Origin of the sequence: Streptomyces sp. NPDC051976, assembly GCF_040680795.1 — a bacterium.
Classification (GTDB): domain Bacteria; phylum Actinomycetota; class Actinomycetes; order Streptomycetales; family Streptomycetaceae; genus Actinacidiphila.
This window is the reverse complement of record NZ_JBFAXL010000003.1, coordinates 170,164-227,834: the sequence shown is the minus strand read 5'-3', so window position 1 is coordinate 227,834 and position 57,671 is coordinate 170,164. Positions and strand designations below refer to the sequence as shown.

General features: G+C 72.5%; 44 protein-coding genes (2 of these 44 only partly in view). 31 read left to right on the top strand and 13 right to left on the bottom strand.

Annotation, left to right across the window (positions count from 1 at the left end; genetic code table 11):
- Together AB0M29_RS05185 and AB0M29_RS05180 are read right to left on the bottom strand one after the other, a co-directional pair.
- Window positions 1-2,345, bottom strand: partial view of a neuraminidase-like domain-containing protein gene (locus AB0M29_RS05185; RefSeq protein ID WP_365379121.1) — the start only. The gene continues 3,001 nt to the left of window position 1, outside the view; 2,345 of the gene's 5,346 nt are visible here — the first part of the coding sequence; the start codon lies at window positions 2,343-2,345; its stop codon lies beyond the left edge, outside the window.
- Window positions 2,346-2,417: 72 nt separating this feature from the next.
- Window positions 2,418-9,689 (bottom strand): SpvB/TcaC N-terminal domain-containing protein, encoded by a 7,272-nt coding sequence (locus tag AB0M29_RS05180; RefSeq protein ID WP_365379118.1) that lies wholly within the window; start codon window positions 9,687-9,689, stop codon window positions 2,418-2,420.
- Window positions 9,690-10,092: 403 nt separating this feature from the next.
- On the opposite strand from AB0M29_RS05180, the gene AB0M29_RS05175 reads away from it, so the two are divergent.
- The 5 genes from AB0M29_RS05175 to AB0M29_RS05155 all read left to right on the top strand — a co-directional run bounded on the left by AB0M29_RS05175 (window position 10,093) and on the right by AB0M29_RS05155 (window position 14,747).
- On the top strand, window positions 10,093-11,178 hold the full coding sequence (locus tag AB0M29_RS05175) for an S-(hydroxymethyl)mycothiol dehydrogenase (RefSeq protein ID WP_365379116.1): 1,086 nt from the start codon (window positions 10,093-10,095) through the stop codon (window positions 11,176-11,178).
- A complete protein-coding gene (locus tag AB0M29_RS05170) occupies window positions 11,178-11,819 on the top strand; it encodes an MBL fold metallo-hydrolase (RefSeq protein ID WP_365379113.1) in 642 nt (213 codons plus the stop codon). Before AB0M29_RS05175 ends, AB0M29_RS05170 begins: the two co-directional genes overlap by 1 nt.
- A 224-nt stretch (window positions 11,820-12,043) precedes the next feature.
- On the top strand, window positions 12,044-12,406 hold the full coding sequence (locus tag AB0M29_RS05165; RefSeq protein WP_365379111.1) for a bifunctional 3-phenylpropionate/cinnamic acid dioxygenase ferredoxin subunit: 363 nt from the start codon (window positions 12,044-12,046) through the stop codon (window positions 12,404-12,406).
- Window positions 12,403-13,566 (top strand): FAD-dependent oxidoreductase, encoded by a 1,164-nt coding sequence (locus AB0M29_RS05160; protein WP_365379109.1) that lies wholly within the window; start codon window positions 12,403-12,405, stop codon window positions 13,564-13,566. The genes AB0M29_RS05165 and AB0M29_RS05160 overlap by 4 nt, the downstream gene beginning before the upstream one ends.
- A 38-nt stretch (window positions 13,567-13,604) precedes the next feature.
- On the top strand, window positions 13,605-14,747 hold the full coding sequence (locus AB0M29_RS05155) for an aromatic ring-hydroxylating dioxygenase subunit alpha (protein WP_365379107.1): 1,143 nt from the start codon (window positions 13,605-13,607) through the stop codon (window positions 14,745-14,747).
- Here the strand turns inward: AB0M29_RS05155 and AB0M29_RS05150 are convergent.
- Window positions 14,735-15,481: an IclR family transcriptional regulator gene (locus AB0M29_RS05150; protein ID WP_365379104.1), complete on the bottom strand. Its 747-nt coding sequence runs from the start codon at window positions 15,479-15,481 to the stop codon at window positions 14,735-14,737. The genes AB0M29_RS05155 and AB0M29_RS05150 overlap by 13 nt on opposite strands.
- Window positions 15,482-15,685: 204 nt before the next feature.
- On the opposite strand from AB0M29_RS05150, the gene betA reads away from it, so the two are divergent.
- Together betA and AB0M29_RS05140 are read left to right on the top strand one after the other, a co-directional pair.
- Window positions 15,686-17,353, top strand: a complete 1,668-nt coding sequence (betA, locus tag AB0M29_RS05145; RefSeq protein WP_365379102.1) for a choline dehydrogenase — start codon at window positions 15,686-15,688, stop codon at window positions 17,351-17,353.
- Between the two features lie 3 nt (window positions 17,354-17,356).
- Entirely contained in the window at window positions 17,357-18,193 is an 837-nt protein-coding gene (locus AB0M29_RS05140; protein ID WP_365379099.1) for a 5,10-methylenetetrahydrofolate reductase, read from the top strand.
- A gap of 4 nt (window positions 18,194-18,197) precedes the next feature.
- Here the strand turns inward: AB0M29_RS05140 and purU are convergent, their stop codons facing one another.
- Complete coding sequence (gene purU, locus AB0M29_RS05135; RefSeq protein WP_365379096.1) at window positions 18,198-19,070, bottom strand: formyltetrahydrofolate deformylase; 873 nt, start codon at window positions 19,068-19,070, stop codon at window positions 18,198-18,200.
- A 218-nt stretch (window positions 19,071-19,288) separates the two neighbouring features.
- Here purU and AB0M29_RS05130 point away from each other — a divergent pair, with 218 nt between their 5' ends.
- The 12 genes from AB0M29_RS05130 to AB0M29_RS05075 all read left to right on the top strand — a co-directional run bounded on the left by AB0M29_RS05130 (window position 19,289) and on the right by AB0M29_RS05075 (window position 37,422).
- Window positions 19,289-20,758, top strand: coding sequence for an aldehyde dehydrogenase family protein (locus tag AB0M29_RS05130; protein WP_365379093.1), 1,470 nt, complete (start codon window positions 19,289-19,291; stop codon window positions 20,756-20,758).
- Between the two features lie 20 nt (window positions 20,759-20,778).
- Window positions 20,779-21,867 (top strand): glycine betaine/L-proline ABC transporter ATP-binding protein, encoded by a 1,089-nt coding sequence (locus AB0M29_RS05125; RefSeq protein ID WP_365379432.1) that lies wholly within the window; start codon window positions 20,779-20,781, stop codon window positions 21,865-21,867.
- The gene (locus tag AB0M29_RS05120) at window positions 21,867-23,870 is read left to right on the top strand and encodes an ABC transporter permease subunit (protein WP_365379090.1); all 2,004 of its coding nucleotides are present in this window, start codon (window positions 21,867-21,869) and stop codon (window positions 23,868-23,870) included. The genes AB0M29_RS05125 and AB0M29_RS05120 overlap by 1 nt, the downstream gene beginning before the upstream one ends.
- Before the next feature lie 12 nt (window positions 23,871-23,882).
- On the top strand, window positions 23,883-24,854 hold the full coding sequence (locus AB0M29_RS05115; RefSeq protein WP_365379087.1) for an ABC transporter substrate-binding protein: 972 nt from the start codon (window positions 23,883-23,885) through the stop codon (window positions 24,852-24,854).
- A 239-nt stretch (window positions 24,855-25,093) separates the two neighbouring features.
- Window positions 25,094-27,532: an FAD-dependent oxidoreductase gene (locus AB0M29_RS05110; RefSeq protein ID WP_365379084.1), complete on the top strand. Its 2,439-nt coding sequence runs from the start codon at window positions 25,094-25,096 to the stop codon at window positions 27,530-27,532.
- A gap of 66 nt (window positions 27,533-27,598) precedes the next feature.
- Window positions 27,599-28,882, top strand: a complete 1,284-nt coding sequence (glyA, locus tag AB0M29_RS05105; RefSeq protein ID WP_365379081.1) for a serine hydroxymethyltransferase — start codon at window positions 27,599-27,601, stop codon at window positions 28,880-28,882.
- Window positions 28,879-30,144 carry a sarcosine oxidase subunit beta family protein gene (locus tag AB0M29_RS05100; protein ID WP_365379078.1) on the top strand — a complete coding sequence of 422 codons (1,266 nt, stop codon included), beginning with the start codon at window positions 28,879-28,881 and terminating at the stop codon, window positions 30,142-30,144. Before glyA ends, AB0M29_RS05100 begins: the two co-directional genes overlap by 4 nt.
- A gap of 12 nt (window positions 30,145-30,156) precedes the next feature.
- The gene (locus AB0M29_RS05095) at window positions 30,157-33,375 is read left to right on the top strand and encodes a sarcosine oxidase subunit delta family protein (protein WP_365379075.1); all 3,219 of its coding nucleotides are present in this window, start codon (window positions 30,157-30,159) and stop codon (window positions 33,373-33,375) included.
- Window positions 33,368-34,021 (top strand): sarcosine oxidase subunit gamma family protein, encoded by a 654-nt coding sequence (locus tag AB0M29_RS05090; RefSeq protein WP_365379073.1) that lies wholly within the window; start codon window positions 33,368-33,370, stop codon window positions 34,019-34,021. The genes AB0M29_RS05095 and AB0M29_RS05090 overlap by 8 nt, the downstream gene beginning before the upstream one ends.
- Window positions 34,022-34,066: 45 nt before the next feature.
- Entirely contained in the window at window positions 34,067-36,037 is a 1,971-nt protein-coding gene (locus AB0M29_RS05085; protein WP_365379070.1) for a KUP/HAK/KT family potassium transporter, read from the top strand.
- 135 nt (window positions 36,038-36,172) lie between these two features.
- Window positions 36,173-36,691: a SigE family RNA polymerase sigma factor gene (locus AB0M29_RS05080; protein ID WP_365379067.1), complete on the top strand. Its 519-nt coding sequence runs from the start codon at window positions 36,173-36,175 to the stop codon at window positions 36,689-36,691.
- Window positions 36,673-37,422, top strand: a complete 750-nt coding sequence (locus tag AB0M29_RS05075; protein ID WP_365379064.1) for a hypothetical protein — start codon at window positions 36,673-36,675, stop codon at window positions 37,420-37,422. The genes AB0M29_RS05080 and AB0M29_RS05075 overlap by 19 nt, the downstream gene beginning before the upstream one ends.
- Window positions 37,423-37,532: 110 nt before the next feature.
- On the opposite strand, the gene AB0M29_RS05070 is transcribed toward AB0M29_RS05075, so the two are convergent.
- From AB0M29_RS05070 to AB0M29_RS05060, 3 genes are all read right to left on the bottom strand, one after another.
- Window positions 37,533-37,817 carry a hypothetical protein gene (locus AB0M29_RS05070; RefSeq protein WP_365379062.1) on the bottom strand — a complete coding sequence of 95 codons (285 nt, stop codon included), beginning with the start codon at window positions 37,815-37,817 and terminating at the stop codon, window positions 37,533-37,535.
- Between the two features lie 104 nt (window positions 37,818-37,921).
- Window positions 37,922-38,620, bottom strand: coding sequence for a hypothetical protein (locus tag AB0M29_RS05065; RefSeq protein WP_365379059.1), 699 nt, complete (start codon window positions 38,618-38,620; stop codon window positions 37,922-37,924).
- 149 nt (window positions 38,621-38,769) lie between these two features.
- Window positions 38,770-39,363, bottom strand: a complete 594-nt coding sequence (locus AB0M29_RS05060; protein ID WP_365379056.1) for a TetR/AcrR family transcriptional regulator — start codon at window positions 39,361-39,363, stop codon at window positions 38,770-38,772.
- A gap of 53 nt (window positions 39,364-39,416) precedes the next feature.
- On the opposite strand from AB0M29_RS05060, the gene AB0M29_RS05055 reads away from it, so the two are divergent.
- The 3 genes from AB0M29_RS05055 (at window position 39,417) to AB0M29_RS05045 (ending at window position 41,786) form a co-directional block, all read left to right on the top strand.
- A complete protein-coding gene (locus AB0M29_RS05055; RefSeq protein WP_365379054.1) occupies window positions 39,417-40,346 on the top strand; it encodes a DUF2867 domain-containing protein in 930 nt (309 codons plus the stop codon).
- A 21-nt stretch (window positions 40,347-40,367) separates the two neighbouring features.
- Window positions 40,368-40,751: a VOC family protein gene (locus AB0M29_RS05050; RefSeq protein ID WP_365379052.1), complete on the top strand. Its 384-nt coding sequence runs from the start codon at window positions 40,368-40,370 to the stop codon at window positions 40,749-40,751.
- A gap of 84 nt (window positions 40,752-40,835) precedes the next feature.
- Window positions 40,836-41,786, top strand: a complete 951-nt coding sequence (locus tag AB0M29_RS05045) for a MerR family transcriptional regulator (RefSeq protein WP_365379050.1) — start codon at window positions 40,836-40,838, stop codon at window positions 41,784-41,786.
- A gap of 25 nt (window positions 41,787-41,811) precedes the next feature.
- Here AB0M29_RS05045 and AB0M29_RS05040 read toward each other — a convergent pair whose 3' ends face one another.
- Window positions 41,812-42,681, bottom strand: coding sequence for an AraC family transcriptional regulator (locus tag AB0M29_RS05040; protein WP_365379047.1), 870 nt, complete (start codon window positions 42,679-42,681; stop codon window positions 41,812-41,814).
- Between the two features lie 277 nt (window positions 42,682-42,958).
- Between AB0M29_RS05040 and AB0M29_RS05035 the strand changes: the two genes are divergently transcribed.
- From AB0M29_RS05035 to AB0M29_RS05015, 5 genes are all read left to right on the top strand, one after another.
- Window positions 42,959-43,279 (top strand): EthD family reductase, encoded by a 321-nt coding sequence (locus AB0M29_RS05035; RefSeq protein ID WP_365379045.1) that lies wholly within the window; start codon window positions 42,959-42,961, stop codon window positions 43,277-43,279.
- 294 nt (window positions 43,280-43,573) lie between these two features.
- Window positions 43,574-44,065 carry a DUF2975 domain-containing protein gene (locus AB0M29_RS05030; RefSeq protein ID WP_365379043.1) on the top strand — a complete coding sequence of 164 codons (492 nt, stop codon included), beginning with the start codon at window positions 43,574-43,576 and terminating at the stop codon, window positions 44,063-44,065.
- Window positions 44,065-44,286, top strand: a complete 222-nt coding sequence (locus tag AB0M29_RS05025; protein WP_365379040.1) for a helix-turn-helix transcriptional regulator — start codon at window positions 44,065-44,067, stop codon at window positions 44,284-44,286. Before AB0M29_RS05030 ends, AB0M29_RS05025 begins: the two co-directional genes overlap by 1 nt.
- Before the next feature lie 217 nt (window positions 44,287-44,503).
- Window positions 44,504-46,033 carry an AMP-binding protein gene (locus AB0M29_RS05020; protein WP_365379038.1) on the top strand — a complete coding sequence of 510 codons (1,530 nt, stop codon included), beginning with the start codon at window positions 44,504-44,506 and terminating at the stop codon, window positions 46,031-46,033.
- 39 nt (window positions 46,034-46,072) lie between these two features.
- The gene (locus AB0M29_RS05015) at window positions 46,073-46,882 is read left to right on the top strand and encodes a class I SAM-dependent methyltransferase (protein ID WP_365379429.1); all 810 of its coding nucleotides are present in this window, start codon (window positions 46,073-46,075) and stop codon (window positions 46,880-46,882) included.
- Between the two features lie 9 nt (window positions 46,883-46,891).
- Here AB0M29_RS05015 and AB0M29_RS05010 read toward each other — a convergent pair whose 3' ends face one another.
- The 4 genes from AB0M29_RS05010 to AB0M29_RS04995 form a co-directional block, all read right to left on the bottom strand.
- A complete protein-coding gene (locus AB0M29_RS05010; protein ID WP_365379035.1) occupies window positions 46,892-48,463 on the bottom strand; it encodes a carboxylesterase family protein in 1,572 nt (523 codons plus the stop codon).
- A 152-nt stretch (window positions 48,464-48,615) separates the two neighbouring features.
- Complete coding sequence (locus AB0M29_RS05005; protein WP_365379032.1) at window positions 48,616-49,275, bottom strand: response regulator transcription factor; 660 nt, start codon at window positions 49,273-49,275, stop codon at window positions 48,616-48,618.
- Window positions 49,272-50,444 carry a sensor histidine kinase gene (locus tag AB0M29_RS05000; protein WP_365379029.1) on the bottom strand — a complete coding sequence of 391 codons (1,173 nt, stop codon included), beginning with the start codon at window positions 50,442-50,444 and terminating at the stop codon, window positions 49,272-49,274. The genes AB0M29_RS05005 and AB0M29_RS05000 overlap by 4 nt, the downstream gene beginning before the upstream one ends.
- 9 nt (window positions 50,445-50,453) lie before the next feature.
- Complete coding sequence (locus AB0M29_RS04995; RefSeq protein ID WP_365379027.1) at window positions 50,454-51,029, bottom strand: PadR family transcriptional regulator; 576 nt, start codon at window positions 51,027-51,029, stop codon at window positions 50,454-50,456.
- A 91-nt stretch (window positions 51,030-51,120) separates the two neighbouring features.
- Here AB0M29_RS04995 and AB0M29_RS04990 point away from each other — a divergent pair, with 91 nt between their 5' ends.
- The 4 genes from AB0M29_RS04990 (at window position 51,121) to AB0M29_RS04975 (ending at window position 56,838) form a co-directional block, all read left to right on the top strand.
- Window positions 51,121-51,798 (top strand): ABC transporter ATP-binding protein, encoded by a 678-nt coding sequence (locus AB0M29_RS04990; RefSeq protein ID WP_365379025.1) that lies wholly within the window; start codon window positions 51,121-51,123, stop codon window positions 51,796-51,798.
- On the top strand, window positions 51,795-54,629 hold the full coding sequence (locus AB0M29_RS04985; protein WP_365379022.1) for an FtsX-like permease family protein: 2,835 nt from the start codon (window positions 51,795-51,797) through the stop codon (window positions 54,627-54,629). The genes AB0M29_RS04990 and AB0M29_RS04985 overlap by 4 nt, the downstream gene beginning before the upstream one ends.
- A gap of 61 nt (window positions 54,630-54,690) precedes the next feature.
- Window positions 54,691-55,236: a hypothetical protein gene (locus AB0M29_RS04980; protein WP_365379020.1), complete on the top strand. Its 546-nt coding sequence runs from the start codon at window positions 54,691-54,693 to the stop codon at window positions 55,234-55,236.
- 237 nt (window positions 55,237-55,473) lie between these two features.
- Complete coding sequence (locus tag AB0M29_RS04975; protein WP_365379426.1) at window positions 55,474-56,838, top strand: serine/threonine-protein kinase; 1,365 nt, start codon at window positions 55,474-55,476, stop codon at window positions 56,836-56,838.
- A 72-nt stretch (window positions 56,839-56,910) separates the two neighbouring features.
- Here AB0M29_RS04975 and AB0M29_RS04970 read toward each other — a convergent pair whose 3' ends face one another.
- A protein-coding gene (locus tag AB0M29_RS04970; RefSeq protein WP_365379018.1) for a zinc-binding dehydrogenase crosses the window boundary here: on the bottom strand, window positions 56,911-57,671 show its 3' portion. Its footprint extends 241 nt past the window's final position; 761 of the gene's 1,002 nt are visible here — the last part of the coding sequence; its start codon lies beyond the right edge, outside the window — the gene reads right to left on this strand; the stop codon is at window positions 56,911-56,913.

The following is a 57,671-nucleotide window of genomic DNA, read 5'->3' as shown; positions in this document are numbered from 1 at the left end:
CGCGCCGACATGGCCTCTCCGACATCGCCGGTGGTCGTCGCGGCCAGGTCGGTGAGCAGGGCGTCCCGCAGGACCGGCAGCGCGGCCTGCTCGGCGTCGGCGACCATGCGCGCGCCGGCCTCCACGAGGTCCTGGCGCTGCGCCGTCCGCACCTCCAGCAGCGACTGCCAGTCGGCGCGGGCCCGGTCGTCGACGCGGTACGGGCTGACGGCCGGGGCGGCCCCGCCGGGCACGAAGAAGTCGGGCGAGAGCACCACCGCGGACTCGGCCGTCCGCCACGCCGGATACTGCACCCGCCGCTTGAAAGCGCCCGTCAGCACGGCCGCGCCGTCGTCCCACTCGCTCGCGGTGACGGTCCCGGTGTCCGCGAGGGCGCCGAGCCTGCGCAGGAACAGGAATCCGCTCCGGGTGAGTCCGGCCGCCGCGAGGTCGGCGCCGATGTCGGTGCCCTGCGCGTCCTTTGCCGCCAGCGCCGCCAGGTCCACGCCCGCGGGAAGTGCCGGCGCGATCATGGCGGCCAGCCCGGCCGCCGCGCTCTTGCCGGTCCTCGCGGCGGTGAGCGAGGCCGTGAACGCGCTGAGCGTCTGCGCCCGGCCGGTCAGCAGGGTACGGACCCGGTCGCCGTTCGGCCCCGACGCCAGGTCGGCCGCGCCGATCACGTCGGGGTCGGCGAGCACCCCGAACGCCCGGGGCGGACTGGGGCGCTGGTCCTGCTCGGCCCATGCCAGCGACTGCGCGGCGAGCCGCCACGTCAGCAGCAGCGGCGCCGCGGGCGCCCGCAGCGGGTCGGCGGCGGTGGTCGAGGGCAGCCCGAAGAGGGTCTCCAGCGCCGTCTCGGTCAGCGCGGGGCCGTCGAGCAGCAACTGGTCGAGCTGGTCGGGCGCCGGACCCGTCAGCCGTATCCCCAGCCGGGCGGCGAGCGCCTGGCGGGTGGCGGCGTCGGCGCCCCTGGCCAGCCGCAGCTCGGCGTACGAGGTGCCCGCGGCGGCGAGCAGCGAGGCGTACACCGTGTCGCGGTAGCCGGCCGCGAGTGCGGCGCCCGCGGGGGTCGTGGGGGTCGCGGTGGCGGCGATCCGCGCCCGCAGCAACTCGACGGGTACGCGCAACTGGTTGACCTCGCGGCCGCCCCGGTCGGCCGTCGCGGACAGCGGCTGGCTCAGCCGGTCCAGCGGCTGCCCCAGCGCGGCCACCAGGGTGGCGGTGTCGAGCGGGGTCACCGGCGGCCCGGGGACGCTGATCTGCTCCTGGGCGAACGACAGCAGCGCGGCGAGGTACTCGCGCTCGCTCAGCCGCTCGTCCAGGGTGGCCGGCACGTACGAGCTGATCACGTCGACCTGGATGTCCTTCGACGTGGTGTTGCCCGCGTTGTCGGTCGCCCACACGAAGAGGGTGTGCGCGCCGAACCCGGACAGAGGCACGTTCGCCGTCCAGCTGCTGAAGTCGGTGCCGGCCGAGGGCACGGCCGCCGTCCTGGTGCCGCCCGCGGTCAGCGCCCACTCCACCTTGGCGGCGCCGCCGCTCATCCCGCTCTGGGCGTCCAGGGCCGTGCCGTGCATGGCCACGGTCACCGCCGCGTTCGCGTCGCCGACCAGGTTGGCCGCGGGCTGCGGGAAGTCCACCGTCAGGTGCGGGGCGGCGGCGTCGTGGCCGGTCACGGTGACGGTCTGGGTGGATGCCTGGCCGTCGGGGTCGGAGACGGTGACCGACAGGGTCCGCGCGCCCAGCGGCATCGGGTCCAGGTGCACCGGTATCTGGCACTGGAGGTTGGCGCTGTCCATCCGCCCCGACGTCGTGCGGCCGTCGGCCGTGACGGCCACATTGAGCGGGAAGTACTGGTTGCCCGTCGTGCCGACCTGGACGGTGATGTCCTGCCCGGCCTCGTTGAGGGCGACCGCCGTCCCGTTGACGGGCCCCGTCAGCATGAAGGCGGGCGGCGCCGCGGCGAAGACCCGTACGCTCACCGGGGCCGCCGAGATCACCGAGCCCGTCGTGGTGGTCGCGGCCGCGCCGACGGTGTGCACTCCTGGTGTCTGGAAGGTCAGCGCCTCGGCACCGCCGCCGCCGCGGTGGTCCACCAGCACCTGCACCCCGTCGATGCTGACCGCGGTCTGCTGGTAGGTGACCAGCGGCTCGTCGTCCCAGCCGTTGTCCAGGGTCGACCACACCCAGTGCTGTCCCGGGTCGGCCCGGACCGTGACCGTGGTCGCGGTGCCGGCCACCACATGGGCGGTCACCGGCACGATCGTCACCGACGGCTGGACATCGGGGGGTGCGGGGGTGCCGCCCGGGGGCAGCAGGGCCGGGGCGTGTGCGGCGGCCGCGGCGGGCGGTCGGTCAGTGGTCACGAGAAGTTCCCTTCCTGGTGCGCAACAAAGGTCACCGCCCGGGAGGCCGGGCGCGAGGAGTCCGTCGGCCCGCTAGAACAGGATCAACACGCCGATGAAGGCGACCTCCGTCCAGTCGATGTCATCGGTGTGCGTGGCGATGTACGTCCCGGCCGCCGCTCCCGCCGCCTGCGCGGGGGGTTCGCACACCGGGCACACCGCTCCGACGGCGCCGCCCACGACCGTTCCGCCGACGGTGGCGCCCACCGTCGCCTTCATGAAGTTCGTGCTCGCCTGGACCGCCTCCTGCGGCGTCTTCGCGGTGGCCAGGTCGTACGCGAGCACCGCGTAGGAAGCGACTTCGAGGGTCTTCGCCATGTTCTCCGGCGTGGCGAACTTCCGGAACGCGGACAGTTCCGGCCCGGGTGGCGGGAGCGTCGACGGCAGGGAACTCGACGACGCCTCGGGCACCAGGTCGAACGCGAGGGTGTCGGGGTGGTCGGCGATCGCGCGGCCGGTACCGGACAGGACGCTTCCCGACTGCTGGGGCGTCTGGAGGGCGAAGAGATTGCCGTCCTGGGCGAGCGCCGCCTCGTTGATCCTGGACTGGGAGACGGGGGAGTTGGTTGCGGCGGCCGCCCGGTGGGCGTTCTCCACCGACGGCAGGAACACGTCCTCGCGGTAGTTGATGCCTTGTCCTGTCCGCACCTTCTCCTTCAGCGCGCTCGCCCGTGCGTTGTCCGCGTTCGCGCCGCCGCGACTGGCGTGTGTCTTGTCCAGGGCGGTGTCGCGGGAGATCCTCACCGTCGTGTCCTTGCGGTAGTGGCTGTCGGTGTAGTCCGATCTCCCGGTCTGCGCGTCGTGCGTGACGTCTTTCAGCCCCGCTTTGTGCACGACGTGCTCGCTCTCGGTGGTGCGCGCTCCCGAGGCGTCCCGCCCCGCTTTCGGCTGCTTGTTGTAGGGGGCGATGTTGCCGACGCCGTCGTTGCCGGGCGGCGCCTGCGGCTCGGTGCCCGACGGGTCGACGGCGCCGGTCGGCGAACTCCCCAGGTACTGGTACAGGTTCGCGCCCCCCGGGGCGCCCAGCGGGTCGCAGGCCGACCAACGCCCCAGCCAGGGCGCGTAGTAGCGCGCGCCGTGCCGCGCGAGACCGCTCTCCTCGTCGCGCTCCCTCCCGGTGAAGCGGTACCGCTTCCTGGTGTAGCTGCCGAAACTCGTCTCGCCGTACGGGGTGTACTCCTCCCGGTTGGTGACCGCGCCGGTGTCGTCCAGGACGGCGGAGCTGCTGCCGAGGTGGTCGGGGAGGTGGTAGGCGGTGGCCGGACCGCGGTCGTCGGGGTGGGCGGGGCCGAAACGCAGCAGGGCGACGCGTTCGTCGTCGGCCTTCACATGGACGTGGTGGTTCTCGCCCGCGCCCCAGCGGTGGTGCTCGAAGTCCGCGTCGAGGTAGTGGGTCACCTCGAAGGCGCCGCCCTGTGTGCGGACCAGTTTCTTCACCCGGCGGCCGGAGGCGTCGTAGAGGTACTGGGCGTGCACGGACGGTTCGGCGCCCGCGGTCTGGGTGGCGAACGACCGCAGCCGGTCGGCGTGGTCCCAGCCGAAGTGCCGCGACGACGTCTCACCGGTCATGTTGCCGTTGGCGTCGAACGCGTACGTGTAGGGGGTGGTACCGGTCGTCATCCGCAGTAGGCGGTTGCTGTCGGCGGCGGGGGTGAAGGTACGGGTGAAGCCGCCCGCCGAGGCGTGCGACAGGGTGAGCAGATTGCCCGCCGGGTCGTAGCCGTACGTCTCGGTGTACGCCTGGGCCCGGGTCGCGTCGGTGCACCGCGGCACGTCCGGCCACGGGTCGCCGGGCGGGGGCGTCTGGCACTCGCGGCCCGTCGCGGACAGCAGCCGGTAGAGCGGGTCGTAGCCGAATCTGCGGTCCAGGGCGTCGCCGCTGCCGAGCAGGGCGCGCAGTGCGGGGTCGGTCGCCCCGAGCGCGTCCGGGTTGCCGGGAATGCCGCTGCCGGGCGTGCGGTCGCGGAGGGCGAGGATGTTCCCGGCGAGGTCGTGGTCGTAGCCGAGGTCCTGCAGCGGAGGACCGGAGGGACGGTAGGTCAGGCCGTCGACGAGTGTGTACGCCTGGGTGAGCCGCCGGACCGGCCGGAAGGTGAGTGGGTCGTACGCGAAGCGGGTCATGACGCCGTTGCCGTAGGTGGCCAGCACCCGCTGTCCTCTGGCGTCGTAGGCCAGGTGCCGCACATGGGCCACGCCGTCCAGGGTGACCGACTCCAGCGCGCCCGCCCGGTTGTAGACGGGGCGCAACTCGGCGCGGTGGCCGGTGGTGTCGGCCGGGAACAGATACGAGACGAGCCGGTCGAGGGCGTCGTAGCCGCTCGTGGTGGTGTAGCCGACCGGTTCGAGCAGTTCGGCGTCGCGCTGGTCCTGGCTCTGGCCGGCGGCGGGGGTCCAGTCGGTGCGGAACGGTACGACCTGCCACCCGTCGGCCGCCGCCGCGGTGTACGACGCCAGGATCGGCGCGTCGGCCACCACCTGCCGGGCGGACCGCAGCACATTGCCCTTGAAGTCGACGGCCGCCACTGTCACCAGGCCCGCCTCGTCGTGGTGCCGCACCGGGCGGCCGATCAGGTTCAGCGCGCGGGCCGCCGTACGGTCGGCGGCGGGCTGGTCGGGCGTGCCGCCGTCGCCGTACTCCAGGATCTGACGCAGCGTCACCGGTTCGCCGGCGCCGTCCCGCGCCCACAGGCGGACCGGTCTGCGCAGCGGGTCGAACGTGCTGAGCGACAGCGCCCCCTTGGCGTCGCGGGCCTCGACCGGGCTGCCGAGCGCGTCGAGCACGCTGTCGCGCCGCCCCGCGTCGATGCCGTCGCTGCGCCAGCGCCGTCCGGCCAGGTCGTAGCGGTAGTCGAAGGCGACCCGTCCCAGCGGGTCGGTGAGCGAGATCAGGTCGCCCCGGATGTCGTACGCGGACATCGTGGTCAACCGGTCCGCGGCGGCCGGGCTGTTGCGCGCGACGCTCACCACCGTCCGTCCGAGGGCGTCGACGGTGGTGCTCGCCGGGGTGTCCCAGTGGGCGCGGTATCCGCCGGACGTGGCGGGGTGGGTGCGGCCGGCGTTGTCGTTGGCGTCGTAGGTGTACGTCTCCCACGGTGTCGGCGCGTAGCCGCCGGGGTCGGACAGGTCGTGCGGGACGCCGAGGACGGCGAGCCGCTCGCTGCCGTCGGGGTTCAGTGTCCTGACGACCTGACCGCGTGGGTCGTGGAACATGACGCTCTTCTGCCCGAGTTGGGCGTCGAGCGCGGGCGACCAGTCGTAGCCGACGGAGCGGTACGGCTCGTACGTCCACACCACCCGGCCCTTGTTGTCGTAGCGCTGGTGCCCGGAGACGATCACGTTGTCGGGGTCGGCGGCGGTCCTGGTCCGCCCCACCGTGTCGCCCGCCGGGGCGAGGTCGCCGGCCGGGATGACACCGCCGCCGAAGACCGGTTCTCCGAAGAGCGTGTCCTCGGCGAGGGTGCGGGTCTGCAGCACCCGTCCGAAGCCGTCGGAGAACGCCACCGAGGTGAGGACGGAGTCGCGCCGGTCGGCCGGGGTGCCGGTGTCGGTGTCGTGGTGGACCCGCCGGTCGGTCCGCACGGACACGGGCAGGCCCTGCCGGGCGAACGCCAGCAGGTCGTACGTCATCCGGGCGGAGGGGGCGGTCCGGTCGCCCTCGCCGTCCTTGCCCCGTACGAAGTGGGCGGTGACCAGCCCGGCGGGGGAGAAGGCCACCGCGGCGGTGTTGCCGTTGGCGTCGGTGGTCTCGCGCGGCCGGAGCACGCGGTAGTCGTGGACCGCCGAGGTCACCAGGCCCGCCGGATCCGTGCTGCTGACCGGCAGCAGGTCGTGCGGGTCGTAGTCGATCGTGCTCCGCGCCCCCAGCGGGTCGAGCGAGGCCACGGGGAGGCCGCGCGGCACCCGGCCGGGGTCGTGCACGTCGTAGCGGTGCCGCGCGGAGGCGGTGTAGTACCCGCCGGGGGAGCCGGGCACGTCCGCGTCGGAGTAGTGCGTGTACCCCGCCAGCGGTGCCAGCCCGGCGCGGAACTCCCGCGGGTACTCGTCCGGCCAGACGACCGGCCCCGGCGTGAGAAAGGCCGGGCGCGGGGTGACCGCCCGCGGGTCCGCCGGGTCGAAGAGCGCGTCCAGGAAACCGTCGGTGAACACCAGCGACTCCGTACGCACCGGCAGCCCGAAGTCGCCGAGCACACCGGTCGCGAGACCGGTGAACGCCTCGCCGTCGTAGTGGGTGCGGGTGTGTCCGATCACCCGCAGCGACACGCCCGGCCCCGCCCCGGCGAGCACCGCCGACCGCAGCCCGGCCACCGGCAGCAGCCCGTCGTTGACGACCTCGAAGCCGGTCGTGCGCGCCACCCGGTCGATCAGGTAGTGCCCGTCGTCGTCCCGGCGCGCGTACTCGGTGGTGGTGTACGTGGCCAGATACGGCTCCCCGTCCGCCGTCGCGGCGGCGAGCGGGTCACGGCCGCGCGGCACCGCCACGGAGAGGTGCCCGGTGGCGAAACCGTAGGCGTCGTAGCCGGTGGGGAAGTCGAACGCCGTCATCGGCTCGGTCCCGCGCTCCCACTGCGTGGTGCGGCTGCCGGTGGTGAACGGGAAGAAGATCCGCTCGCGGTCCGGCACGGCGCCGTCCCGTCCGGTCTCCTCCTCCCGGACGCCGGGCACGGACTCGGTCACCGTGTACGGGCGGGTCTCCCGGGCGCTGCCGTCCACCGCGTACAGCTCGGTGCGCAGTACCCGCCCGCGCAGCGCCCGCAGCGCGGCCCGCCGGGCGCCGCGGTCCAGCCCCGCCAGGAACGCGGTCTGCTGCGGCGGCCGTGGCAGCAGCGGGGCGTCGCCGTCCCAGAACTCGTGCCGCAGATCCAGCTCCGTCCAGTCCCCGGCCTCGGCGGCGGCCACCGGGCCCGGGTGGAACCAGCTCCTGGTCAGCGTCGGCGGCGAGAAGTGCCCGTCGGGCGGCGCGCCCGGACCACCGGCCGGCGCGTCGGCGAAGACCTCGCTGTCGAACCGGTCGACGGCGGCGAACCCGCGGAACTCCCGTTCCACGCCGTCCCAGTAGCCGTGGTGGTACCGGTAGCCGGTGGTCAGCCGGCCGCCCGAGATCCGGTCGGTGACCTCGACCTTGACGACCACATGGACGGGGAAGGGCAGTGTGGTCCGCCAGCGGGTCGCGGGGTCGGCCCGGTCGCGCAGGTACTCGGCGGTCGAGGGGGCGTAGGTGACCCGGGTGAGCGCGCCGAGGTTGTTGTCCATGTCCGTCAGCAGATGCGGTTTGGTGCCGCCGGTGAGGTCGAGGAACCGCAGCTGGGAGCCGCTCGGGCCGGGGCCGCCGGCCGACCGGCTGAAGAGCAGCCCGGCCATCCCGCTGCCGTGCAGGTCGGAGAGCTGGACCGCGTCGGTGTTCACCACGTCCGGGGTGCCGGTGATGGTGACCGGCTCCTCGGTCCAGGAGTCGCCGCAGTGGTTGCCCCACAGCCGCACCGTGCCCCGGTCGACGTACACCAGGTCGGCCGCGCCGTCCCCGTCCACATCGCCGAGCAGCACCCGGCGCGGGTCGAACCGGTCGGGCAGGCGCGGCGACCGGCGCATCGTCACCGGCTCGCCCCACCGGTTGCGGCCCAGGTGGGGCCAGTAGGTGATCGCGCCGCTGCGGATCAGCACCAGGTCCTGCAGGCCGTCACCCGTCATGTCCGCCAGCCGCACCCTCGGGTCGGCCAGGTCGACGGGCGGGCGGGAGTTCCCGCTCACGGCGGTACGGCGCCAGGCCAGCCGCGGGTCGCTGTCGTTGAACCAACACTCCAGCCGGTCGCCCGAGCGCAGCAGATCGGTCAGCCCGTCGCCGTCGAGGTCCACCAGCTTCACCCGCGGGTCGGCCAGTCCCACCGCGGGGGACTGCCGGTAGGGCTGGAAGGACCGCTGCGACCAGCCGTCGCCGAACGCGAGCGGGAAGTACCCCGCCACGCCGCCCGCGGCGGAGCGGCCCCCGCCCGCCGCGGACACCACCAGATCGGGCCGCCCGTCGCCGTCGGCGTCCATGAACCGCACGCCGGGATCGGTCAGTCGCACCGGCGGTGCCTGGGTCATCTCCCGGGGCAGCTCGAACCGCCCGCCCCCGGCGTTGCGCCACACCCGCCGCACCGCGCCCAGTTCCACCAGGTCGGGCAGCCCCACCCCGCGCAGATCGACCAGCGCCATCGCCGGGTCGGCCAGCGACACGGTGGGCAGTCCGGGCCCGGTGACCGGCGTGAACGTCCGCCCGGCGGGCTCGAACGGCGCGTAGCCGAACCGCAGTGGCGGCAGCGGCTCGGTGGGCGGGTTCGAAGGATCGGAGAGCGGCGCCGACTCGTCGATGCCGACCGCCGTCACCGAGGCCAGCAGCGACACCCCGTTGAACGGCGCCTGCGCGTAGCCGAGCCGGTACTCGCGGGCCACCCGGTCCACGCCGTCGGCGGCGTGCGTGGTCACCGTGACGGTGTCGCAGCGCAGTGACGTCCTGATCTCGAAGCCGGCCCGGCGGTCGGAGAAGGCGTCGGGCCGGGCGGAGTACGCGAAGTCGACCGTCACCAGGAAGGAGGGGGCGGCCGGGTCGCCGTAGTCGGCGTAGGCGATCCGGGCGATCAGCGGCTGGTCCCAGGTGTGGCCGGGCCCGCTGCCCGCGTCGCGCAGGTAGGAGTACCTGATCAGGTTGCCCGTCGGGTCGGCGGTCTCGGTGATCCGCCAGCCGAAGACATGGCCGGGCGCGGCGGGGTCGGCGGTGACGGCCGGGTCCCGCCAGCCGGCGGGCGCGTCCGCCGGACGGGGTGTGCCGTACCGGGTCCGCGAGCCGTCCTTGGCCCGCACCTCCCAGAAGTCGGCGCCGTCCTCCGTCACATGCTCGATCCGGGCGAACAGCCCCTCGGTCCTGGGCCGGTACCGCGCCCGCCCCGGAGCCCCGCCCGCCACCGGGACCAGGTCCTCCGCCCCCGACAGCACGAACACATCGGCCGCTTCGCCCCCGGCCCCTGCCGCGCCCTCCCCGTCCACGTACCGGGGCAGCCCGCGCGAGGTCTTGCGCGACACGCCCGGCAGGCCGAGCCGCCAGCCCAGCCCGAAGGGTCCGTTGCCGTTGCCCGTGCTGTAGGTGAGGGTCAGCCCCGGGGCGGCGCCGTGCCGGCCGGCCGGAATCGCCAGCGGCACCGAGAAGTTTCCCGTCCCGGTGAACAGGTCCGGCGTGAACGTCTCGCCGAGGCCGCCGATCGCGCCGCCGCCCTTGGGCAGCGAGATCACCGAGCCGGCGGCGGCCGTGTCCGTCGTCGTGTCCGTACCCATCAGGCGCCCCCCGGCGTCACCGTCAGGGCGGCGCGCGGCGTACGGGACGGGCGCGCGCGAAGGCGCCCACCCGTCCGTACGCCGCCGTCCCCCGTGACCGGCTCATGTCCCCTGTCCCCGGCGCCGATTCCCCCCGGCACGCCGAGCCATGACGGGGACGGTGGCATGGGTGGTCCGTCATGTCCAGGGTTGTTCCGCTCAGCGGACCGGCCGAAGGCCGTAACGGTGCGGCGCGGCCGCGCGTTGGGGATGCGTCGTCCTGGACGAGCGGGTCCCCTGGCGGGGCGTTCCGTGCCACGTCCTTGACCCTCGCTCGGCACTCCATGATGCTGTGTTGCGACACATGAGATGTGTGCCGTAATGAGCAACATGCGAGCAGGCTCGCACCAGCCGAGGAGTAGCCATGACTCACCAGGTCCGTGCCGTCGTCGCGCGGGGGAAGGGTGCCCCCGTCAGCCTGGAGACGATCAATGTCCCCGATCCCGGCCCGGGCGAGGCGCTCGTGAAGGTCGAGGCGTGCGGGGTCTGCCACACCGATCTGCACTACCGCGAGGGCGGCATCAACGACGACTTCCCGTTCCTGCTCGGCCATGAGGCCGCGGGTGTCGTGGAGTCGGTGGGGGAGGGCGTCACCGATGTGGCGCCGGGCGACTTCGTCATCCTCAACTGGCGTGCCGTCTGCGGACAGTGCCGCGCCTGTCTGCGCGGACGGCCGCAGTACTGCTTCAACACCCACAACGCCAAGCAGAAGATGACCCTCTCCGACGGGACCGAGCTGTCCCCGGCGCTCGGCATCGGCGCGTTCGCGGAGAAGACGCTGGTGGCGGCGGGGCAGTGCACCAAGGTCGACCGGCGCGCGTCGGCGGCGGCCGCCGGGCTGCTCGGCTGCGGGGTGATGGCGGGCATCGGCGCGGCCATCAACACCGGAGGTGTCGGACGCGGTGACAGCGTGGCGGTCATCGGCTGCGGCGGGGTGGGGAACGCGGCGATCGCCGGTGCCCGGCTCGCCGGGGCGGCCAGGATCATCGCCGTCGACATCGACGAGCGCAAGCTCGCCACCGCGAAGAAGCTCGGCGCGACCCACACGGTCGACTCCCGGCAGGGCGACCCGGTGGCGGCCGTGCGCGAGCTGACCGGCGGTTTCGGCGCCGATGTCGTGATCGAGGCGGTCGGCCGTCCGGAGACGTACCAGCAGGCCTTCTACGCCCGGGACCTCGCGGGCACCGTCGTCCTGGTCGGCGTGCCGACCCCCGAGATGACGCTCGAACTGCCGCTGCTGGACGTCTTCGGCCGCGGTGGCGCGCTGAAGTCCTCCTGGTACGGCGACTGCCTGCCCTCGCGCGACTTCCCGATGCTCATCGACCTCTATCTGCAGGGCCGGCTGGACCTGGACGCGTTCGTCACCGAGACCATCGCGCTGGACGAGGTGGAGAAGGCGTTCGAGCGGATGCACGGCGGCGATGTGCTCCGCTCGGTGGTGGTCCTGTGATGGCCGGCGCGGCCGGGGTCCGGATCGAGCACCTCGTCACCTCGGGCACGTTCTCGCTGGACGGCGGCACCTGGGACGTGGACAACAACGTCTGGATCATCGGCGACGACACCGAGGCCGTCGTCGTCGACGCCGCGCACGACGCGGACGCGATCGCCGCCGCCCTCGGCGGCCGTACGCTGCGGGCCATCGTGTGCACGCACGCCCACAACGACCACATCGACGCCGCTCCCGCACTCGCCGACCGTACCGGCGCTCCGATCCTGCTCCACGGCGACGACCTGCCGCTGTGGGAGCAGACCCATCCCGGGCGGGCGCCGGACGGCACGCTCGCCGACGGGCAGGTCGTCGCGGTGGCGGGCGTCGAACTCACCGTGCTGCACACGCCCGGCCACGCGCCCGGAGCGGTGTGCCTGTACGCGCCGGGCCTCGGCGCGCTCTTCAGCGGTGACACGCTCTTCGCGGGCGGGCCGGGGGCGACGGGACGGTCGTTCAGCCACTTCCCGACCATCATCGACTCGATCCGGGACCGGTTGCTGACCCTGCCGGGCGGCACGGTCGTGCACACCGGCCACGGGCCGACGACGACCGTCGGCGCCGAGGCGCCGCATCTCCAGGAGTGGATCGACCGCGGCCACTGACCGCCCCGGGCGGGAGGGGCCGGCATCCGCCGTGACCAGGCCGTACGGTCCGGTCGGCGGTCGGCCTCCCCTCGCCGCGTGTTGTCCATGGCGCTACGTGTTGCGCACCAAGCAACCGTGAGACGAGTCCGTCGGCCCTCTGAGTGCCTTGACAAGGGTGGGGGGCGCCCGCACACTGACGTTGCGCTCATCGCAATCCGTTTCGTTATACGCACCGAGGTGTCATGATGATTCCCGCGTGCCTTCTCGTGGATCTGCCGCGAGGCGAGGCTTTCCGGATGGACATCGATCCGCCGGTTTCGGTCTTCCACACCGAGGACGGCGAGCTCTTCGCCATCGACGACACCTGCACCCACCAGGACGCCTCGCTCGCCGACGGCTGGCTGGAGGGGTGCGAGGTGGAATGCCCGCTGCACGCCTCGAAGTTCGACCTCAGGACCGGAGCCGTCGACGCCCCGCCGGCCAAGCGCCCGGTCCGCACCCACGAGGTCGTCGTCGAGGACGGCACGATCTATGTGCGGCCCTCCGCGCAGGCGCCGAACCTGCCGCCCTGCGTCTCCTCCCGGCTCCCCGGCGGCCCGGCGTGAGGACCGTCGCCGTGGTGGGCGCCTCCCTCGCCGGGCTGTCGGCGGCGCGCGCGCTGCGCAAGCGCGGGTACGACGGCAGGCTCGTCGTCATCGGCGACGAACCGCACCGCCCCTACGACCGGCCGCCGCTGTCCAAGGACTTCCTGGCCGGCGCGATCGGCGAGACCGACCTCGCGCTGGAGGCGGAGGACGAGGACCTCCAGGCGGAATGGCTGCTCGGCGTGCGTGCCACCGGACTCGACAGCGCCGAGCGTGCCGTCCGGCTCGCCGACGGGCGGACGGTACGGGCGGACGGCGTCGTCATCGCCACCGGCGCCGTCGCGCGGACGCTGCCGGGCACCGACGGCCTGGCCGGGGTGCACACCCTGCGCACCCTGGACGACGCCCGCGCGCTGCGGGACCAACTGGCCCTCGGCGGACGGCTGGTTGTCATCGGCGGCGGCTTCATCGGCGCCGAGGTCGCCTCCACCGCCTACGCCCTCGGCCTCGACGTGACCGTGGTCGAGGCGGCGCCGACGCCGCTCGCCGGACCGCTGGGCGAGGTCATGGCCGGTGTGGTCTCCGCCCTCCACGCGGACCACGGCGTACGGCTGCTGTGCGGCGTCGGCGTCAAGGGACTGAGCGGGGGGAACCGGGTGGACGCCGTCCTGCTGGAGGACGGCCGCAGCATCCCCGCCGACACCGTGGTCGTCGGTGTCGGCGCCCGCCCCTGCGTCGAGTGGCTGGAAGGATCGGGCGTCGCGCTCGGCGACGGCGTCACGTGCGGGGCCGACGGCCGTACCAGCCTCGCCGGTGTGGTCGCCGTCGGGGACTGCGCCTCGTGGTACGACCCCCGCGCGGGAGTCCACCGCCGCGTCGAGCACTGGACCGGCGCGCGGGAGCGGCCCGACGCGGCCGTCGCCGCGCTGCTGTCCTGGGGCGCCGCGGCACCGGGCGTGCCACGGCCGCCGTACTTCTGGTCCGATCAATACGGAGTGCGGATCCAGTTCGCCGGTCACGCGGCCGGCGCCGACAGTGTGACGGTCGAGGAGGGCGCCCCCGGCGACCGCGACTTCCTGGCCGTCTATCGGCGGGCCGGCGACCCGGTCGCCGTACTCGCGATGGGCCGGCAGCGGCTCTTCACACGCTGGCGCAAGCAACTCGCCGCAGCCACAGTCTGACACCACCCCGATCCACGACGTTCTCCGAGGAGTGAACTGTGACCTCGACCAGCCTGCCGGACAGCCTGATCGCCACTCTGCCCGGCTCCTCCTACACGGATCCGGGGATCTTCGCCCAGGAACAGGAGCGCATCTTCGAGACGATGTGGTTCTGCGCCGCGCGCTCCTCCGACCTGGCGAAGCCGGGCGCCTTCCGGACCGTCGAGGTGGGCCGCGAGAGCATCCTGATCACGCGGGGGCGCGACGCCGCCGTCCGCGCGTTCTTCAACGTCTGCCGCCATCGCGGGGCCAAGCTCTGCACCGAGGAGTCCGGCGAGGTCAAGAGGGCCTTCCAGTGCCCGTACCACGCCTGGACGTACGACCTGACGGGCAAGCTCGTCGCGGCGCCCAACCTCACCAAGATGCCCGACGTCGGCCGCACCGAGTACGGCCTGGCGAGCGTGGCCACGCATGAGTGGCTGGGCTATGTGTGGGTGTGCCTGGCGGAGAACCCGCCGCCCTTCGAGGAGGTCGAGCGGGACGTCGTGGCGCGGCTGGGCGACACCGAGTCGATCGCGCACTACGACATGGAGAACCTCGAGGTCGGCCGGCGGATCGTCTACGACGTGAAGGCCAACTGGAAGCTGATCGTCGAGAACTTCATGGAGTGCTACCACTGCGCCACGATCCACCCCGAACTCACCGAGGTGCTCCCCGAGTTCGCCGACGGCTACGCCGCCCAGTACTACGTGGGCCACGGCGCGGAGTTCGCCCCCGAGGTCAAGGGCTTCACCATCGACGGCTCCGAGGGCCTGGACCGCATACCGACGGTCTCCGAGGACCAGGACCGCCGCTACTACGCGATCACGGTACGGCCGCAGGTGTTCGTCAACCTCGTCCCCGACCATGTGATCTTCCACCGCATGTACCCGGTCGCCGCGGACCGCACCATCGTCGAGTGCGACTGGCTGTATCTGAGGAGCGTCGTCGACAGCGGCAAGGACATCAGCCGCTCGGTGGAGCTGTTCGACCGCGTGAACAGGCAGGACTTCGACGCCTGTGAGCGCTGCCAGCCCACGATGAGCTCCCGGCTGTACGCCAAGGGCGGCGTGCTGGTGCCCAGCGAGCACCACATCGGCGAGTTCCACGACTGGGTCCGCGGCCGCCTGGGCGCGGGAGGGCCGCAGACTCAGCCCAGGTAGCCCATGCGGTGGCTGATCTCCTCCGCGCCCTTGACGAGCACCGGCGCCAGCTCGTGCATGCGCTCCTCGGTGAACCGGTACGAGGGCCCGGAGGCGCTGAGCGCCGCGATGACCTCCCCGTCGCGGTCGCGGATCGGCGCGGCCATGGCGTGCAGCCCGACCTCCAGCTCCTCCACGGTGCAGGCGTACCCGCGCTCCCTGGCCTCGGTGAGGTTCTTCTCGAGCTTCGTCCTGGAGGTCAGGGTGTGCGGGGTCTCGCGCTTCAGCCCGGCCTCGGCCAGCAGCGCGGCACGCTCCTGGGCGGGCATGTAGGCCAGCAGGACCTTGCCGCTGGAGGTCGCGTGCAGCGGGGTGAGCTGGCCGACCCAGTTGTGCGAGGAGACGGCCCCCGGGCCGCGCACCTGGTAGAGGTTGATCGCGTACTGCTCCTGCTTCACCGCGATGTTGACGGTCTCGCCGATCTCCTCGGCGAGCCGCTCGCAGACCACCCGGCCCTGCTGGGTGATGTCGATCCGTCCCGTGACCGCGCCGGCCAGGCGTACGATGCCGAAACCGAGCCGGTACTTGCCGCGCTCGCCCGCCTGCTCCACCAGGCCGCGCGCCTCCAGGGCGCCGAGCAGCCGGAACGCGGTCGACTTGTGAACATCGATCTCGGCGGCGACCTCACTGACGCCCGCCTCGCCGCGCTGGGCCAGGATCTCCAGCACGCTGATAGCGCGGTCGACGGACTGCACGCCGCCAGACTGCGAACCTGTCGTTTCAGTATCTGGACTGTAGTTGCTCACAGCGAAACTATACGCGCGGTAAACAACGCAGACCACGCTTCGGCGGAGGAACAGCGGACCCCGGTCAAGTTGCGTGGCGCGCAACCTGGTGCGTATAGCGATACTCGTACTAGCATGCCACGCGTATCTACGGCGCGAGCGAGACGAGGCATCATGGCTCCCCTGCAATACGACTTCGTCATCGTCGGCGGCGGATCGGCCGGCAGCGCACTGGCGAACCGGCTCTCCGCCGACCCGGGCAACCAGGTCCTGGTCCTGGAGGCGGGCCGCCCGGACTACCCGTGGGATGTCTTCATCCACATGCCCGCGGCGCTGACGTACCCGATCGGCAGCCGGTTCTACGACTGGAAGTACGAGTCCGAGCCCGAGCCGCACATGGGCGGCCGCCGGATCTACCACGCCCGCGGCAAGGTCCTGGGCGGCTCCAGCAGCATCAACGGCATGATCTTCCAGCGCGGCAACCCCATGGACTACGAGCGCTGGGCCGCCGACCCCGGCATGGGGTCCTGGGACTACGCCCACTGCCTGCCGTACTTCCAGCGCATGGAGAACTGCCTCGCGGCCGGCCCCGACGACGAGTTCCGCGGCCACGACGGCCCGCTCGTCCTCGAACGCGGCCCCGCCACCAACCCGCTGTTCACCGCCTTCCTGACGGCCGTCCAGGAGGCGGGCTACCCCCGCACCGACGACGTCAACGGCTACCAGCAGGAGGGCTTCGCCCCCTTCGACCGCAACGTCCACCGGGGCCGCCGGCTGTCGGCCGCCAAGGCGTACCTCAAGCCCGTGCGCAAGCGCCCCAACCTCACCGTCACCACCCGCGCCCTGGCCACCCGCGTCCTCTTCGAGGGCAAGAAGGCCGTCGGCGTCGAGTACCGGCGGCGCGGCCGGGTCCAGCAGGTGCGCGCCCGCGAGGTCATCCTGTGCGGCGGCGCGATCAACTCCCCACAGCTTCTGCAGCTCTCCGGCGTCGGCAACGCCGAGGAGCTGGCCGCGCTCGGCGTCGACGTCGTCCACGACCTGCCGGGCGTCGGCGAGAACCTCCAGGACCACCTGGAGGTGTACATCCAGTACGCCTGCAAGCAGCCCGTCTCGATGCAGCCGTACATGGCGAAGTGGCGCGCCCCCTTCATCGGCCTGCAGTGGCTCTTCCGCAAGGGCCCGGCGGCGACCAACCACTTCGAGGCGGGCGGCTTCGCCCGCAGCAACGAGGACGTGGACTACCCCAACCTGATGTTCCACTTCCTGCCGATCGCGGTCCGCTACGACGGCTCCTCACCGGCCGGCGGCCACGGCTACCAGGTGCACGTCGGGCCGATGTACTCCGACGCCCTCGGCTCGGTGAAGATCACCAGCAAGGACCCGGACACGCACCCGGCGCTGCGCTTCAACTACCTGTCGACCGAGCAGGACCGCCGCGAGTGGGTCGAGTCGGTCCGCGTCGCCCGCACGCTGCTCAACCAGCCCGCGCTGGCCCCGTACAACGACGGGGAGATCTCACCGGGCACGGCGGTGGAGTCCGACGAGGAGATCCTCGCCTGGGTCGCCAAGGAGGGCGAGACCGCCCTGCACCCCTCGTGCACCTGCAAGATGGGCACCGACGAGATGGCCGTGGTCGACCCCGCCACCATGCGCGTGCACGGCCTGGACGGGCTGCGTGTCGTCGACGCCTCGGTGATGCCGTACGTGACCAATGGCAACATCTACGCGCCGGTGATGATGATCGCGGAGAAGGCGGCCGACCTCATCCTCGGCAAGGAGCCGCTGCCCGCGTCCGAGGCCGTGTACTACCGGCACCGCGACGCCCAGAAGCAGGCCGGGTAAGCCTTGGACCGCGACCACTTCCAGGCGCTGCTGTCGCGCGTCCGCTACGAGGTGCTGCCCGCGAAGGCCACCGAGGACAAGGTCCTCGCCCATGTGCCGCGCGACGTCGTCGTCACCGTCACGGCGTCTCCGGTCAAGGGCCTGGAGCCGACGCTGGACCTCGCCACCCGGCTCGCGGCGCACGGCTACCGTGTCGTCCCGCACGTGCCCGCGCGGCTGCTGCGGGACGACGCCCATCTCAAGGACGTCACAGGAAGGCTCCGGGCCGCCGGCGTCGACGACGTCTTCGTCCCGGCGGGCGACGCCGACCCGCCGGCCGGGGTGTACGAGGGGGCGCTGCCGGTGCTGCGCCGGCTGGAGGAGCTGGGCGCCCCCTTCGCCGAGGTCGGCATCACCGGCTACCCCGAGAGCCACCCGCTGCTCCACGACGACCTCACCATCCAGGCGATGTGGGACAAGCGCGCGCACGCCACGTACATCGTGAGCAACCTGTGCTTCGACGCGCGGGTGCTGGGGGAGTGGATCGGCCGGATCCGCCGCCGGCACATCACCCTGCCCGTCCATGTGGGAGTCGCGGGGCCGGTGCAGCGGGCGAAGCTGCTGACGATGGCGGCGAAGATCGGGGTGGGGGAGTCGACGCGCTTCCTGACCCGGCACGCCTCCTGGTTCGTGCGCCTCGCCGCGCCCGGCGGCTACGCGCCCGAGCGGCTGCTGGCGCGTTCCGGGGCGGCGCTGACCGCTCCCTCGGCGAAGGTGGCCGGGCTGCACCTGTTCACCTTCAACCAGATCGCCGAGACTGAGCGGTGGCGGCGCGCGGCACTGGAGCGGCTGGCAGGCTGAGCGGTCAGCGGAAGACGACCGTGCGCTTGCCGTCCACCATCACACGGCTCTCGCTGTGCCACTTCACCGCGTGCGCCAGCACCTGCGCCTCCACGTCCCGCCCGACGGTGACCAGCTCCTCCGGGTCCAGGGAGTGGTCCACCCGTACCACGTCCTGCTCGATGATCTGCCCCTCGTCCAGGTCCGGCGTCACATAGTGCGCGGTCGCGCCGACGAGCTTCACCCCGCGCGCGTACGCCTGCTGGTAGGGGCGGGCGCCCTTGAAACTGGGGAGGAAGGAGTGGTGGATGTTGATGGCGCGACCGTCCAGCTCCTTGCACAGGTCGTCGGAGAGGATCTGCATGTACCGGGCCAGCACCACCAGGTCGACGTCCAGCTCGCGCACCAGCTCCAGCAGGCGCGCCTCGGCCTCGGCCTTGGTGTCCCGGGTCACCGGGATGTGGTGGAAGGGGACGCCGTAGGTGGCGGCGAGCGCCTCGAAGTCCCGGTGGTTGGAGACGATCGCCGGGATCTCGATGTTGAGGGCGCCGGTGCGGCGGCGGAAGAGCAGGTCGTTGAGGCAGTGGCCGAAGCGGGACACCATGATCAGCGTCCGGGTGGGGGTCGAGGCGTCGCGGAGCGTCCAGGAGATCCGGTAGGCCTCGGCGACGGGACCGAACCGGTAACGCAGATGTTGCAGATCGGCGGTGGGATCGGAAACGTCGAAGTGGACCCTCATGAAGAAGCGGCCCTCGATCCGGTCGTCGAACTGCTGGCTCTCCAGGATGTTGCCGGAGTTCCTGACCAGATAGCCGCTCACCGCGTGGACCAGTCCGGCGCTGTCAGGGCACGACAGGGTCAGGACGTACTCGCGGCCAGGTTGCGGTCGAGGGGACATATGCGGCCTCCGTTGGTGCGTATTGCACAACTAGGTGAGCGATACGCAACATGGTTGGCCAGCTCCGGCCCACGGTCAAGAGCGGCCGCACAACTGCCCCCATGGTCAAATCGTCATCCGCCAACCCCTTGACGTGTGTCCGCATATTCGCCATGGTGTTCCACCACAAGCAATACGGTGCACAATGCGCAACGGGATTCGCTCGAAGGGCTCCACACGTGGCAGACCTGTATGTGGACGGAGAATGGCGCGAGCCGGTGGCCGGAGGTCACCGGGACATCCGCTGCCCCGCTGACGGCACACTCTCCGCGACCGTCTCCGAGGGGACGCGGCCCGACACCGAGGCCGCGATCGCCGCGGCCCGCCGCGCATTCGACGACGGCCCGTGGCCGCACACCCCCGAGGTGGAGCGCGGCGCCCTGCTGCTGCGCACCGCCGACCTGATCGAACGCGACGCCAAGGAGTTCGCCCGCGCCGAGTCGCTGGACACCGGCAAGCGGCTGGTGGAGAGCGAGTACGACATCGCCGACGTCGTCTCCTGCCTCCGCTACTACGGCGGCATCGCGGGCACCAGCGCCGGCCGGGTCATCGACACCGGCCGCGACGACGCGGTCAGCCGGGTCGTCCACGAGCCGATCGGGGTGTGCGGGCTCATCACCCCGTGGAACTACCCCCTGCTCCAGGCGTCCTGGAAGGTCGCGCCCGCCCTGCTCGCGGGCAACACCGTCGTCCTCAAGCCCAGCGAGCTGACCCCCTCCACCTCGATCCTGCTGATGCGGGCCCTGGAGGAGGCCGGGCTCCCGGCAGGCGCCGCCAACCTGGTGCTGGGCGCGGGGCCCGAGGCCGGCGCCCCGCTCTGCGAGGACGCGCGCGTCGACATGGTCTCCTTCACCGGCGGCCTGGAGACCGGCAAGCGGATCATGGCCGCCGCCGCGGCCTCCGTGAAGAAGGTGGCGCTGGAACTCGGCGGCAAGAACCCCAACGTGGTCTTCGCCGACGCCGACTTCGACACGGCCGTGGACTTCGCCCTCACCGCCGTCTTCCTGCACTCGGGCCAGGTCTGCTCGGCCGGCGCCCGACTCGTCGTCGAGGACACGATCCACGACGCCTTCGTCGACGAACTGGTACGCCGCGCCCGGCGGATCCGCCTCGGCGGCCCCTTCGACCCGGAGGCCGACACCGGGGCGCTGATCTCGGCGGGGCACCGGGAGAAGGTCGAGGCGTACGTCGCGGCGGGCCTCGCCGAAGGCGCCGTGCTGCGCTGCGGCGGCGTGCGCCCCGCCGACCCCGCCCTGGCGGACGGCCACTTCTACCCGCCCACCGTGCTCGACGAGTGCCGGCAGGACATGCGCGTCGTGCACGAGGAGTCCTTCGGCCCGGTCCTGACCGTGGAGCGCTTCCACGGCGAGGACGACGCCGTACGCATCGCCAACGACACCGAGTACGGACTCGCCGGCGCCGTCTGGACGCAGGACGCGGGGAAGGCCCAGCGGGTCGCCCGGCGGCTGCGCCACGGCACGGTGTGGATCAACGACTACCACCCCTATGTGCCGCAGGCGGAATGGGGTGGCTTCGGGCACTCGGGCGTGGGCCGCGAGCTGGGACCGACCGGCCTGGACGAGTACCGAGAGCCCAAGCACATCTGGCAGAACATCCAACCCCGGCCGCAGCACTGGTTCCGCGGCTGAAAGCCGAAGAGAGGTCGATGGTGACCCCAGCACAGACCGAGGTGCCGCAGCGGCGCGGCACGCCCCAGGACTCGGCCGCCACCCCGGTCATATCCGTGCGCAAGCTGTGGAAGGTGTTCGGGCCGAAGGCCGACCAGGTACCGGAGTCCGCGGAACTGTGCGGGCTCACCCGCCGCGAGCTGATGGACCGCACCGGATGCACCGCCGCCGTGCGCGACGTGAGCTTCGAGGTCTCGCCCGGCGAGGTCTTCGTCGTCATGGGCCTGTCGGGATCCGGGAAGTCCACCCTGGTGCGCTGTCTGACCCGGCTGATCGAACCCACCGCCGGGGAGATCGTCTTCGAGGGCGAGGACATCCGCGACGCCGACGCGAGGCGGCTGCGCGAGCTGCGGCGCCGCAAGTTCTCCATGGTCTTCCAGCACTTCGGGCTGCTGCCCCACCGCCGGGTCGTCGACAACGTGTCCTTCGGCCTGGAGATCCGCGGCATGGGCAAGGCCGAGCGCACCCGCCGGGCGCTGGAGGTCGTCGAACTGGTCGGCCTGTCCGGCTACGAGAACTCCTACCCCGACCAGCTCTCCGGCGGGATGCAGCAACGCGTCGGTCTGGCCAGGGCGCTGGCCGGCGATCCCGAGGTGCTGCTCTTCGACGAGCCGTTCTCGGCCCTCGACCCGCTGATCCGGCGCGACATGCAGAACGAGGTCATCCGCCTGCACTACGAGGTCGGCAAGACGATGGTCTTCATCACCCACGACCTGTCCGAGGCGCTCAAGCTCGGCGACCGCATCCTCATCATGCGCGACGGCAAGATGGTGCAGTGCGGCACCGGTGACGAACTGGTCGGCGCCCCCGCGGACGACTACGTACGCGACTTCGTCAAGGACGTGCCGCGCGCCGATGTGCTGACGCTGCGGTGGATCATGCGCCCCGCGCGGCCCGACGACGCCCTGGACGGACCCGAGCTGGGCCCCGACGTCGTGGTGCGGGAGGCCACCCGGGCGGTGCTCGCGGCCGAGAAGCCGGTCAAGGTCGTCGACAACGGCGCCCTGCTGGGCATCGTCGGCGACGAGGAGATCCTCGCGGTGGTCGCCGGCCGGGAAGGCGGCAGGTGATGGCGATCGCCGTCGGGAAACCCGAGAAGACGGAGCCACCGGCCGTCGCCGCGCCGCCCGCCGAGGGTCCGCGCCGGGTCAGCCGGACCGTGGTGGTCGCCGCGATCCTGGTGGTCTGGCTGGTGCTCTTCGCGGTGCTGCGCGGCAAGCAGACCATGACGCTGGCGGCGGCCGACCTCACCGGTCTGCACCGCTGGTTCAACCACCTCGACGACTCCGTCGGCGCGAACCGCAACTCCAACCCGCTCTTCCTGTACTTCTTCAACGAGATCCGGCAGGTCATCGACAACCTGGTGACCTTCGTCCAGCACCTGATCTCGCAGCCGAGCGGCGACCGCCCGGTGCCGCAGATCGGCTGGCTCGGCGTCGTCGCGATCACCGGCTACGCCTCCTGGGCCCTGGGCAACTGGCGGGTGGCGCTGCTGGCCGTGGCCGGCTTCACCTTCTTCGGGCTGCAGGGCCTGTGGCAGGAGAGCATGGACACCCTCGCGCTCACCCTGTCCGCGGTCCTCGTGGCGCTGGTGTTCGCCGTCCCGCTGGGTGTGTGGGCGGGGCTGTCCGACCGGTTCAACCGGATCGTGACGCCGTTCCTGGACTTCATGCAGACGATGCCGACCTTCGTCTACCTGGCCCCGCTGACGCTGTTCTTCCTCATCGGCCCGGCCTCCGCGGTGATCGCCATGGTGATCTACGCGGCGCCCCCGGCGATCCGCATCACCGCGCACGGCATCCGCTCCGTACCGGAGACCACCGTGGAGGCGGCCGACTCGATGGGCTCGACCCGGTGGCAGTCGCTGCTGAAGGTGCTGCTGCCGATGTCCCGGCGGACCGTGGTGATGGGCGTGAACCAGACCATCATGGCCGCCCTGGCCATGGTGACCATCGCGGCCCTGATCGACGCGCCGGGCCTGGGCAAGACCGTGCTCCAGGCCCTGCAGTCGCTCGATGTCGGCACGGCCTTCAACGCGGGCCTGGCCATCGTGGTCATGGCCATCGTCCTGGACCGGGTCACGACCGCGGCCAGCGCCCGCGCGGAGGCGGCGCGCCGCTCCCGCGACCGCTTCCGCGGGTGGCGGCGGCCGCTGCTGGTGGCGGGCGCGGTGGCCGTGGCGGTGCTGGTGTACCTGTCGCGCACCTATCTGTGGGCGGCGCAGTTCCCCGGCCAGGGCACCACCGGCACCAAGATCGCCAGCTGGGCGGACAGCGTGACGACATGGGCCCAGGACCATCTGTCCGGTGTCACCAACGCCTTCCGCGACTCCGTCACCAACGGCCTGCTCAACCCGTTCCAGTCGCTGCTCACCGACTCCCCGTGGTGGCTCGTCGGCGCGGCGCTGACCGGGATCGGCGTGGTGCTCGGCGGCCGGCGCGCCGGGATCACCACGGCGGTGTGCGTCGGGCTGCTGGTCGGCACGGGCATGTGGTCGGACAGCATGACGACGCTGGCCTCCACCATGGTGGCGACGGTCCTGGTGATGGTGCTGGGCGTCGGCTTCGGCGTGTGGATGGGGCGCAGCCCGCTGGTGGACCGGCTGCTGCGGCCCAGCCTCGACGCGGCGCAGGTCATGCCGCCGTTCGTCTATCTGGTGCCGTTCCTCGCGCTGTTCGGCGCCACCCGCTTCACCGCGATCGTCGCCGCCGTCGTCTACGCGGCACCGGTCGCCATCAAGATCACCGCCGACGGGGTGCGGGCCGTGCCCGAGACCACCGTCGAGGCGGCGACCGCGGCCGGGTGCAACACCTGGCAGATCATCACCAAGGTCCAACTGCCGATGGCCCGCAGCGCCCTGACTCTCGCGACCAACCAGGGCCTGATCTACGTGCTGTCGATGGTTGTTGTGGGCGGCCTGGTGGGAGCCGGCGCCCTCGGCTACGACGTCGTGGCCGGATTCTCGCAGGGAGAGCTGTACGGAAAGGGGCTGGCGGCAGGACTCGCCATCGTACTGCTCGGAGTCATGTTCGACCGGATCACTCAGGCAGCGGCCCGACGCACCAGCGCTTAAGGAGCAACCCTCATGGCAGCACACTGGCGAACCGGGGCGGCCGGACTTGCCGTCCTCGGTCTCACCCTCACCCTCACCGCGTGCGGCGGAGCGAAGGTCGGTGACAACTCCTCCGCCGCAGGCTCCAAGAACTCCGGCAAGTGCGGCACGTTCAACCTCGCGGTCAACCCGTGGGTGGGCTACGCGGCCGACGCCGCGGTGGTCGCGTACGTCGCCCAGCACGACCTCGGCTGCACCGTGGTCAAGAAGGACCTCAAGGAGGAGATCGCCTGGCAGGGCTTCGGCACCGGGGAGGTCGACGCGGTGCTGGAGAACTGGGGTCACGACGACCTGAAGGCGAAGTACATCACCGGGCAGAAGACGGCCGTCGAGGCGGGCCAGACCGGCAACAAGGGCCTCATCGGCTGGTACGTGCCGCCGTGGCTGGCCAAGGCGCACCCCGACATCCTCCAGTGGTCGAACCTGGACAAGTACGCGGCCAACTTCAAGACCTCGGAGTCGGGCGGCAAGGGCCAGCTCCTGGACGGCGACCCGTCGTACGTCACCAACGACGAGGCGCTGGTGAAGAACCTCAAACTGGACTACAAGGTGGTGTACGCGGGCAGCGAGACCGCGCTCATCCAGGCGTTCAGGACCGCTGAGAAGAACAAGCAGTGGATGATCGGCTACTTCTACGAGCCGCAGTGGTTCATGTCCGAGGTGCAGCTGCAGAAGGTCAGCCTCCCGCCGTACACCACGGGTTGTGACGCGGTCGCGGCCAAGGTCGCCTGCGACTACCCGGTGTACAACCTGGACAAGATCGTCAGCACCAAGTTCGCCGCGTCCAACAGCCCGGCGTACAAGCTGGTGAAGAACTTCAACTGGACGAACGACGACCAGAACGCGGTCGCCAAGTACATCGCGGTGAACAAGATGTCACCCGACGCGGCCGCCAGGGACTGGGTCGAGCTGAACAAGGACAAGGTCGCCGCCTGGCTCAAGTAGCGCGGGGGCGGGACGTCGCGAGCGACCCGGAGAGCCCGGTACGGGGCCCGGTCGGCTGCCAGTGCAGCCGGCCGGGCCCCGTCGCGTTCCGGACCGTTTTCCTCTCGCCTTCCTCTCGTCACGGACCCCTTGACACCCGCTCCCCGCGACAGGCACATTGAGTTGCGCAACTTGAAGCATGTTGCGCTCACAGCAACTCGATCAACGGCTCGATCGGCGTTCTAGTCGGAGGTGCGGCGATGGCGGGACTTCGGGTGGTCATCATCGGAGCGGGCGTCGTGGGAGCGGCGCTGGCCGACGAGATCTCCGCGCGCGGCTGGAGCGAGGTGACCGTGGTCGACCAGGGCCCGCTCCCGGCCACCGGGGGATCGTCGTCGCACGCCCCGGGCCTGGTCTTCCAGACCAACTCCTCCAAGACCATGACGGAGCTGGCCCGCTACACCGTCGAGAAGTTCTGCTCCCTCGACGTCGACGGCAAGCCCTGCTTCCTGCAGGTCGGCGGCCTCGAAGTGGCGACCACCCCGGAGCGCGTCGCGGAACTCCACCGCCGCCACGGCTGGATCACCGCCTGGGGCATCGAGTCCCGGCTGCTGAGCCCCGAGGAGTGCGCCGCCCAGCACCCGCTGCTGAACCCGGACCGCGTCCTCGGCGGACTGCTGGTACCCACCGACGGCCTCGCCAAGGCGGTCCTCGCCGTCGAGGCGCAGATCCAGCGGGCCACCGAGCGCGGTGTGCGCTTCCTCGCCCGCCACGAGGTCCTCGACATACGCCAGGACGACGGCCGGGTCACCGGCGTCGTCACCGACCAGGGCGAACTCCCCGCCGACATCGTGGTGTGCTGCGCCGGCATCTGGGGCCCGAAGATCGCCCGTATGGTCGGCATGGACCTCCCGCTCACCCCCCTCGGCCACCAGCTGGCCTGGACGGGCCCGGTACCGGCGCTCGCCGGCCGTACCGAGGAGGCCGTGCTGCCGATCCTGCGCCACCAGGACGCCGACCTCTACTACCGCGAACGCTTCGACACCCTGGGCATCGGCTACTACGGCCACCGCCCGATGCCGGTCTCCGCCGACGACATCCTGGCCGTGGACGACGCCGGCGGGATGCCGTCGGTGCTGGAGTTCACCGAGGACGACTTCGAGGACGCCTGGACCGAGACCCGGTCACTGCTGCCCGCGACGAAGGAGGCCAAGGTCGAGGAGGGCATCAACGGCCTGTTCTCCTTCACCACCGACGGCCAGCCCCTGCTGGGGGAATCCGCTCACGTCAAGGGCTTCTGGGTCGCGGAGGCCGTCTGGGTCACCCACTCCGCGGGCGTCGGCCGGGCCATGGCCGAATGGCTGGTCGACGGCCACTGCTCCTCCTTCGACCTGCACGAGTGCGACGTCAACCGTTTCGAGCCGCACCAGCTCGCCCCCGAGTACGTCCTGGCCCGCGACTGCCAGAACTTCGTGGAGGTCTACGACATCCTCCACCCCCTCCAGCCGCCGGGCGACCCGCGCCCGATGCGCACCAGCCCCTTCCACGCCCGCCAGCGCGAACTCGGCGCCTTCTTCCTGGAGGCGAACGGCTGGGAGCGCCCCCAGTGGTACGAGGCCAACGCGCCCAGGACCGAGGGCCGTTCGATCCCCACGCCCAACGACTGGGCCGCGCGCTACTGGTCGCCCATCGTCGGGGCCGAGGCGCAGGCCACCCGCGAGACGGTCGCGATGTACGACATGACGGCGCTCAAGCGGCTGGAGGTCGCCGGGCCCGGCGCCGCCGACTTCCTGGAGGGCCTGGTGACGGGCAAGGTCGCCAAGTCGGTCGGCTCGGTGACGTACACCCTGCTCCTCGACCGGGACGGCGGCATCCGCAGCGACATCACCGTCGCCCGGCTGGCCCGCGACCTCTTCCAGGTCGGCGCCAACGGCAACCTCGACCTCGACTGGTTCACCCGCCACCTGCCCGCCGACGCCTCCGTGCAGGTCCGTGACATCACCCCGGGCACCTGCTGCATCGGCCTGTGGGGCCCGCTGGCCCGCAAGGTGCTCCAGCCGCTCACCGACGAGGACTTCTCCAACGACGGCCTGAAGTACTTCCGCGCCAAGCGCGCCTACATCGGCTCGGTGCCCGTCACCGCCATGCGGCTGTCCTACGTCGGCGAGCTCGGCTGGGAGCTGTACACCACCGCCGACCACGGCCAGAAGCTCTGGGACACCCTGTGGCGGGCGGCCGAACCGCTGGGCGGTGTCATCGCCGGGCGCGGCGCCTTCAACAGCCTCCGCCTGGAGAAAGGCTACCGCTCCTTCGGCACCGACATGACCTACGAGCACGACCCCTACGAGGCCGGCGTCGGCTTCGCCGTCAAGCTCGACAAGGGAGACTTCCTCGGCAAGGCGGCGCTCGAACGCCGCAAGGCCGACGTCCGGCGCACCCTGACCTGCCTCACCATCGACGACCCGCACGCGGTCGTCATGGGCAAGGAACCGGTATACGACGGCGACCGCCCCGTCGGGTACGTCACCAGCGCCGCCTACGGCTACACGATCGGCAAGGGCATCGCCTACGCCTGGCTCCCCACGGAACTCGCCACCCCCGGCACCGTCGTGCACATCGGCTACTTCGACCAGCGCGTCGAGGCGGTCGTCGCCGAGGAGCCCCTGTTCGACCCGACCATGTCGCGCCTGCGTGGGTGAGCGCACCGCGCCCGCCGCGCCGGAAGCACCACCGCCGGTGACCGCACAAGTGAACGGGAACGCCGAATGAACCCGCTGAACACCCCCCTGGCGGAACTGGACCCCGAGGTCCACGCCGTACTCCGCGACGAACTGCGCCGCCAGCAGTCCACACTCGAGATGATCGCCTCCGAGAACTTCGCGCCCTCCGCGGTGCTGGAGGCCCAGGGCTCGGTCCTCACCAACAAGTACGCCGAGGGCTATCCGGGCCGCCGCTACTACGGCGGCTGCGAACACGTCGACGTGTCCGAGCGGTTGGCCATCGAGCGGGTCAAGTCCCTGTTCGGCGCCGGGTTCGCCAACGTCCAGCCCCACTCGGGCGCCCAGGCGAACACCGCCGTCTTCTTCGCCCTGCTCCAGCCCGGCGACACCATCCTCGGCCTCGACCTCGCCCACGGCGGGCACCTCACCCACGGCATGCGCATCAACTACAGCGGCAAGATGCTCCATGTGGTGCCGTACCACGTGACCGAGGAAGAGCACCTGGTCGACATGGACGAGGTGGAACGCCTCGCCAAGGAGCACCGCCCCAAGATGATCATCGCGGGCTGGTCGGCGTACCCGAGGCAGCTGGACTTCGCGGCCTTCCGCCGGATCGCCGACGAGGTGGGCGCCCTGCTGATGGTCGACATGGCGCACTTCGCGGGCCTGGTCGCCGCGGGACTTCACCCCAACCCCGTACCGCACGCCCATGTGACGACCACGACGACGCACAAGACGCTCGGCGGGCCGCGCGGCGGGGTGATCCTCACCGATGACGCCGACCTCGCCAAGAAGTTCAACTCGGCCGTCTTCCCCGGCATGCAGGGCGGGCCGCTGGAACACGTCATCGCCGCGAAGGCGGTGTCGTTCAAGGTCGCCGCGTCACCCGAGTTCGCCGAACGCCAGGCCCGCACCCTCGCCGGCTCCCGCGCGCTGGCCGAACGGCTCACCCGCGCCGACGCCGCGGCAGCCGGCGTGAAGGTGCTCACCGGCGGCACCGACGTGCACCTCGTCCTGGTCGACCTGCGGGACTCGCCGCTCGACGGCAGGCAGGCGGAGGACCTGCTCCACGAGATCGGCATCACCGTCAACCGCAACGCCGTGCCCTTCGACCCGCGCCCGCCCATGGTCACCTCGGGCCTGCGCATCGGCACCCCCGCGCTGGCCACCCGGGGCTTCACCCAAGGCGACTTCGAGGAGGTCGCCGACGTGATCGCCCTCGCCCTCCAGCCGGAGCCCGACATCGCCGCCCTACGCGCCCGCACCCGGGCGCTGGCCGACCGCCATCCGCTCTACCCGCACCTCTCGGAAGACGGAGCCGCCCGATGAGCCCCCGCACCAGCCCCCTGCGCCCTGCGGGCGTGGGGCGACCCCCAGGCGCCGAACTGCCGGAACACCCCGACTGGCTGTGGCGCACCCCGGAGCCCAAGCGGTCGTACGACGTGGTGATCGTCGGCGGCGGCGGACACGGCCTCGCCACCGCCCACTACCTGGCCAGGAACCACGGCATCACCAATGTCGCGGTGCTGGAGAAGGGCTGGCTGGCGGGCGGCAACATGGCCCGCAACACCACGATCATCCGCTCCAACTACCTGTGGGACGAGAGCGCGGGGATCTACGAGCACGCGCTCAAACTGTGGGAGGGCCTGGAGGAGGAGCTGGACTACCCCATCCTCTTCTCCCAGCGCGGAGTGCTGAACCTCGCCCACAGCCTCCAGGACGTCCGCGACAGCGTGCGCCGGGTCGAGGCGAACCGGCTCAACGGCGTGGACGCCGAATGGCTCGACGAGCGGCAGGTCAAGGAGGTCTGCCCGATCGTCAACATCTCGCCGGACGTGCGCTATCCGGTCATGGGCGCCACGTACCAGCCGCGCGCGGGAATCGCCAAGCACGACCACGTCGCATGGGGTCTGGCCCGCTCCGCGGACGCGGCCGGAATCGACCTCATCCAGAACTGCGAGGTCACCGGGCTCGACGTCGTCGGCGGCCGGGTCGTCGGCGTGCAGACGACGCTCGGGCCGATCGCCGCGGGCAAGGTCGCGCTCTGCTCGGCGGGCCACTCCTCGGTCCTCGCCGCCATGGCGGGCATCGAACTCCCGCTGCAGAGCCACCCGTTGCAGGCGCTGGTGTCCGAACTCCTCGAACCCGTACACCCCACCGTAGTGATGTCCAACGCCGTCCATGTGTACGTCAGCCAGGCGCACAAGGGCGAGCTGGTGATGGGCGCGGGCATCGACGCGTACAACTCGTACACCCAGCGCGGCGCGTTCCACATCATCGAGGAGCAGATGTCGGCCGCGCTCGAACTCTTCCCGGTCTTCGCCCGCGCGCACGTGCTGCGCACCTGGGGCGGCATCGTCGACGTCAGCCCCGACGCCTCGCCCATCGTCGGGCTCACCCCGGTCGGCAACCTCTACCTCAACTGCGGCTGGGGCACAGGAGGGTTCAAGGCCACACCGGGTGTCGGCTGGGTCTTCGCCCACACCATCGCCCATGACACCCCCCACCACCTCAACGCCCCCTTCTCGCTCGACCGTTTCACCACCGGCGCGCTCGTCGACGAGCACGGCGCGGCCGCGGTGGCCCACTAGGGAGCCGAACCCATGCTGCTCATTCCATGCCCCTGGTGCGGGCCCCGCGACGAGGCCGAGTTCCACTACGGCGGCCAGGCCCACGTGCCCTATCCCGAGGACCCCGCCGCCCTCTCCGACCAGGAGTGGGCGCGCTACCTCTTCTTCCGCGACAACCCCAGGGGCCCCTTCGCCGAACGCTGGAGCCACGCGGCCGGCTGCCGCCGCTGGTTCAACGCCGTCCGTGACACCTCCACGAACGAAATCCTGTCCGACACACCCCAAGTGTGGGCAGGCGTTCCGCAAGGCGATGGGGGTCCCCCCGGTCGGGCGAAGCCGCGACTGGGGGAGGGTGGGCACACCCCACCCACGGACGTGCAGCCTGCGACGCACCCCGCGGCGTCAAGGGGCCCCGGGGCGGAAGCCCCGGTCGTCACGCAGCCGTTCCGGCTCCCCACCGGCGGCCGGGTAACCCGCGCGGAGCGCCTCCGCTTCACCTTCGACGGCACGGAGTACGAGGGCGTGAGGGGCGACACCCTCGCCTCCGCCCTGCTCGCCAACGGCGTCATCCAGGCCGGTACGAGCACCAAACTCGGCCGCCCCCGCGGCATCTTCTCGGCGGGCGTCGAGGAGCCGAACGCCGTCATCCAGATCGAGGAGCCCTTCCCCGAGCCGATGCTGCCCGCCACGACCGTCGAGCTGTACGACGGCCTGGCCGCGAGCAGCCTGCCCGGCCAGGGGCGCCTGGCCACCGAGCCCGACCCCGCCCGCTACGACGCCGTCCACGCCCACTGCGACCTGCTCGTCGTCGGCGCCGGTCCGGCCGGGCTCGCCGCCGCGGCGGCCGCCGCCCGCAGCGGCGCGCGCGTCATCCTTGCCGACGACCAGCCGGAGCTGGGCGGCAGTCTGCTGGGCACCGGCGAACTCCTCGACTGGGCCGCGGACGTCGGCGCGCTGCTCGACGCCGCGCCCGAGGTGCGCGTCCTGCGCCGTACCACCGTCTTCGGCCACTACGACGACAACCACCTCCTCGCCGTCGAGCGCCGCACCAACCACCTCGGCGCCGCGGCCCCTTCGCACGTCTCCCGCGAGCGCGTCTGGCGGATCCGCGCCCGCCGCGTCGTCCTGGCCACCGGCGCCCACGAGCGCTCGCTGGCCTTCGCGGACAACGACCGCCCCGGGGTGATGCTCGCCGCCTCGGCCCGCGCCTACGTCAACCGCTACGGCGTCCTCCCCGGCCGCCACGCCGTCGTCCTCACCACCAACGACAGCGCCTACGCCGCCGCGCTGGACCTGGCGGCGGCGGGCGTGGGCATCGCCGCGATCGTCGACACCCGGCCGGAGCCGGGGGAGTGCGCCCGCCGGGCCGTCGAGGCCGGGATCGAGGTGCTGACCGGGCACGCCGTCACCGGCACGGAAGGCGGCACACGGCTCACCTCGGTGTCGGTCGGCCCGTACGGGCAGTCGGCCGGGACGCGTGGCTTCGCCGTCGACCTGCTGCTGGTCTCCGGCGGCTGGAACCCGGTGGCGCACCTGTTCAGCCAGGCGGGCGGGAAGCTCCGCTACGACGAGGCACTCGGCTCCTTCGTACCCGGCACCTGCCGCCAGGCGGTCGAGGTCGCGGGCAGCGCGAACGGCGTGCTCGACCTCGCCGGCGCCCTCGCCCAGGGCGCGGCCGCCGCTGTCCGCGCCGTCGAGGCCGAGGGCCACCTCTGCCCGGCGCCCCGCCTCCCCGAGGTGCCCGCCGAGCCGCAGGCCGCGCCCATGCCGGTCTTCGTCGTCCCCGGCGCCGACGACGCGCCGCGCTTCGTCGACCTGCAACGCGATGTCACCGTCGACGACCTGACCCGCGCCACCTCCGCCGGTATGCGCTCGGTCGAGCACACCAAGCGCTACACCACCGCCGGTACCGCCAACGACCAGGGCAAGACGTCCGGTGTGCTGGCGAGCGGCGTCGTCGCCGAGCTCCTCGGGGTGGACATCTCCTCGCTCGGTACGACCACCTTCCGGCCGCCGTACACGCCCGTCTCCTTCGCCGCCCTCGCGGGCCGCGACCGCGGCGCGCTCCACGACCCGGTGCGGGTGACCGCGCTGCACGACTGGCACGTCCTGCGGGGCGCGCTGTTCGAGAACGTCGGCCAGTGGAAACGGCCCTGGTACTACCCGCGCGGCGGCGAGGACCTGGAGGCCGCCGTCCTGCGCGAGTGCGCCGCGGCCCGCGAGTCCGTCGCCTTCATGGACGCCTCCACCCTCGGCAAGATCGACGTCCAGGGCCCGGACGCGGCCGTGTTCCTCGACCGGCTCTACACCAACATGATGAGCACGCTGAAGGTCGGCATGATCCGCTACGGCGTCATGTGCCGCCTGGACGGCATGGTCTTCGACGACGGCACCGTCATCCGCCTCGCCCAGGACCGCTTCCTGGTCACCACCACGACCGGCAACGCGGCCGCCGTCCTGGACTGGATGGAGGAGTGGCTGCAGACCGAATGGCCGGAACTGCGCGTCCACTGCGCCTCCGTCACCGAGCAGTGGGCCACCGTGGCGCTCGTCGGCCCCCGCTCCCGCGAGGTGCTCGGCGCACTCGCACCCTCGCTGGCGGTGGACAACGACAGCTTCCCGTTCATGGCGTGGCGCGAGGCGCCGGTGGCGGGCATCGACGCCAGGGTCTGCCGGATCAGCTTCTCCGGCGAACTCGCCTACGAGATCAACGTGTCACCGTGGGAGGCCCTCGCCCTGTGGGAGGCGCTGTACGAGGCGGGCGCGCCCTTCGGCATCACCCCGTACGGCACCGAGACCATGCACGTCCTGCGCGCGGAGAAGGGCTACCCCATCATCGGCCAGGACACCGACGGCACCGTCACGCCGCACGACCTCGGCATGAGCTGGGCGGTGTCGAAGAAGAAGCCCGACTTCATCGGCAAGCGCTCCTACGCCCGCGCCGACGCCGTACGCCCCGACCGCAAGCACCTGGTCGGTCTGCTCCCCGACGACCCCGCCACCCTGCTGCCCGAGGGCACCCAACTGGTCGCGGACAGCGTGCTTCCCGCCCCGCCCGTCCCCATGCTCGGCCATGTCACCTCCAGCTACCGCAGCGCCGCCCTCGGCCGCACCTTCGCGCTCGCCCTGGTCAAGGGCGGCCGGGAACGCCTCGGCGAGCGGCTCTACGCCCCCGTGGGCGACCGGCTGGTGCCGGTGACCGTGGCGAGTCCTGTCCTCTACGACCCCGAGGGAGCCCGCCGCGATGGCTGACACCGCCCTTTCCGCCCCGCGCCGCAGCCCCCTGGCCCGGTCCGCGGCCCGCCTCGCCGCCGCGACCCGCACCTCCGCGGGCGCGGTCCGGCTGGCCGAACTCCCCTTCCTGGCCCAGGTCACCATCCGGCTGGACGCCAAGGGGGCCGCCGCGGACGCCGTCGGGCTGGCGCTGGGCCTCCCGCTGCCCCTCGAACCCAACACCGTCGTACGCGCCGGGGAGCTGACCGCCCTCTGGCTCGGCCCCGACGAGTGGCTGGTGGTCGGACCGCCCGGCACCCAGCGGGACCTGGAGGACCGCGTCCGCGCGGCGGCCACCGACGGCGAACCCGTCGCCGTCACCGACGTCTCCGCACAGCGCACCACCCTCCTCGTCGCGGGCCCCCGCGCCCACGACCTGCTGGCCCACGGCTGCGCCCTCGACCTCCACCCCCGCACCTTCCTCCCCGGCCGCTGCGCCCAGACCACCCTGGCCCGCGCCCAGATCCTGCTGGTCGCCCGCGACACCCCCGGAACCGGATTCTGGGTGCTCGTCCGCTCCTCCTTCGCGGGCTACCTGACGGACTGGCTGCTGGACGCCGCCGCGGAGTACGTCCGACCGGCCTGCGGTGGATCGGGCCAGGGGGCGGTATATCGTCCGGCGTGATGCAGGTGGTCCGCGGCGCGCGGCCGGTGCGGAGGAGGCAATGCCATGGCCGATCGTCGGCAGGGAACCGGGTCTGACGGCGGGTCGGTGCCCGGGCCACCGGAAGCGCGCGGTCAGGGCGTCCACGACACCCTGCGGCTCGCGGTGGTGGTCGGCGCTCTGGGCGTGGTCTTCGGCGACATCGGAACCAGCCCGATCTACACCCTCCAGACCGTGTTCAACCCGAGCGACCCGCACCCCGTCCCGGTGTCCACGCAGAACGTGTACGGCGTGGTGTCGCTGGTCTTCTGGTCGGTGACCGTCATCGTCACCGTCACCTACGTACTGCTGGCGATGCGCGCCGACAACGACGGTGAGGGCGGCATCATGGCGCTCATCACCCTGGTACGGCAGTGGAGTTCACAGCGCAGCCGCCGGGCCGCCGTCGTCCTGGCCGCACTGGGCATCTTCGGCGCGTCGCTGTTCTTCGGCGACAGCATGATCACGCCCGCGATCTCGGTCCTCTCCGCGGTCGAGGGGCTCAAGGTCGTCCAACCGTCGCTCGGCAGCGGGGTCGTGCCGATCACCGCGGTGATCATCGTGATCCTCTTCCTGGTGCAGCGCCGGGGCACCGCGGCGGTGGGCCGGGTGTTCGGACCCGTGATGATCGCCTGGTTCACGGTCATCGGCGCGTGCGGCGTCTCCGGCATCGTCGACCACCCCGCGATCCTGCGGGCGCTGTCACCGAGCTATGCCCTCAGCTTCCTCTTCGGCCATTTCGGCACCGCCTTCTTCGCGTTGGCCGCCGTCGTGCTCGCGGTCACCGGCGCCGAGGCGCTCTACGCGGACATGGGCCACTTCGGCCGCCGGGCCATCACCCGCGCGTGGATGCTGCTCGTCTTCCCCGCGTGCATCCTGAGCTACCTCGGGCAGGGCGCGCTGATCCTCGACAACCCGGACAACATCAGCAGCCCGTTCTTCCTGCTCGTACCCCACTGGGGGCGGTGGCCGATGGTGCTGCTGGCCACCGCGGCCACGGTGATCGCCTCCCAGGCGGTGATCACCGGCGCGTACTCGGTCACCTCCCAGGCCGCCCAACTCGGCTACCTGCCACGGCTGCGCATCGCGCACACCTCCGAGTCCACCATCGGCCAGATCTACGTGCCGTGGATCAACTGGCTGCTGATGGTCTCGGTCCTGACCCTGGTCTTCGCCTTCCGCAGCTCCGCGGCGCTGGCGTTCGCGTTCGGCATGGCGGTCACCGGCACCATCACCATCACCACGCTGCTGTTCTTCTACGTGGCCCGCGCGAAGTGGGGCACGCCGGTGTGGCTGGTGGCGACCGGGGCGAGTGTGCTGCTCTTCGTGGACCTGCTGTTCGTGGCCGCCAACCTGACCAAGCTCGTGCACGGCGCGTGGCTGCCGCTGCTGATCGGCCTCACCGCGTTCACCGTCATGACGACCTGGCAGCGCGGCCGCGAACTCGTCACCGCGGAACGGGCACGCCATGAAGGCCCGCTGCCGGAGTTCGTCGACCAGCTCCGCAGCGGGGCGACACCGGCGCTCCAGGTTCCCGGCACCGCCGTCTTCCTCAACCGGGGCAAGGAGACCGCGCCCCTGGCCATGCGGGCCAACGTCGAGCACAACCATGTACGGCACGAGCACGTCGTGATCTTCTCCCTGCAGACCGAGCCCGTACCCCGTGTCCCCGCCGAGGAGCGGCTCGTCGTCGACGCCCTCGGCTACGCGGACGACGGGATCATCCATGTCACGGCCCGCTTCGGCTACATGGAGACACCGGACGTGCCCGGCACACTGGCGATGCTCGACCCGGCCGAGACCGAGGGCGACCTGCGGCTCGACCAGGCGTCCTACTTCCTGTCGAAGATCGAGCTGCGCCGCGGAAGGACCCGGACGATGGCGCCCTGGCGCAAGCGCCTGTTCATCGCCACCTCCTACATCACCGCCGACGCCGCCGAGTACTTCGGCCTTCCCCGGGACCGCACCGTCATCATGGGCTCCCACATCGAGGTCTAGCGCCGATCCGGGCCACTCCTTCCCACGGCCCCGCCCCAACGCTTCGCCGCCGCCGCGCGTTCTTGTAGGTGAGAGCGCGCCGAGGCGCGTGCGTCCTTCGGGACGGGACCACGGGAACGACGGGACGGGAGCCGGATGGCCGGGTGGGAAGAGGTGCTGGCCGAGCTGGTCCGGCAGCGGGGCAAGGCGCTGAAGCGGTACGCCTACCTGCTGTGCGGGAACGACGAGGACGCCGACGATCTGGTGCAGGACGCCCTGGTACGGGCGTTCGCGCGTCCGGGACGCCGGGCCGCGACGGACGCCGAGGCGTACGTGCGGCGGATCATGCTCAACCGGTTCCTCGACGCGCACCGGCGGCGCCGGAACTGGCTGCGGGTCCAACCCCTGCTGGGCCAGGCCGACATCGTCGGCGACCGGTCGGCGGAGGTGGCCCTGGAGGCGGACGTCCGCTCGGCGCTGGCCGTACTGTCCCCGCGCCAGCGGGCCTGCGCGGTGCTCCGCCACTACGAGGACCACACCGTCCCGGAGATCGCCGCGCTGCTGGGCTGCCGGCCCGGCACCGTCAAACGCCACCTCAGCGAGGCCCATCAGCGGCTGGGAGCGCTTCTCACCCGGCCGGACCTGGAGGAGGAACAGTGGAGCACGACGAAGTGATCAGCCGCGGCCTCGGCGAACTGGCCGAGCAGGCAGGACCCCCGCGTATCGACGTGACCGCGGTGACCCGGCTGGTACGGCGGCGGCGCAAGCGGCAGGGCACGGTGGCGCTCGCCGGGTGCGCGGCGGTGACCGTCGGCGTCCTCGGCAGCACCACACCGTGGGACGGCGGCCGGTCCGCGGCGACCTCGGTACGGCCGGCGTCGTCCACGTCCGCCACTCACACCGCCCCGGCACACTGCGGTGCGCCACCGCCCGGTACCGGCCGCCCACCGCACGCGGCGCCGTCGCGGAGCGCGCTGGACGCCGCGGCAGGCACGATCGAGCAGATCTCCGGCGGTGGGAAGAACGTCACCAAGGGCGGCGCGAAGCCGGGCACGTACAGCCGCTGGTACGGGGGCGTTGCGGTCGACGGCACCGCACACGAGGTCATCCTCTACCGGATCCCGGGATCGGGACTGGACCAGGCGGTGTGCTCGCGGATCCGGGAGGTGACCGTCGAACTGCGGGACGCCGTACGGTCGATGGCAGACACCCAGCGCCTCGCCGACCGGATCAGCCGCGAGGTGGCCCTCGGCGCGCACCCGGGCTTCCGGCTCTTCACGATGGCCCTCGGCGCGGACGGCACGCTGTCCTTCACCAGCGACCACCCGGACGCCGCCCGGGAAGCACTGCGCGGGTACGGACCGGGCGTGACGGTCACCTACGGCCAGGCCGTGCGGCCCGACTGACGCGCGAGGCCCGGCTGACGCGACCCGGCGCGACGGGAGGGCGGGCGGCAGTGTGCCGCCCGCCTCGCCCGTCGCCGATGTCTACTGGTGGCTGCCGGTGTGAACGGGCCTCAGGCCGCCGGTGTGTCCGGCCGGAGGGTGCGGGAGCGGGTGTGGGGGTAGGTGTGGCCGGCCGCGCTGTCGATCCAGGTGACGATCGCCGCGATGGTGGCGTTGTCGAGCCGGCGCGCGAGGGTGTGCACGGCGGTACGGTCTCCCGGCTGCGGTGGCACTCCCGCCGAGATGAGCGCGGCGTGGAGGTCCACCCACCGGGCGTCGGTGGCGGTCAGGCAGGCCGGTGGGGCGAGGTGGTAGTCGCCGTCGACGTGCGTCTGCGGGGCGTGGAGGAGGTTCATGGTGTTCCCTCTCGGATCTGGAGGAGCCGAACGGACTCGCCCTACACGACTGCCTCCGCCGGTGCCCTGGTTGCGGCCTTTCGCACGGTTCACCCATCCGGCCCTCAGACCTTGACCCGTACCTCTTCCCGTACCGTGGCCGCCAGTTCGGCCGCGTCGTGCAGCGAGGTCGGCACGGTCGCCGACGCGTCCCCCAGCCGGGGCGGGTGGGACGTGACCAGGGCGAGCGTGCTGCCGTCGCCCCAGACGCAGACCGCGTCCGTCTGGACGACCACGTCGTCGATCCGCACCTGCTGGCACTTCATGACGCCGATGGTGAAGCCGGACGGCTTGAGCTCTTCGGGGCGGCCCACGTACTGATGGTCGCCGGAGGTCGTCCGCGCCAGCAGTGCGAACCACTCGTCGACGGCCTTCTCCGGGTCGTCGAAGGTCCCGTAGAAGCCCGTGTAGGTCAAGATCCTGGCCGTCAGCCCCTTCCCCTTCTGGTAGGTCGCGCTGACGTCCTTGAGGTCGTGCCCTCCCCACGACTCGACCTCCTTGATCACCTCCTGTGGCGCCGGGTCGCTGTCGCTGCCCTTCGTGTACGTGCCGTCCACGAGCGTCGCGGGTACCGACAGCTTGTGCGGACCGGCATCGGTGAGGTGAGCGACGCCGCCCGCGTCGGAGCTGCCGCACCCACTCACCGCGAGTGCCGCGAGGACCGCGACGGAGCCGATGAGGGCGGTGGTCCTGGCAGCGGCCCCGCGGGTGCGGCCCTCCAGTGCGGGAGGTTGCGGCGGGACGGTGTGCTGGTGGTGACTCATATGGGGTTCCCCTCCCGGAGTGTTGCGGAGAGGTTCGCCGGACCCGGGGTGTCGCGCACCGCGAACCTCCCGGTACCCGACCGACCCTGGCATGCCGTCACGATCCGCCGCATCCGTGGAAACACCTGCTCCGCTACGGGGGCCGCCGGTCAGGGCGTGAGCAGTGCGTTCATCACGACCGCCAGATACGCGGGGTCGGCCGTCACGGATCCCGGTACGGCATGGGCCAGTTGGGCATGGCCCACGTAGCTGGTGTAGGCGAGGACGCCGCGCCGACGGGCCTCGGGCGGTGCGAAGCCGAGGAGTTCGAAGAGGCGGGCGAGGTAGCCGACCCGGCGCTCGGTGACGCGGGCGAGCGCGGCCGCGACCTCGGGGTGGTCGGCGGCCGCGAGCAGCCGTACCTCCAGGGGCGTTTCGGCGGCCGCGGCGGTCGCCCCGCGCAGGAGTGCGCCGAGCCGGGCGGCGGGGTCGGGCTCGGCGGCCTCCGTGGCCTCGATGATCCGCTCGGTGGACACCTCCTCCCAGCGGGCGAGGGCCGCCGCGACGAGCGCGTCACGGTTGGCGAAGTGCCAGTAGAAGCTGCCCTTGGTGGTGCCGAGGCGGGCCGCGAGCGGTTCCACGGCGACGCCGGCGAGGCCGCGTTCGGCGAGCGCTGCCAGGGCGGCGTCCGCCCAGTCGTCGGCGGAGAGGCGCTTGCGGGCGGGTGTGGTGGTCCGCTTCGGGGGAGCCGACTGCTCGTGCATGTTTCCATACGCTACCGTACGGTGGAACATACGCTCCCGTATGGAGGTGCGGTATGCGCGGCGCGCGCACGGTACGCAACGTTCACGAGCGGGTCGTCCAGGCCCCCGCCGAGGCCGTCGGGGCCCTCGTCGACCGGCTCTCCGCTGCGGACGACCCACTGTTCCCGACCCCGGTCTGGCCCGCGATGGTCCTCGACCGGCCCCTCGGCGTCGGGGCCGACGGCGGCCACGGCCGCATCCGCTACGAGGTCACCGCCTACGAGCCCGGCCGGTCGGTCCGCTTCGACACCACCGACGACGGACTCGGCACCGGCTACCACCGGTTCGCCGTCGAACCCCTCGGCCCTGGCTGTTGCCGTGTCTCGCACCGCCTCGAAGTCACCGTGAACCCCGCCAAGTTCGCGCTCTTCAAGCTCGCGATCGAGCCGGTGCACGACACGATGGTCGAGGAGATCTTCGACAACGCCGAGCGGGCCGTCCTCGGCTCCCTCCCGCACCCACCGGCCCGCCGCCCCCGCCGCGCCCTGCTCTTCAACCGGCTGCTGTGGGCGCGGCCCGCCCCCGCGCCCGTCCCGGCGCACGCCCGTCTGCTCCACGCAGCCTTCGACCGGCCCGACTTCACCGACGCCTGGCGCATGCCGCTCGCCCCCGGCATGCCCCGCGACCCGCACGCCTGGCGGCACGTGCTGCCCTTCCCCGAGCGCGGCGCCGACGGCCCCGAACTCCTCCTCGGCAAGGACGCCTCCCACCTGGACTTCCGCGCCTCGATCCTCGTCGCCGACGACTGCGTCACGCTGACCACCGCCGTCCGGCTGCACAACACCCGCGGCAGGCTCTACTGGGCGGTGGTCCGCCGCGTCCACCCGGCCATGACCCGCTGGGTCCTCCGCCGCGCCCACCGCCGCACCGCCTTCGCCTCCCCTCCCGCGGGCGAGCGGAACGCGCGAGCCGCGGTCCCGGCAACCAGGTGGCGCTCGGCGTGAAGATCAGGAAAGCTCACCCCTATGGTTTCGGTAGTGCAGAACGTGGCGATCGACTGTGCGGACGCCTATGAATTGGCCCGCTTCTGGAGCGGCGTGACCGGCCGGCCGCTCCATCCCGACGACAACCCGGGCGACCCCGAAGCCCAGGTCCTCCTCGCGGAGGGCCCCGTGCTGCACTTCAACCAGGTGCCCGAGCCCAAGACCGGCAAGAACCGCATCCACCTCTGCCTGCGCCCCGAGACCACCCGCGAGCAGGAAGTGGACCGCATCCTCGCCCTCGGCGCCACCTTCGTCTCCGACCACCGCAACCCCGACGGCTCCGGCTGGGCAGTCCTCGCCGACCCCGAGGGCAACGAGTTCTGCGTCCTGCGCAGCGAGTCCGACCGGGCGGCCATGAATTCCTGACAGTCGGTGTCGTTCTCGGCCGCGGCCTCGCTGTGCGGCGGCTCTCCTTGAGTCTCCCGCAGGGGGAGACCGCAGGATGGGGTCATGAACGGTGAATCAGCGTCCTTCCCCATCGGTGAGCTGGCCCGCAGGACCGGGCTGACGGTCAAGGCGATCCGGTTCTACTCGGATTCGGGGATCGTCACGCCCGCCGGGCGCAGTGCGGCCGGATATCGGCTGTACGGGAGCGAGGCCGTGGCCCGGCTGGCGCTGGTGCGGACGTTGCGGGAGCTGGGGATCGATCTGCCGACCGTCCGGGGACTCATGGACCGGGAGGTCTCGCTGCCGCGGGTGGCGGCCGCCCACGCCGAGGCGCTGGAGGTGCAGATCCGCACGCTGCGGCTGCGGCGCTCGGTGCTGAACGAGGCGGCCAGAAGGGGTTCCACGCCCGAGGAGCTGGAGCTGATGCACCGGCTGGCCACGCTGTCGGAGGACGAACGCCGTCTGCTGGTGGGGGAGTTCCTCGGTACGGTCTTCGACGGGCTGGACAGCGGTCCGGTGTTCACCGCCGCGATCCGCTCGATGACGCCCGAGTTGCCCGAGGACCCCACGACCGAACAGATCGCGGCGTGGGTGGAGTTGGCCGAGCTGCTGCGCGACTCCGGTTTCCGCGCCGTCGTGCGGAAGATGGTCCGGAACGTGGCGGCCGAGCGGGAGGCCGACGGCGCCACCGGGGTGCCGCGGATCCTCGCGGAGGTCGTGCGGAGCCTGGCCGAGCCCGCGTGGGCGGAGGGAGTCGACCCGCGGGCGCCGCAGGCGCGGGGCGTGGCCACGGCGCTGGCCGCGCACTACGCGCGAGTCGTCGGCCGCTCCGACAGCCCGGCGCTGCGCGAGCAGTTGGCGGCGTATATGGAGACGATGGACGACCCCCGCTGGGACCGGTACCTGCGTCTCCTCGCGGTGGTCAACGGCTGGCCGCCCCAGGCCGGCCTGGCGCCCGTACTGACCTGGGCGGTGCGGGCCCTGCGCGCACCGGCCGTCCCGGCACTGCGCTGACACCGCCGCCGGGAGGCCCGGGCGTTCACGGGCGCCCCGCCTGCGCCTCGCGTCGCCACAGCGCCGGCGGCTTGCCGTACCGCTGCTTGAAGGCGCGGCTGAACGCGGCCTCCGAGGTGTAGCCGACGTGCTCCCCGACGGCCCCGGCGGGGAGGGAGGAGTTGCGCAGCAGGTCGGCGGCGGCGTCGAGGCGTACGTGCGCGAGGTAGGTGGCGGGGGGCTTGCCGACCCGGGCGGCGAACCGGGCGGCGAATGCCGACCGCGACAGGCAGCACGCCTGGGCCAGTTCCTCGACCGTCCAGTCGCGGCCCGGTTCGCGGTGGACCGCGCTCAGCGCCGGACCGATCTGGGGGTCGAGCGCGCCGGCGAGCCAGTTCGGTTCGGCGCCCGTGCCCGCGGCCCAGGCGCGCAGGATCTGGATGAAGAGCAGATCGAGGATGCGGGCGACCATGACCGCGGAACCCTGCGAGGGCGACCGCATCTCGATGAGGATCATCTTGCGCGCCACCTCGAGACCTTCCAGTGCCGGGCCGCCGGCGCCGCGCAGGACGATCACGGGCGGCAGGCTCGCCAGCAGATGGCTCGCCCGCGGGTCGCCGATGGCGAAGGTGCCGGACAGCCAGCGCGCCGACGCCGCTCCACCCAGGGGTGACCCGGCCCCGGACGCGCCCGCGTCGCTGATGTCGTGCCGGTCGCCGCGCGGCAGCAGGATGACATCCCCGGCACGCGCGCGCTCGACGTGCGGGGCGCCGTCGATCCGCAGCGCGACCTCGCCCTCGTCCACGAGGTGCAGCGCGCCGCTGCCGGAGAAGCCGACCGGGGACGTACCCGGCGGACCGTACGCGGCCATCCGCTCGCCGCTCAGCCGGACGCTCCGCAGCAACTCCGAGAGCACGTCGTACGGTTGTCCGTCCGCGTCGAGGCCGAGCGCCGAATCCCGGCCCGCGGGAGGATCGGCAAACTCATCCGGCGGATGGAGCAATTCGGCAGCCGGCTCTGGACGATCGGCAAAGTCTCCCGGCGGAACGATCATGGTCGCCTCCCGTTTCTCCGCCTAGGGTCAACAAACAGCGAGTGAATCGTACGGGTTCCGCGCACATCGCAGTTCCGATGCCTGCGCGGCGGGACCCGCTCATTCGCCTTCATGACGAAATGCCGAACGGGAGACATCCATGACCGAGCAGGGCAACCCGACCAAGATCAGTTTCGTGTACTCCAACCCCGCCGACCCGGACGCGTTCGAGGCGGCGTACTCCGAGCAGCTCGCCCTGGCGCGGAAGCTCCCCGGCCTGACCCGGCTGCAGGAGTCGAAGGTGTGGCCGAAGGAGGACGGCAGCCCCACACCGGCGTACCGGCTGCTGGACCTCTACTTCACCGACTACGCGGCCGCCAGTAACGCCGCGGCGGAAGCGGGCCCGCTTGTCGGCGCGACGCTCGAACATGCCACCGGAGGCGTGGTCATCGCATTCGCGGAGATCCTCGAAGACGCCTAGGGGCAAGCTTTCGCACCTCGCGGGAGAAAAGCCGCCCAGAAATTCCGGGTGGATCGACTTCAGGTGCCGGGTGCCGTGGACCGGCAAAAGCGCGAGAGCGGTCCACTTCCCGGTCGTATTCGGTGGAAGGGGGCCGCGTGGCGAAATGCCTGCCTTTCGTCGCGCGGCCGCCCCGTGCCTCGGGCCACCCCGCCGTCCGCGTGGTGGGGGGCCGCTGCCCACCTCCCTCCCGGCGCTTGCGTCACCTATCGAGATTCGATAGATTCCGATCGCAAGTCGATGGAGGGACGGGCCATGGGAAAGCTGATGGTGGGTGCGCTGCGCGCCGTGCTCGGGGTGATGCTCGCCGGCACCGTGTTCGTACAGGCGGGGATGGTGTGGGCGCTGGTCAGCGGGAAGGACGGGGAGGACGGGTCGCTCCCGCTGACCCCGCTGCGTGTGGTCACCATCCTGGGCATGGTGTCGGTCCAGGTCGCGGTGGTCTGCGTCTGGCGGCTGGTGTCGATGGTGCGACGCGGAACCGTGTTCTCCCACTCCGCCTTCCGGTACGTGGACATCGTGATCGGCGCGATCGTCTCGGCGTCCCTGGTGTGGTTCACGGTCACGGCCATCAACGCGCCGGGCCAGCGCGACGACCCCGGCGTCACCCTCATCATGGGCGCGGTCGGCGTGGCCATCCTGGGGGTCGCGCTCATCGTGCTCGTGCTGCGGATGCTGCTCGCCCAGGCCGTCGCGCGCGACGGCGAAGCGGTGCGGATGCGGGCCGAGTTGGACCAGGTGATCTGATGCCCATCGTCGTCGACATCGACGTGATGCTGGCCAAACGGAAGATGTCCGTGGGCGACCTCGCGGACCGCGTCGGGATCACACCCGCCAACCTGGCGGTACTCAAGAACGGCCGCGCCAAGGCGGTGCGCTTCGCGACGCTCGCCGCGCTCTGCGAGGTGCTCATGTGCCAGCCGGGCGACCTGCTGCGCTGGGAGACCGAGGACCCGGCGGGCGAATGATCCGCGCCACGGCGCGGGCCGTCAGCCCTTCGGCACCACCGGCACGGGGGCCGTCCGGTCCCGGCTGTCGTGCGCGCACGGCGGCACCCGGGAATCATGGAGGGAGGGCTGCCGGACCGCGGGCGTGACGAGGATCCGTGGCGCGGATCGGGTGCCGCGCCGGGGAGTCGTCCGCGGTCGTGCGGGGCAGTGAAGAAGGGGCGGAGAGGAGACAGCGATGTTCGTGCCGTTCGGCGCCAGGGATTTCCTCGATCGGGCGACGACCGTCTACGCCGACCGTATCGGGGTCGTCGACGAACCCGACCAGCCCGCCCGGTCGTGGGAGCAGGTCAGCTACGGCCGCGTCGGCGAGCTCGCCAGGGCGCAGGCGGCCGGGCTGGACGCGCTGGGTGTCCCGCAGGGCGCGCGGGTGGCGGTCGTCTCGCACAACAGCGCGCGCCTGCTGACCGCGTTCTTCGGCGTCAGCGGCTACGGCAGGGTGCTGGTCCCGGTCAACTTCAGGCTCTCCGTCGAGGAGATCGCCTACATCGTGGAGCACAGCGGGGCGGACGTGCTGATGGTGGACCCCGAACTGGAGGAGAAACTGGCGCCGATCCCCGCCGCACACCGCTTCACCCTCGGCGCGGAGAGCGACGAGACGCTGTACGCGTTCGGCGCCGAGCCCACGCCCTGGCAGCCCGACGAGAACGGCACCGCGGCGATCAACTACACCAGCGGCACCACCGCCCGCCCCAAGGGCGTGGAGATCACCCACCGGAACATCTGGGTCAACGCGATGACCTTCTCCGTGCACGTCGGCCTGACCGACCGGGACGTGTACCTCCACACCCTCCCGATGTTCCACGCGAACGGCTGGGGCATGCCCTTCGCCATGACCGGCGTCGGCGCCCGGCACGTCGTCCTGCGCAAGATCGACGGGGCGGAGATCCTGCGGCGGGTCGAGAAGCACGGCGTCACGGTCATGTGCGCCGCGCCGGCCGTGGTCAACGCGATCCTCGGGGCGGCGCAGGAGTGGGACGGTGAGATCCCCGGCCGCGGCCGGGTGCGTATCGTCGTCGCGGGCGCGCCGCCGCCCACCCGCACGATCGCCCGCGTGGAGACCGAACTGGGCTGGGAGTTCATCCAGATCTACGGTCTGACGGAGACCTCGCCGCTGCTGACCGTCAACCGGACGCGCGCCGAGTGGGACGACCTCGACCCCGAGGAGCGGGCGCACAAGCTGGTACGCGCCGGGGTGCCCGCGCTGGGCACCACCATGGACGTCGACCCCGAGGGGGAGGTGCTCGCCCGGTCCAACGTGGTGATGAAGAGCTACTGGCGGCAGCCTGAGGAGTCCGCGCAGGCCCTCGAGGGCGGCTGGTTCCGTACCGGCGACGGCGGCGCCATCGGGGACGACGGCTATCTCACCCTCTCCGACCGCAAGAAGGACGTGATCATCACCGGCGGCGAGAACGTGTCCTCGATCGAGGTCGAGGACACGCTGTTCCGCCACCCCGCCGTGGCGGAGGTCGCGGTCATCGGGGTGCCCGACGAGAAGTGGGGCGAGACGGTCAAGGCGCTCGTCGTGCTCGCACCCGGATCGCGGACCACGGAAGAGGAGCTGATCACCCACTGCAAGGAGCACCTCGCGCGCTACAAGGCGCCGACGTCGGTCGAGTTCCGCACCGAACTGGCGCGCACCGCGACGGGCAAACTGCAGAAGTTCAAGCTCCGCGAGAGCTACTGGAAGGATCAGCTAGGGTCGTGACGGGAGTCGATCTTCGCTGAGGTGGGGGCGCCGGTGTCCATGACGACGTACGACAAGAGCGAGCGGCTCATCTGGGCGGGCCGCGGACCCGCGTACGCGGGAAGCTTCGCCCGGCTGTGCGCCTATCCCGTGCCGGCCCTGCTCGGCGCCGCCGAGGTGGGGGCCGGCACCCGGATACTGGACGTCGGGACCGGGCCGGGTACGGTCGCCGCGGCCGCGTGCGCCCTGGGCGCGGCGGTGACGGCGGTGGACGCCGAGCCGTCCATGGTCGAGCTGGCCGCCCGGGCCGCGCCCGCCGCCGACGTGACCGTCGCCACCCTCCCCGAACTGCCCTTCGAGGACGGGGAGTTCGATGCCGTCGTGGCCAACTTCGTACTGAACCACGTGGGTCGGCCCAAGGTGGCCCTGGGCGAACTGCGCCGCGTCGTGAAGCCCGGCGGCCGGATCGCGTTGACGATCTGGGCCATGCCACCGGCCCCGGGACAGGCGCTGATCGGCCGGGCCATCGCGGCGGCGGGCGCGGTGCGTCCGCCGCACCTGCCGGCCGGGCTCGCCGCCGAGGACGACTTCCCCCGCGACGAGGACGGCCTGACCGGGCTGATGGCGGCGGCGGGGCTGCGCGAGGCGCGGTGCGAGTCCGTGCGCTGGGACCACCGCGCGAGCGCCGACGAGTGGTGGAGCGGACCCGAGGGCGGTGTGTCGTTCGGCGGGCACACCGTGCGGAGCCAGACGCCCGGGATCCGCGCCGAGATCAGGCGCCACTTCGACCTGCTCGGCGCGGAGTTCGCCGCCGACGACGGTGTGCTGCGGCTGCCGCATGCCGCCCTGCTCGCCCGTGCCCGACGCTGACCTCCGAGGTCACCCCAGGGCGTTCCAGAAGGCGCAGTGGTGGCGCAGGTCCGCCGTCCGGGTGGGGCCGATGCGGTCGGGTGCCAGGGAGAGCACCGTGTGCCGCGACCAGGGCGGTGACGAGGGGCCGTCGGGGTCGGCGGTACGGGCGAAGCGGGTCCAGTAGTCGATCATGGTGTCGGCCAGCCGGTGCTGAGCGGCCGTCAGATCGCGGGGGCGGCCGCCCAGGTCGAACAGGTAGGGCAGTTCGCTCGCGTGCGGCGCGCCGAGCGGGAACGGGGGAGTGCCGGAGGTGAGCGGCGGGGCGTGCTCGTCGGCGAACTCGTAGCGCCAGACTGGCACATGGGCGGCGAGCAGGCCGGCGGTGCGCGCGGTCGGGCAGGCGAAGTCGGCGTCGCCGATGGCCGCGCCGAACACCGGGCCCCCGTCCGCGCCGTGCACCGGGTACGCGCGGACGACCCGCTCCGGGGCGGGGAAGAAGGCGGCCGCGACGTCGGGCCAGGTGCCGGGGGTGACGGGGTAGCCCGCCTGGATGATCCCGGCGGCCCAGCCGTTGCCCTCGTCGTGCGTGCTGCCGAGCAGTACGGGCACGCGGTGGAAGCGCCCGTCGGCGATCGCCGCCGCGGGGTCGCCGGGGAGCAACGGGGTGCCGTACGCGGGCTGTTGATCGGTGTCCTGGGCCGCGAGCAGCCGGGGGACGTCCACCCGGCGCAGACACGCCGGCACGTCAGGGGCGGAGCCGCAGCCGAGCTTCACCGCCAGGTCGGCGCCGGTGGCACGCGCCGAGGACAGGGGCACGGCGTACGGGGCGAACGGCCGGTCCGCCGCGCCGGTGCAGGGGCCGCTCTCGATGATCGCCCGGTCGAAGAGCCCCGCGGCGGCGGGAGAGGCGAGCTGGGCGCAGACGCTGTAGCCGCCCGCCGACTCGCCCGCCAGCGTCACCTCGCGCGCGTCGCCGCCGAAGGCGCCGATCTCGGCGCGGACCCAGCGCAGCGCCGCCTGCTGGTCGGCCAGGCCGAAGGTGCCGGAGCCGGGCAGCCCGCTGTGCGCGAGGAAGCCGAGGGCGCCGATGCGGTAGTCGACGGTGACCACCACGACGCCGCCGCGGGTGGCCATGCGGTGGGCGTCGTAGGAGCCGCCCGCTCCGGTGGTGTAGCCGCCGCCGTGCAGCCATACGACCACCGGCCGGGGGTGCACCGGACTCGCCCCGTCGGGTGCGGTGACGTTGACGTGCAGGCAGTCCTCGTCGGTGCTGCCGCCCGGCACCTCACCGGCCGGCTGCGGGCAGGCGCTCGCGGGCCGGGTCGCGTCCCGTAACCCCGGCCAGGGGGCCGGGCGGTGGGGTGGCGCCCAGCGCAGCGCGCCGAACGGGGGAGCGGCGTAGGGGATGCCCTCGAAAGTGCGGTAACCGTCGTGGGCAGCGCCCCGCAGAACCCCGTCGTGGGTGCGTACGGTCGTGGCGGCGGCAGGCCGGGCGGCCTGAGCCGGTGGCGCCGCGGCGGTCGCGAGCACGGCGGTCAGGGCGCAGCCCAGGGTGGTCAGGAGGCGGTGCGTGCGCATGGTGTTCCCTTCGGTCGGCACTCCTCGACGCTATGGCCGCCGCCTCGGCGCGGGATCGGCCTCGGGAACGGGCCGCCACTGGGAGCGCGGGAGGAGCGCGCCCCGGTCTCCTCCTTGAGGAGGAGGCGGCCCCGGCGGGGATCGGACCTGCTCGTACGTGCACAAGGGGCGTGTCAGGGGCGGCGCGGTCGCACCAGGCCGTGGTCGTAGGCGACGACGACGGCCTGGACCCGGTCGCGCAGGCCCAGTTTGCGCAGCACCGCGGTGACGTGGTTCTTGACGGTGGCCTCCGAGCGGTCCAGCCGCTCGGCGATCTCCGCGTTGGACAGCGCCTGCCCGATCAGGGCGAGTACCTCCCGCTCGCGGGCGGACAGGCTGCCCAGGGAGGGCGGCGGCTCCGGGTCGGGCGTGGTGCGCAGGAAGCGTTCGAGGACGCGGTGGAGTACGGCGGGAGCCAGCAGTGCGTCACCGCGTGCGGTCGCGCGGATCGCGTCGACGAGTTCGGCGGGGCGGATGTCCTTGAGCAGGAAGCCGCTCGCCCCGGCCCGCAGGGCGGCCACGACGTGCGCGTCCACATCCCAGGTGGTCAGCACCAGCACCCGGGACGGGCTGCCGCACTCGGCGATCCGCCGGGTCGCCTCGATGCCGTCCACCACGGGCATGCGGACGTCCATCAGCACCACGTCGGGCGCCAACTCCCGCGTCAGCCGCACCGCCTCCTGGCCGTCGGACGCCTCGCCGACCACCTCGAGGTCGTCCCGGGCGTCGATGATCAGGCGGAATCCCGTACGGACCAGGGCCTGGTCGTCGGCCACCACCACACGCAGTGTCATGACGCCCGCTCCACCGGCAGCCGCGCCGCCACCTCGAACCCGCCCGCGGGCAGCGGACCGGCGCGCAGGCTGCCGCCCACCAGCCGTACACGTTCCCTCATCCCCACCAGACCGCGTCCCGCTCCCGCGGAGGCCGAACGCCCCTGCGGCGTACGCCCGTTGTCGACCACCGTGACCCGCACGCACTCCCCTTCTGCTGTCACGCGGACCCGCACCTCGTCGGCGCCGGCCGCATGGCGCAGCGTGTTGGTGAGGGCTTCCTGGACGATCCGGTAGGCCGCCAGGTCCACCGCCGCGGGCAGCCCGTCGGTGCCGCCGTCGCGGTGGAGGTGCACGGTCATCCCCGTCGCCCGTACGGCGTCCGCCAGTTCGTCCAGGCGTGCCAGCGAGGGACCTGGCTCCCGCAGTACCGCGGCGCCGTCCTCTCCGGTGTCGGGCCGGAACGCCCGCAGCAGCAGGCGCAGTTCGCCGAGCGCCGAGCGGGCGCCGTCCTCGATGGACCGGAGCGCCTGCCGGGCCTGGTCGGGGCGTTCGGTGAACACGTCGTCGGCGGCGGCCGCCTGAACGACCATCACCGCCAGGGTGTGCGCCACGACGTCGTGCACTTCGCGGGCGATCCGTGCGCGCTCCTCCGCCACGGCCCGGAGGGTCTCCGCCCTCGCTCGCGCCCGCTGCGCCCGGCGCCACTGCCCCGCGGTCCACGCCAGGCCCACCGCCAGCAGGTACGCCGTGAGCCCCGCGGGGCCGCCCGACCCGAACGCCAAGGGCGCGGGCAGGCACATCGCCGCGAGCGCGCGCAGCGACACCCGCCGCGGCCCGGTCGCCGACAGCACGCACAGGGTGAGCTGCGCCGCGAGCAGCGCGCCCGTCAGGCTCACCGCGGGCAGCAGCGCCCACACCGCGAGCCCCGCCGCCGCGTTCACTACCAGTACGGCGACCGGGACGCGCGTCTGCCACCGCAGGGCACAGACCTGCACGACGACCAGCGCCGCGGCCACGGGCAGCCGCCAGCCGCGCCCCGCGCCGGCGACGAGCACGGACGTACCGAGGACGGCGAGCACCAGACCGGCGGACCCCCACCACAGCGCCCGGACCGCCGCCCGCGACGGCACCTCGTCCCCCGAATCCGCGGCGAACGCGTCGTCCGGCTGCCTGCTGCTGCGGTCCACGCCCCGACCCTATCCAGCGTCGGCCGCGGTCTCCGGCGTGAAAGCGGTCTCGGCGGGGGCGGCCTGGGCGAGGGAAGCGAGGCGGGCCGGTGCGGAGTCGACGAGTTCGAGGTCGGCCTTGGTGTGCGCGATGGCCGCGTCGATGAGGAGCGAGACCAGCGGGTCGTCGGTGTGGGTGCGGCGGAGCCGGGTGAGGCCGCCGATCTCCGACAGGTAGGTGCCGCGCTGGGCCTCGACGAGCGCGGCGAGCGTCTCGGGCCCCAGGGACGCGGCGCCGTACAGCTTCAGGAAGAGTTCGTCGCGGTAGCCGCCGGTGCGTACCCAGGCGCTGGTGGCCCAGTCGTGGAGTTCGGCGCGCCCGGACGCCGTCAGGGAGTACCGGTGCTTGTCCGGCCGGTCGCTCTGCGGCACTTGGGAGCGGGTGATGTATCCGTCGCGGACCAGCCGTTCCAGGATCTGGTACAGGTGGCCGATGTTGAGGCCGCCCCACTGCGGGCCGACGGCCTGCTCGAACCGGGTCTTGAGCTCGTAGCCGTGGTCCGGGTTCTCACTCAGCAGTGCGAGCACCGCGTGGTGCAGTGGCATTTACAGACCTCCTAAGTTGTGACAATGTACCGCTACATTGCGGCAATGTAAGAGAGGCGGGCTGCCCGACGTGCACGTGACGCTGCGCGAAGTGACCAGGCGCTACCCGGGGTTGACGGCCCTGGACGCCGTCGACCTGACCGTCGAGGACGGCACGTCCGTGGCCCTGACCGGGGCCTCAGGAGCCGGGAAGTCGACGATCCTGCATCTGGCGGGCGGGATGGACCGGCCCGACGAGGGCACGGTGGTGATCGACGGCGAGGAGCTGACCGCCCGCCGTCTTGACGCCCACCGGCGCGCGACCGGCTTCGTGTTCCAGCGCTTCCATCTGCTGCCCGCCCTCACCGCGCTCGACAACGTCCTGGCACCGGTGCTGCCCCGGCGGGTGGACTTCGACCGGCGCGAGCGCGGCATGGAGATGCTCACCGCGGTCGGCCTGGCCGAACGGGCACAGGCCCTGCCGTCGGAGCTCTCCGGCGGCCAGCGGCAACGGGTGGCGATCGCACGGGCGTTGGTGAGCCGCCCCCGGCTCCTGCTGGCGGACGAGCCGACCGGGAACCTGGACAGCGCGACCGGGCGCGGCATCGTCGACCTGCTGATGAACCTGCGCGAGCGGTTCGGCATGACGATGCTGCTGGCCACGCACGACGCCGAAGTGGCCGCCTCCTGCGACCGTATCGTCCGCCTCCACGACGGCCGGATCGTCGCCGACGACGCCGTCGCGCCCGCCGCGGACGCCCTGGACCGGCTCGGCGGCTACCGCCCGTGACCGACACGCCTTCCCGGAACGGCCGGTCCGGTCTGCTGGGCATGATCGCCTCCCAACTGCGCCGCCGCCGCTCGCGCGCCCTCGCGCTCGGCGCGGGCACCGTCGTGGCCGCGACCAGCTTCACCCTGCTGACCACGGCCGTGAGCACCAGTCAGGCCGCCACCGTCGGGGTCGTCCAGCACAACGTCCGTTCCGCCTACGACGTCCTGGTGCGCCCGAAGGGCACCGAGACGCAGCTGGAGCGCAGCCGCGACCTGGTGCAGGCGAACTTCCTGTCCGGGATCTACGGCGGCATCGGCCTCGACCAGTACCAGGCGGTCAAGAAGATGGCCGGCGTGCAGATCGCCGCCCCCGTGGCCAACGTCGGCTACGTCATGGTGCAGAGCCACCTACGCGTCGACGTCTCCACGTACCTGAAGCAGGGCGTCGCCGCGCAGGCGTTACGGGTGCGGACCACCGTCTCCACCGGGACGCAGCGTGTGCCGGGCTCCGACGCATACCTGTACTTCTCGCGTACGCCGATCGGCACGGTCGACCACGTGGACGACCTGCCCTATCCCGGCCTGCAGGCACAGAAGTCAGGGAAGTCCACGTACTACGTCTGCTGGTACTACAACTCCAACAAGAGTGAACTCCTGATCAACGGCTACGGCGGCCCGCTCCAGCCGATCGACCTGCCCGAGGACCTGCGCGAGTGGTCGCCGTTCAACCCCGACATCAACGCCACCCTCACCTGCCGCAGCGGATCCCAGACCGGTTACGTCGACGTGCCCGTCAGCTACCCCGTGCTGCTCGCCGCGATCGACCCGGACCAGGAGAACCGCCTGATCGGCCTGGACCACGCCGCCGTGGGAGGGCGCGCGCTGCGCGAGGGCGACAAGCCGGTGTGGAAGACCCCCGAAGACACCAGCTGGTACTACGACATCCCGACGGTCTTCAGCAGCCGCGCGCTCACCGCCGGCCGGCTGGACGGATCGGTGGAGCAACTCGACGTGGGCGACCCCGCCGCGCTGGCCAGGAACCTCGGCGGCGTCCACGCGCACACCTTCCTCAACGGGCTGCACGGCACGACCGTCGGCAGCGTCACGGCGAATCTGAACGACGGCTTCCCCACCCGGGGCAGCTACGACCTGGGCGTCGACACCGACGAGTACTGGACGACCGGCCCGGTGCGGTACACCTCCTCGGGCGGTGTGCTCCACCCGGTGGTCACACCACCGCAGTCGAAGGAGACATGGCGGACCCGGGAGAACCGGCAGTTCATCCAGGCCGTGCCGGAGGAGAACAAGGGCACCCAGTTCCGCACGGTCACCCCACACCCGGGCGCGGTGTGCGTCGGGCTGCGCAGAGACTGCGTCGAGCAGGACTCCGGCAGGCTGCCGCCCCCGCTGCTGAGCATCGTCGGCCGCTACGACCCGGACAAGCTGCCCGGCTTCTCCGCGCTGAACGCCCTGCCCATGGAGACCTACCGGCCGCCGTCCGTCGTCGGCGCCGACGCCGCGACCCGCGAGGCCCTGCACGACGCCCCGCTCCAGCCCGACCGGAACCTGGGCGCCTACCTCAGCGCCCCGCCGACCCTGCTCACCACCCTCGACTCGCTGAACGTGCTCACCAGGAGCCGCCACACGCCCGGCGTCCAGGACACGGCACCGATCAGCGCCATCAGGATCAGGGTCGCCGGAGTCACCGGTGTGGACGCCGTCTCCCGCGCCCGGGTCAGCGCCGTCGCCGGCGAGATCCGCCGCGCCTACCCGGACCTCCAGGTCGACCTCACCATCGGCAGCTCGCCCGCCCCGCAGAAGATCGCGCTGCCCGGCGGGCTGACGGTCCGCGAGGAGTGGACCGCCAAGGGCGTGGCGCTGCGCATCCTCAACGCTGTCGACCGCAAGAGCGAGATCCTCTTCGTCCTGGTCCTCGTGGTGTGCGGGCTGTTCCTGTCGCAGGCGGCGCTGGCCTCGGTGCGCTCGCGGCGCACCGAGATCGGCACCCTGCGCTGCCTGGGCTGGAGCGGCGGCGAGGTGCTGCGGCTGATCGTCGGTGAACTGGCCGTGATCGGCGCGGTGTCCGGCGCCGTGGGCACCGTCTTCGCCTACGGTCTCGGCGCCGGGCTGGGAATGCGCCACGCCGCCCTGCGCGCCGGGCTCGTGCTGCCCGTCGCACTGCTGCTGACCGTGGTGGCCGGACTGCTCCCGGCGTGGAAGGCCACCCGCCTCGGGCCCCTGGACGCCGTCAACCCACCGGTCACCGGGTCCCGCCGCGCCGCCGCCGTGCGCTCGGTACGGGGTCTCGCGTGGTGCAACCTGCTGCGCACACCCGGCCGTACCGCCCTCGGCGCGGCCGGAATCGCCCTGGGCGTCGCCGCGTTCACCGTCCTGCTCGCCCTGACCCTCGGCTTCCGCGGCCAGGTCGCCGGCTCGCTGCTGGGCAACGCCGTTGTCGCGCAGGCGCGTTCGGCCGACTACATCTCCGTGGCACTGTCGCTGCTGCTGGGCGCCGCGGGCGCCGTCGACGTCCTGGTGCTGTCCCAGCGCGAACGCGCCGCCGACCTGGCGGTGCTGCGCGCCACCGGCTGGAGCGACCGCGAACTCGCCCGGCTGTCCCTCTACGAAGGCGCCCTGCTGGCCCTCATGGGCGGCCTCACCGGAGCCGTCGTCGGCCTCGCCACCGTCCTCCCCCTCGGCGCCGGCATGCTCACCGGCCGCCTCCCCGCCCTCACCACCGCGGCCCTCCTCGCCACCGCCGCCGCCGTCCTCCTGGTCTGCGCGGCCCTCACCCTCCCCATCCGCACGATGTCCCGCCTCGCCCCCACCCGGGTCCTGGCCGAGGAATGACCCGCCCGGCGACTACGCTCGTCCGGGGCGCAGCCGACGACGAGCCCGGCGGGGGGAGACCATGAGCCGACCACTTCTGTTCCTCGACGTGGACGGCCCCCTCAACCCCTACGCGGCCCAGCCCGAACGGCGCCCTGACGGCTACACCACGCTCAGAGTGCCCTTCCCCGCCGCCGCGGCGGAACACCGGCCCCTCGCCCTCCGCCGCCGGACACTGCGCGTCTGGCTCAACCCGGACCACGGACGGCACCTCCTCCAGCTCGACTACGACCTGTGCTGGGCCACCACCTGGATGGCCGACGCCAACCGCTGGATCGCCCCCGTCCTCGGTCTCCCCGAACTCCCCTTCGTCGACTTCGGCGACGCCCTGCTCCAGGACCGCCCCGACGGAGTCCACTGGAAGACCCCCCACCTCGTCGACCACGCCGACGGCCGCCCCTTCGCCTGGGTCGACGACGAACAAGCGGCCGCGGACCACACCTACGTGGCCGCCCACCACCACGCCCCCGTACTCCTCCACCACGTCAACCCGAGAATCGGCCTGCGCGACACCGACTTCCGCACCCTCGCCGACTTCGCGCGGTCGGTCAGCCCTGGCCAGGCGTGATCCCGGTCGGTGCGGCGGGGACAGCGGGGACGTTTACCCGGTCGCAGGCGGGTAGCCGACAGCTGACCGCGGGCCGTCCCTGGACGGCCCTCATGTGCTGGGGACGCGGCGGACGGCCGGTGTAAGGGGAGCGGGCCGTTCGCATGTCCGGTGGTGGTGACACCGCCGGCCCGGCAGGTGCCCCCGGTCCAGTCACAGCGGCTGGCCCCCGATGCCCGGAGGAGGGCTGGCGCGGTGATGCTGGCTGATCGCTATCGACTGGACGTGCCGCTGGGTCGCGGAGCCATGGGTGAGGTCTGGCGCGCGTGGGACACGCGGCTGGGCAGACCGGTGGCCGTGAAGATGCTGGCGGGTTCGGCGTCCGCCGCGGCTGACGCGGTGGCCCGCTTCCGGCACGAGGCACGCACCGCGGCTCGCCTCAGCAACCCGCACGCGGTGGGCGTCTACGACGTCGGGACCGCGGACGGCCGCTGCTTCCTGGTGATGGAGCTGGTATCCGGGCGCAGCCTGGCCGAGGAACTGCGCGAGGACGGCCCGCTGTCCTTCGCCCGCGTCGCCGAGATCGCCGCGCAGACCGCCGAAGGGCTGGCCGCCGCCCATGCGCGCGGGGTGGTGCACCGGGACATCAAGCCGTCCAACCTGCTGGTCGGCGAGGACGGTTCCGTCAAGATCGCGGACTTCGGCATCGCCCGGGGCGACGACGGCGAGACCACCGCCGCGGCCACCCTGCCCGGCGCGGTACTCGGCACGTGCCAGTACCTGTCCCCGGAGGCCGCCATGGGAGGCACCGCCGAAGGGCCCGCGGACATCTACGGCCTGGGCTGCTCGCTCTACGAACTCCTCACCGGGCGCCCGCCGTTCACCGGCGAGCACCCCGTAGCCGTACTGCGCCAGCACGTCGAGGACGCTCCCGTACCGCCGCGGCACCGGCGCCCGCGGACGCCGCGGGCGCTCGACGCGTACGTGCTGCGGATGCTCGCCAAGCAGCCGGGTCTGCGGCCCACCGCCGACGAGGTGGCCGCGTGGTTCACGGGCGGCGACTGGCAGGGGGAGCCGATGGCTTCCGAGGGGACCACCGGCGCGACGCGGACCCTGACCGATCTCGCCCCCGCGCCCGCCCCCGCGTCCGGCGGCCCGGCGACGACGCCCGCACGGACCCGCCGCCGCAGGGCACCCGCCGCGGGTGCGGTCACGGCGGCCGCCGCCATCGCCGCCGCGACCTTCCTCTTCACCTCGCCCATAGCCGACGGCGACTCACCGTCCGCGACCTCCCCTCAGACGTCGAGCCGTACCACCACCACGCCGCACCATGCCGCCCCGGCACCCGCCGCCGCTCCCGGCCGGCGCGGGGCGGTCCAGGCTCAGCGGCACTCCAGTGCCCGGCCGTCGGCGCACACGACCGCGACTCCGTCCGCGACCGCACCTTCCGCACCGCCCACCCACCGGTCGGCCCCGGCCTCCGCCTCGCCGCCGCCCACCCCGCACACCTCGGCGCCCGCACCGACCCCGTCCGGCACCTCGGCCGGTCCGACCACCCACCCCACGCCGACGGCCCCGCCGCCCACCTCGCCCGACGCGACCCCGCCCGGTGACGGCCAATAGGGGCGCCGACGGCGATGCGTTCCCGCGGCGGTCGCCGTCCGTACCGGTACGTGTGGCGGGCGCGCCGGGCGCCTAGTGGCGGACGCGGACGACGAGTTTGCCGGTGGCGCGGTCGTGCTCCATGTCGTCGTGGGCCTGCGGCACCTGCTCCAGGCCGTCGTAGACGCGGTCCACGGGGAAGGCCAGTTGGCCTGCCGCGACCGCGTCGAGGATCTCCTGGAAGGTCTCCCGGGGAAGGTCGGCGGCGTCGCCGAAGTAGCCCGACAGGCGCACACCTCTGGGCAGGTACTCGTTCGGGGAGAAGTCCCGCACGCTGTACTGGTTGGACAGGCTGCCGCCGAAGCAGGTCGTGCCGTGGACGCGGACGGCGCGGAGGGTGTCGGGGAGGGTGGGCGTGCCGACCAGGTCGAGGGCCGCGTCGACGCCGTCCGGGTAGAGCTCCCGCACGGCGGGCGCGACCTCGCCGGTGTCGAGCAGCGGGTGGGCGACGCCGTGCTCCTTCAGCGAGTTGAGGCGGTCGGCCCGCCGGGTGGTGGACAGCACGGTGGCGCCGCGCCAGGCGGCCAGCGCGGCGGCGGCCAGGCCCACCGAGGACGTGCCGCCGCGGATCAGCAGGGTCTGACCGGGCTTCAGGTCCAGGCCGATGGTGAGGGAGCCGTTGGCGGTCTGCACCATCTCGGGCAGGGCGCCCAGCACCTCCCAGGGCAGATCGGTGTCGACCGGGATGACCTGCGCCAGCGGCACCGAGGTGTACTCGGCGTAGCCGCCGTCGTAGGTGCGGCCCATGTCGCCCATCATGGCGACCACCTTCTGCCCGGGCACCAGCCCGCTAC

Coding starts and splice junctions, on each gene's coding strand:
- AB0M29_RS05120 (WP_365379090.1), top strand. CDS start 21,867: ATGGCGATCGCCGTCGGGAAACCCGAGAAGACGGAGCCACCGGCCGTC.
- AB0M29_RS05165 (WP_365379111.1), top strand. CDS start 12,044: ATGATGATTCCCGCGTGCCTTCTCGTGGATCTGCCGCGAGGCGAGGCT.
- AB0M29_RS05170 (WP_365379113.1), top strand. CDS start 11,178: ATGGCCGGCGCGGCCGGGGTCCGGATCGAGCACCTCGTCACCTCGGGC.
- AB0M29_RS05110 (WP_365379084.1), top strand. CDS start 25,094: ATGGCGGGACTTCGGGTGGTCATCATCGGAGCGGGCGTCGTGGGAGCG.
- AB0M29_RS05025 (WP_365379040.1), top strand. CDS start 44,065: ATGCCCATCGTCGTCGACATCGACGTGATGCTGGCCAAACGGAAGATG.
- AB0M29_RS05030 (WP_365379043.1), top strand. CDS start 43,574: ATGGGAAAGCTGATGGTGGGTGCGCTGCGCGCCGTGCTCGGGGTGATG.
- AB0M29_RS05060 (WP_365379056.1), bottom strand. CDS start 39,363: ATGCACGAGCAGTCGGCTCCCCCGAAGCGGACCACCACACCCGCCCGC.
- AB0M29_RS05050 (WP_365379052.1), top strand. CDS start 40,368: ATGGTTTCGGTAGTGCAGAACGTGGCGATCGACTGTGCGGACGCCTAT.
- AB0M29_RS05115 (WP_365379087.1), top strand. CDS start 23,883: ATGGCAGCACACTGGCGAACCGGGGCGGCCGGACTTGCCGTCCTCGGT.
- AB0M29_RS05065 (WP_365379059.1), bottom strand. CDS start 38,620: ATGAGTCACCACCAGCACACCGTCCCGCCGCAACCTCCCGCACTGGAG.
- AB0M29_RS05175 (WP_365379116.1), top strand. CDS start 10,093: ATGACTCACCAGGTCCGTGCCGTCGTCGCGCGGGGGAAGGGTGCCCCC.
- AB0M29_RS04975 (WP_365379426.1), top strand. CDS start 55,474: ATGCTGGCTGATCGCTATCGACTGGACGTGCCGCTGGGTCGCGGAGCC.
- AB0M29_RS05045 (WP_365379050.1), top strand. CDS start 40,836: ATGAACGGTGAATCAGCGTCCTTCCCCATCGGTGAGCTGGCCCGCAGG.
- AB0M29_RS05020 (WP_365379038.1), top strand. CDS start 44,504: ATGTTCGTGCCGTTCGGCGCCAGGGATTTCCTCGATCGGGCGACGACC.
- purU (WP_365379096.1), bottom strand. CDS start 19,070: ATGTCCCCTCGACCGCAACCTGGCCGCGAGTACGTCCTGACCCTGTCG.
- AB0M29_RS05005 (WP_365379032.1), bottom strand. CDS start 49,275: ATGACACTGCGTGTGGTGGTGGCCGACGACCAGGCCCTGGTCCGTACG.
- AB0M29_RS05035 (WP_365379045.1), top strand. CDS start 42,959: ATGACCGAGCAGGGCAACCCGACCAAGATCAGTTTCGTGTACTCCAAC.
- AB0M29_RS05090 (WP_365379073.1), top strand. CDS start 33,368: ATGGCTGACACCGCCCTTTCCGCCCCGCGCCGCAGCCCCCTGGCCCGG.
- AB0M29_RS05055 (WP_365379054.1), top strand. CDS start 39,417: ATGCGCGGCGCGCGCACGGTACGCAACGTTCACGAGCGGGTCGTCCAG.
- AB0M29_RS05085 (WP_365379070.1), top strand. CDS start 34,067: ATGGCCGATCGTCGGCAGGGAACCGGGTCTGACGGCGGGTCGGTGCCC.
- AB0M29_RS05180 (WP_365379118.1), bottom strand. CDS start 9,689: ATGGGTACGGACACGACGACGGACACGGCCGCCGCCGGCTCGGTGATC.
- AB0M29_RS05070 (WP_365379062.1), bottom strand. CDS start 37,817: ATGAACCTCCTCCACGCCCCGCAGACGCACGTCGACGGCGACTACCAC.
- AB0M29_RS04980 (WP_365379020.1), top strand. CDS start 54,691: ATGAGCCGACCACTTCTGTTCCTCGACGTGGACGGCCCCCTCAACCCC.
- AB0M29_RS05080 (WP_365379067.1), top strand. CDS start 36,173: ATGGCCGGGTGGGAAGAGGTGCTGGCCGAGCTGGTCCGGCAGCGGGGC.
- AB0M29_RS05015 (WP_365379429.1), top strand. CDS start 46,073: ATGACGACGTACGACAAGAGCGAGCGGCTCATCTGGGCGGGCCGCGGA.
- AB0M29_RS05100 (WP_365379078.1), top strand. CDS start 28,879: ATGAGCCCCCGCACCAGCCCCCTGCGCCCTGCGGGCGTGGGGCGACCC.
- AB0M29_RS04995 (WP_365379027.1), bottom strand. CDS start 51,029: ATGCCACTGCACCACGCGGTGCTCGCACTGCTGAGTGAGAACCCGGAC.
- glyA (WP_365379081.1), top strand. CDS start 27,599: ATGAACCCGCTGAACACCCCCCTGGCGGAACTGGACCCCGAGGTCCAC.
- betA (WP_365379102.1), top strand. CDS start 15,686: ATGGCTCCCCTGCAATACGACTTCGTCATCGTCGGCGGCGGATCGGCC.
- AB0M29_RS05095 (WP_365379075.1), top strand. CDS start 30,157: ATGCTGCTCATTCCATGCCCCTGGTGCGGGCCCCGCGACGAGGCCGAG.